This window comes from Pseudomaricurvus albidus (assembly GCF_018863235.1).
GTDB lineage: Bacteria > Pseudomonadota > Gammaproteobacteria > Pseudomonadales > Cellvibrionaceae > Pseudomaricurvus > Pseudomaricurvus albidus.
The window spans coordinates 572,163-629,833 of sequence record NZ_JAHKRS010000002.1; the positions used below are offsets into that span (position 1 = coordinate 572,163).

The following is a 57,671-nucleotide window of genomic DNA, read 5'->3' on the forward strand; positions in this document are numbered from 1 at the left end:
GATGAATCCTTAACCGGGGTGTTTTCTTCACTGGCGATTCAGTGGTGTGCCAATCTTCCGCAATTGTTTGCCGAACTCAAGCGCGTGCTCAAGCCTGGCGGTCGACTATTTCTGGCGACACTGGGGCCGGCCACGCTGCATGAATTGCGCACTGCCTGGAGCGAGGTCGATAACTATACCCACGTGAATCATTTCGCCTCTGAGGACAGCGTTCGTCAGGCCATTGCGGATAGCGGGCTGGCGCTGCAAAACTGGCAAACGGAATCCATCCAGTTGCGCTACGATCAGGTCCGTGAATTGACCTATGAGTTGAAAACACTGGGCGCGCATAACATGAATCACGGGCAGAGTTCCGGCCTCACCGGGCGTCAGCGCATTGTGAAATTCAAAGAGGCTTACGAACAGTTCCGACAGGTCGATGGCAAGTTGCCAGCGACCTATGAAGTTTTTTATCTGGAAATCACCAGGGGTGAAGAGCGATAACCATGGCCAAGCACAAATATTTTATTGCCGGTACTGATACCGATGTGGGAAAAACCCTGATTGCTTGCGGCATTCTCGAAAAAGCCCGCCAGCAGGGCCTGAAAACGGCGGCGGTCAAACCCGTGGCGGCCGGATGTGAACAAACCAGTGAGGGCTTGCGCAACGGCGATGCATTGGCATTGCAGGATGCCATGACCCTGGAGTTGTCCTATGCCCAGGTCAATCCGGTGGCTTTTGAACCACCCATTGCCCCGCATATTGCGGCCATGCAGGAAAACAAACAGTTGTCTGTTCCCCGGTTGGCGGGTTTTTGCAGCGGCGTGCTGATGCAGCCCTGTGATCTGGTTTTGGTCGAGGGCGCGGGCGGCTGGCGAGTGCCGTTAAATCCCCGTGAAACCCTGGCCAATCTGGCGGTGGAGTTGAACCTGCCGGTGATTCTGGTGGTGGGCATGAAGCTGGGTTGCATCAACCATGCACTGCTTTCCGTCGAAGCGATTGAGCGTGACGGGCTCAAGGTTGCGGGCTGGGTGGCGAATCGCATCGACCCGGACATGAGTTGCTACGAAGAAAACATGATGACCCTGCGAACGCTGATTAAGGCGCCTTGTCTGGGCGAGGTTCCGTTTCTGGAGCAGGCGGGTAAAGCACCGGTGGCGGATAACCTTGATCTGACCCCACTATTTACCTGACAGGTTTCATCACAGGCCGCTTTCACAGACCTTTCTAACGCCAGAGTCGATGCGGATTGCTCTTTCGTTCTCTGGCGCCACAGGCCTTTCTTCAGGGGCCTGCTCTCTCTTCTTTGCTTTCTATTGATCTTGCCAAGGGTTTCAGACGTACCTGATGTGAGGCCTTTTTGGGCGATCGGGTGTCTTTTCATCCCTCTGGCAGGCTTTTCTGCTAAACGTTATAGAGCGGGTTGAGGGCATGTGTCGCCTTCTATTGTCTTCGTGTCGAGTGGCACGCCAGTCGCAGACGCAACAGGTGTAACAGTGGGTTTTGGGTTCAAATAAACTTGCGTTTCAAACGGTTGTTTGTTTTAATTTTGGGCAGTTTCTATGCTGTTCCTGGTGATGTAACAGCCCAAGCCTGTATCACGGCGATTGTGGGCTCTATCTTGCAGAGATCAATGCTTGAAGAGTTTCGCGGTACCGAACGGCATAAGGCTGAGTCCCGCTCAGGTGATGGCTCAAATAACGACCCTAATACCCGATTTTCCGATAACTGATCGGACAAATGATTCTGGAGGTGACAGAAATGGCTGACTATAAGGCGCCTTTGCGCGACATGCGCTTCGTACTGAATGAAGTTTTCGAAGCAGACAAGTTGTGGGCTTCCCTGCCTGGTACTCAGGAAGTGGTTGATCCCGAGACGGCTGATGCCATTCTGGAAGAGGCTGCAAAACTCATCGAGCAGGAAATCGCTCCTTTGAATCGTGAGTCCGATGAGCAGGGTTGTCAGTGGAATGACGGTGTCGTAACCTCACCAGAAGGCTTTAAAGAGGCTTACCAGGCGTTTTGTGAAGGCGGTTGGAACGGTTTGGGCGGCAACCCGGTCTACGGCGGTATGGGCATGCCCAAAACCCTGACTGCTCAGGTCGAAGAGATGCTGCAATCGGGCAGTATGTCTTTTGGTTTGGCTCCCATGCTGACGGCCGGTGCCTGCTTGTCCATTAACGCGCACGCCACTGACGAGCTGAAAGAAAAATACCTGCCCAATATGTATTCAGGTGTTTGGTCCGGTGCGATGGATCTGACTGAGCCCCATGCCGGTACGGATCTGGGAATTATCCGCACCAAGGCGATCGAAAATGCCGATGGTTCTTACGACATCACGGGCACCAAAATCTTCATCACCTGGGGTGAGCACGACATGGCTGAGAACATCATCCATCTCGTTCTGGCCAAGTTGCCGGATGCGCCTGCCGGACCGAAAGGCATCTCCCTGTTCCTGGTGCCCAAGATCATGGTCAACGAAGACGGCTCTCTGGGTGAGCACAACTCACTGAGCTGTGGCTCCATCGAGAAAAAGATGGGCATCAAGGCTTCCGCGACCTGTGTCATGAACTTTGATAACGCCAAAGGCTGGCTGGTCGGCGAATTGAACCAGGGCCTGGCGTGCATGTTCACCATGATGAACTATGAGCGTCTGGTGGTCGGTATCCAGGCGTTGGGCGCGGCTGAACGCTCTTATCAGAGTGCCATTGAGTATGCTCGCGATCGTCTGCAGAGCCGCAGTCCAGAAGGTGTTCAGAACCCGGACAAAGCCGCTGACCCAATCATTGTGCACCCGGATGTTCGCCGTATGCTGCTAAGCATGCGCGCTCAGACTGAAGGCGCACGCGCGTTTTCCACCTACGTGGCCAAGTGGCTGGATATCGCCAAGTTCAGCGACGACGCGGATGCGAAAAAAGAAGCCGATGCGATGGTGGCTTTGCTGACCCCGGTGGCCAAAGCCTTTATTTCTGACAAGGCACTGGAAGTCACGGTAGCCGGTCAGCAAATTTTCGGCGGTCACGGATTCATTCGTGAGTGGGGCCAGGAGCAGCTGGTTCGCGATGTTCGTATTACCCAGATCTACGAAGGTGCCAACGGCATTCAGGCGATGGATTTGATGGGCCGTAAAGTCGTGGCCAATGGTGGTAAGTTCTTCGATGTTTTCGCCAATGAAGTGCAGGCATTTATTGATGCCAACGTTGACGATGCCGGACTGGCAGAATTTATCGAGCCACTGAAAAGTGAGTTGGATAACCTGAAGTCGGTTACCGCTGAAGTAATTGCTGAAGCGCAAAATGATCCAAATGCTGTGGGTGCTGCGGCCAATGACTATCTGCACCTGTTTGGCTTCACCGCTTACGCTTACATGTGGGCGAAAATGGCCAAAGTGGCACTGGCCAATGTCGACGGTGGCGAAGCGGATTTCTACGAGAGCAAACTGAAAATTGCCCGCTTCTTCTTCCAGCGTCAATTGCCTGCAACTCGTGCCCTGAGCGTGAGTATTTTGGCTGGAAGCGACACCTTGATGTCACTGGAAGCGGATCTCTTTTAAGACGGATCCACGCGCCAAAGTAAATTGGCGCATCGAAAAAGGCCGGCTGCCATCAGGGGAGTCGGCCTTTTTTATTGGTCATTCGACAAGTCCTCTGTGATTCTCTTCACGCTTTTATCACGGCGTTGTCCTGCTCGTGACTTATTCAGTCTTCGTTAATCCGTTCGGGGGCACACTGTTTCCAACAGTATGATTTCTCCATGTTTACGGCCAACAGCAAAGGACATAATTATGAGTAAGCAAATGATTACAGGCACAGTGTTTGGTGTGTTACTTGCGGGTGTTGGTGGCGCCGCCGGCTACAAATATGTCAGTGATGTGGAATACGCCGACGTCTTGAGTGTTAAAGAAGTCATGACGACGGTACAGACCCCGCGTCAGCAGTGCCGGGAAGAAACCGTCACTCATACTCGTCCTGTTAAAGACGAAAACCGCATAGCAGGAACGGCCATTGGTGCTGTTATCGGTGGCGTGCTGGGTAACCAGATCGGCGGCGGCAATGGCAAGAAACTGGCTACCGTAGCGGGCGCTGCCGCCGGTGGTTATGCCGGCAACAAAACCCAGGAAAAAATGCAGCAAGGGGACACCTATACCACGGTTGAGCAGCGTTGTGAGACGGTGATGGACAGCCATCAGGAAGTTTCCGGCTACGATGTCCATTATCGCTATAACGATAAAGAAGAGACGATTCGTATGGAGTTCGATCCTGGCAGCAAAATTCCGGTAGAAAACGGTCAGCTGGTTCTGGATAACCCTGAAGAGCAACCGAAGACCCAGGGTTAAGCATAGGGGCAGTCTTTCTGATCCTTTAATCCGTTAAAAAAGCAGACACGATTAACCCCGGCACCGATGGTGACGGGGTTTTCTTTTATGGGGTCTAGTCTTGCTTTAAGGAAGGGACGCGTTTTCATGAGAACACTGTGCTAGAGTTGAGACAAGCAGGGTTTAAGGGGGAAGTCCACCGTGTCGCAAGTGAACCGTTTGTCTCCGGAAGATCAGCAGCGGGTTGATCGTTATCTCTCATCCGGGGTGAATCAGACAGAGCGTAAACCCTTTCGCATCTGGCGCCTGTTTGCCTTTATTTGGGCGCTGCTGGGGGTAATGGGCGGTGTGAGCTACTGGTTGGCCTTAAGGCACGGTGTTATCTGAAGCCGTTTGACAGGCGGTATTGCTGGCCGTCAGAAGCTCTGCAAGTCAGTCATCAGATACCCAGCGCAAGGGCTCGCCGAAATCGTCGGTCAGCAGGGTTTTTCGACCTTCTTTGGATCTGTGTCGGGTGACGGTCCGTTTGGGTTTGTGGCGCCGGGCTTCTATGGCCTGAATTTCCGACAAAACCGGAGTGCGGGTTTGCTGGTTGCGCTCAATATGGGGCGATTTGGGCAGGGGGGTGTTCAGCTCACGGCCGCTTTCACCGGCCTGAAACTGATCTACTGCGCCGCCCTGAGCCAGAAATTGACGAACCTGATCATCAATTTCCTGACGAATTTGAGCTTTGGTCTTTGTCGGTTTCATAGCATCCCGGGTACAGTGGTTAACGTGCACTGCGAAAACGGCCCGCACAATGACAGCGGCCCAAATGGTATTTCAGACTTTGGCTGTCAGGGTATGCAAGAGGCGCGTTTGCGTACTGCAGTAAAAGGCTGCCGGAAGGTCTGTACAAAATATAACCTAAGGTGCCTTAATCCCTCATTTTAGAGGGCTTTTGCACAGAAATCATCGACCAATTAGCAATCGGGGCAAAGTAAGTTGATTGGGAGCGTTATTTGCTCAGGGAGAGCGGCCTCTTTAATATACTCGCCTTTGTGTTTTTAATGCTATCCGGTACCCGTGAGCAAGGAATTATGGTCGAGAAACTGTACATTGGCGCTGAAGAGTTACTGCAGGATTCCTTTCGCTTGGGAATGAAGATTTTGAAAGACGATTTTCGGCCGGATTATATAGTCGGTGTCTGGCGGGGGGGAACCCCGGTGGGTATTGCGGTACAGGAAGTTCTGCATGTGCATGATGTGCACTCAGACCACATCGCCATCCGTACCTCTTCCTATGAAGGCATGACTCGGCGGGAAAAAGAGGTTCGGGTTCACGGGCTCGATTATCTGGTCGAAAGGGTTAATCCTGAAGATAATTTGCTGATTGTCGACGATGTGTTTGATACCGGCCTGAGTATTGATGCGGTGCTTAAGACCCTGTCGTCCCGGGCGCGTCGCAATACCCCTGAAGATATTCGGATTGCCACGCCCTGGTACAAACCGGGTAATAACCGAACTTCTATCGAGCCAGATTACTACCTTCACGAGTCAGATCAGTGGCTGGTGTTTCCCCACGAGCTGGATGGTTTGACTCGTGACGAGATACGGAAACACAAACCGGAAGTCAGTCAGGTCTTTGAAGAATACGGTTTCTAAACCATATCCATAGTAGATGCCTCAGGTGACGATCACTGACAACCGAACTGATTCAAAACAACGCAAAAATAAAATCAATTCATGACATTGGGGTGTTTCATTGGACAGTCTTAACCATTTCTTTTTGTATCTGGACGGTTACCTGGGGTCAGCAGCCTATTTCCCTTATCTGTTGCTGGGTGTCGGGTTGTTTTTCACGCTCTATCTGAAATTCCCCCAAATTCGTTACTTCGGTCACGCCTGGAAAGTGGTGACAGGCAAGTACGATAAAGCCGGGGACAAGGGCGATACCACACACTTTCAGGCGCTGACGACAGCACTGTCGGGGACTGTAGGCACAGGCAATATTGGTGGTGTTGCCTTTGCCATTTTTCTGGGTGGCCCGGCGGCCTTGTTCTGGATGTGGATGACGGCCTTTCTGGGGATGACCACCAAGTTTGTCGAAGTGACCCTGTCGCACAAATATCGTGATCAAACCGAAGATGGCACCATGTCCGGTGGCCCCATGTATTACATGGAAAAGAAACTGAACATGAAGTGGTTGGGTATTATTTTTGCCATTGCCACGGTGATCAGCTCGTTCGGTACCGGAAACCTTCCCCAGATTAACAACATTGCACAGGGCATGAAGGCAACCTTTGGCCTGGCGCCTATTATCACGGGTGCGGTGCTGGCTTTTGTCCTTGCTCTGGTCATTATTGGCGGTATTCATCGCATTGCCGCGGTGACGTCCAAAATTGTTCCGTTTATGTCGGTGTTTTATATTCTCGGCGCTTTGGCGGTGATTTTTTACAATCTGGATAACGTGCTGCCGTCATTGGTTTCAGTGTTTGCCGATGCGTTCACAGGGTCTGCCGCCGCCGGTGGATTCCTGGGGGCGACCTTTGCCTACGCATTTAACCGTGGTGTGAACCGGGGCTTGTTCTCCAATGAAGCGGGGCAGGGCTCGGCGCCCATTGCCCACGCCTCCGCAAAAACCCAGGAGCCTGTGTCAGAAGGCATGGTGTCCATTCTGGAGCCCTTTATTGATACCATCATCATTTGTACGCTCACGGGCCTGGTCATACTGTCGTCAGGAGTGTGGACAGAAAAACACCAGACGCATTTTCAGCGGGCAGATACCGTATTTATCGCGGGCGATTACAGTGATCAAAACGAAGAAGACCGCGAGCAGCTGTTTCATTTCCTGAATCGCGGTGACAGTACGATCGAGCGCTACACCGGCAGCATCAATGTGGTGGGTGGTGTCGCTGATGATCTGGATTACACCGTGCTGAGTTCCCGCTCCGTGGCTGAAAATATTCGTTACAGCATCGATGGCGACGAACGGCCATACACCGGTGTGCTGGAAGTGGTGGACGGGCGTCTGGAAAACCCGAATATTGAAATGTCTGGAAAATCGCTGGTTCACTCTGCAGAACTGACCACTCTGGCGTTTACCAAAGGCTTCTTTGGGGAGTACGGTCAGTACATAGTGTCCATCGGATTGTTGCTGTTTGCGTTCTCTACGACGATTGCCTGGTCTTATTATGGTGATCGGGCGATGATTTATCTGGTCGGGCAAAAGGGGGTGATGCCTTATCGGATTTGTTATGTGGCGGGGTTTTTCTGGGCGTCTTTTTCAGACACCACCCTGATCTGGAACCTGACCGCAGTGACCATTGTCTTGATGACCCTGCCAAACCTGCTGGGCATTATGTTGCTGCGCAAGGATATGAAGCAGAGCGTGTCGGAGTACTGGGAGCATTTTGAAAGGGACAGGGCTCAGGCCGGGGAGAAGCGTTAATCGCTTAACTCTCCGCGCAGGTTTTGTGTCATCAGCTTTCGTACCTGATCGACCGACAGATCCTGACTCAACAGATAATGCAACTTGGTCAGGGTGGCTTCAATGGTCATGTCGCCGCCGCTGATCACTCCCGCCTGAGCCAGGGCGTTACCCGTGGCGTAGCCTCCCATATTCACCTTGCCTTGCAAACACTGGGTACAGTTGATGATCAATGTGCCCTTGTCTGTGGCCGCTTTGAGCGGTTGTAAAAATGCCTCACTTTGTGGAGCGTTGCCTACGCCAAAGCTCTGCAAAATCAGCGCCGCTAGTGGTTGCTGCAGCAGGTTGTCGATCAGCGTTTCGGATATGCCGGGGTAGAGCGTTAACACGCCAATGGTCTGCGGTTGAATTTTCTGCACTCGCAAGTGTGTGCTGACGTTGCTGGAGGGGCTTACTTGACTCACCAATGTTCCATTGATCAATTCAATATCAATACCCGCTTCCAGCAGAGGTCCATAGTTGGGTGATTCAAACGCATTGAATCCGTCTGCGTGTGTCTTAACACTGCGGTTGCCTCTGAATAATTGGTTGTTGAAAAACAGACCCACCTCGGCGATGGGGTAGTTGGCTGCGATGTAGAGAGCGTTCAGCAAATTGGCGTGACCGTCGGAACGCAGTTGTGCCAGAGGGATCTGGGAGCCCGTGACGATCACCGGCTTGGCCAGATTCTCGAGCATAAATGACAGGGCCGAGGCCGTGTACGCCATGGTGTCGGTTCCGTGCAGCACCACAAAGCCATCGTACTGATCGTAGTGTGCGGCAATGTCATCGGCGATCACCTGCCAGTCCATGGGACTCATATTGGCTGAATCAATCAGCGGGTGATATTCCTTCAGTGTGAACTCGGGCAGTTCTGGTCGTTGGAATTCCGGCATGGTTTGCAGGTGACTGTCGAGAAAATTCTCTGCGGGAATGTAGCCTTGAGCCGAGGGTTTCATACCAATTGTGCCACCGGTGTAGGCGACGTAAATGGATTTTTTGGTGGTAGTCATGGCAGGAAACTGTCCGGGCAGGCAATGCGTTGTGTGGGTTTGAGTAAAACAGACCGCATGGAGTCTGTTTTACTCAAGGCGTCTGGTCGCATTGTAGCCCGAGACAGTTGTATATGCCTATGGCAGCTCGTTTGAGGAGGATTCCGCAACACCGTAACGCTGAAGAACTTCGTCGGTATGTTCCCCAAGTCGTGGTGGCGGTTGCCGGTATTGCACGGGAGTCCGTGACAGCTTGATCGGATTGCCCGGCAGGGTTAGCTGATCGTTCTGCGGATGGGGGATATTGACCTTCATGCCGCGGTGCACAATCTGGGGATCATTAAACACATCGTCGATGGTGTTAATGGGGCCGGCAGGGATGCCCGCCTGGTCAAAGCGTGTTAACCACTCGTCCCGTGTGTGTTGCTTCAGTGGTTCTTGCAGTCTGGGGACCAGCAGCTCTCGATGAGCCACTCGCTGGGCATTGGTGGCAAACCGCTCGTCATCGGCACACTCCGGCAAACCCAGAACGTCACACAGGCGTTTGAACTGCTGATCATTGCCCACCGCAATGATGCAGTGACCATCGGCTGTGGCAAAACTCTGATAGGGCACGATGTTGGGATGTGCGTTACCGAGACGTTGGGGAACCAGATTTCCCACCAGATAGTTGGTGGCCTGGTTGGCCAGGGTGGCAGCAGTGACGTCCAGCAATGCCAGGTCGATGTGTTGGCCAAGACCGGAGGTTTCCCGCTCGTGTACGGCTGCCAGAATACCAATGGTGGAATAGAGTCCGGTCATGATATCGGTCAGGGCCACCCCGACTTTTTGTGGGCCGCCACCGGGCTGGTCGTCTTTTTCGCCGGTGATGCTCATCAGGCCGCCCATGCCCTGCACCAGAAAATCGTATCCTGGGCGGTGGCTGTAGGGGCCGGTTTGCCCAAAGCCGGTAATGGAGCAGTAAATCAGGCGCGGATTGAGTTCCGATAAAGTGGCGTAATCCAGCCCGTATTTTGCGGCACCGCCGACTTTAAAGTTTTCCAGCAGGATGTCGCATTGGCTGGCCAATCGCTGTAGGGTTTGTTGGCCTTCAGGCGACGCGATATCCACACAAATAGACTGTTTGCCGCGATTGGCCGCCATAAAATAGGCGGACTCCTCCGTGGGATTGCCCTCGGAGTCACTCATGTAAGGAGGTCCCCAGTGACGGGTGTCATCACCCTGTGATGGCCGCTCTACCTTAATCACTTCCGCGCCGAGATCTGCGAGAGTCTGACTGGCCCAGGGGCCAGCCAACACGCGGGACAGGTCGAGAACTTTTAATCCGGCCAGGGCGCCGGACATGTTTTCTGTCATTGTCACAGGTTCAGGCCTCTCCGTACTCAAAATGCCGCCAGATCGGTTTGGCTCCGTCCCAGGATCAAGCCGTGCACATCGTGAGTACCTTCGTAAGTATTCACCACTTCCAGATTTACCATGTGGCGCATTACCGGGTACTCGTCGGAGATGCCGTTGCCGCCGTGCATGTCGCGCGACATGCGGGCAATTTCAAGAGCTTTACCACAGGAATTGCGTTTGATCAGCGAAATCAATTCAGGAGAAATATTGCCACTGTCCAGCAATTGTCCGGCGCGCAAACAGCCCTGTAGCCCGAGGCTGATGTCGGTTTGCATATTGGCCAGTTTTAGCTGAATCAACTGGGTTGCCGCCAGCGGGCGACCAAACTGCTTGCGCTCCAGGGTGTAGTTGCGGGCGGAGTGCCAACAGGTTTCGGCGGCACCGAGAGCGCCCCAGGCGATGCCGTAACGTGCATTGTTCAGACAGCCAAACGGACCTTTCAGTCCCTGGACGTTGGGCAGCAGCTGATCTTCGGATACGAAAACATTGTCCATCACGATTTCACCCGTGATAGAGGCACGCAGTGCCAGCTTGCCTTCGATTTTCGGGGCGCTCAAACCCGGCATGCCCTTTTCCAGAATAAAGCCGCGAATGACGTTATCGTCGGTTTTCGCCCAGACCACGAACACGTCGGCGATAGGACTGTTGCTGATCCACATTTTGGCGCCGGTCAGCTGGTAGCCTCCGTCAACGCTCCTGGCGCGAGTCACCATGCTGCCGGGATCGGAGCCATGATCGGGCTCGGTGAGACCGAAGCAACCAATGTACTCACCGCTGGCCAGTTTCGGCAGGTATTTTTCCCGCTGGGCTTCCGTTCCGTAGGCGTAGATGGGGTACATCACCAGAGAAGACTGAACGCTCATCATGGAGCGGTAGCCGGAATCAACGGCCTCGACTTCGCGGGCAATCAAACCGTAGCTGATGTAGTCCACGCCAGGGCAGCCATAGCCTTCAATGGTCGGTCCCAGCAGCCCCAGTTCACCCATTTCCCGAAAGATAGCCGGATCGGTGTGCTCATCGCGGAAGGCCTGCTGTACACGGGGTAACAGTTTTTCCTGAGCGTATTGGCGAGCGGTATCGCGAACCAGGCGCTGTTCGTCAGTGAGCTGTTGTTCCAGCAGGAAGGGGTCCTGCCAATTGATTTTTTGCCATTGTTTGCCTGAGGCCATATGCCCTCCGATAGGTGCATGGGGTGGATGGGTGGATTCATGGAATCAACCATAGCAAACTATGGTTTCCTATAATAAATATATGTTTTGTATTGTTTGTATATATAAATTATATGGTAGGGTGTGTGCGTGAGTTAACGGTTTTTAATGCCGCTGTTCGAAAGTGGCTTGGCCAAAAGTGCTTGGGTTAATGGATTCTATGGATTTACGAAAGCTGGAAATTTTTGTTCAGGTTGCACGCTTAAAAAATTTTTCCAAAGCGGCGCAGGTGTTACATATGGCGCAGCCACCGGTCAGTATTGCGGTGCGAAAGCTGGAGGAAGAGCTGGGAACAGAATTGCTGATCCGTGACAAGCGAACCCTGGCCCTGACCCACGAGGGAGAGACCGTATTAGCACAGGCGGAGGTAATCCTTCGTCAGGTTGAAGATTTGAAGGAGACCGTTGGCGACTATCAGGGCTTGCTCAGAGGTGAGTTGAATCTGGCCTGTCCGGCCATGGCGGGTACCTATTTGCTGCCTCAGCTTCTGGGTGAGTTTCTCGATCTGCACTCGGGTCTTACGGCTGCTGTGACCCAGGCAGGTACGCACAAAATTGAGCAACTGCTGTTAAATGATGAGATTGAGCTGGGGGTGGTCACATCTCTGGAAGATCACAAAAATCTGGATGTTGTTCCTTTGGTGACAGAGACCATGATGCTGTGTGTCGGCAGTGAGAGTCCTTTTCGTGATCGCCGTTCTGTGGCCGTGAGTGAGTTGGCCGCTGTCCCCATGATCCTCTACGAACGGGATTACTTTATTCGTAAAAGCTTTGATGTGATGTGTGAGGATAGGGGCGTTGAGCCTGACATCCGTTTGCAAACCAATTATCTGCCGCTCATTTCGAAGTTGGTCAAACAGAACCACGGAGCCACGGTGGGGTTAAAGATGATGGCGCAACAGGAACCTGGAATTCACGCTGTCCCTCTGGAACCGGCAATCTCAGTCAATCTGGGGATTGCTCGCCGCAAAGGGCGGACAATCTCCAGGGCAAATCAGGCGTTTATCGACTGGTTGGTGAGTGTTAATGATCCCGTGGTTTAGGTGTTGATAATCCCACCCAGCGACAGCGCACCTTCTTTTACTTCCGTAAAAACGGCAGATGCCTGTTGCACTAGTTGCGCGCCATTTTGGGCGTGGTTACTGGCGGCGGTCATTTGTGTGGTCATTTGTTCAGTCAGAGAGCGATTGGTATCCACCAGGGTGCGAATTTCTATGGTCGAGGACTGGGCACGACTGGCCAGCTGACGAACTTCATCGGCGACCACGGCAAAGCCCCTGCCGTATTCTCCAGCTCTAGCCGCCTCAATGGCTGCGTTTAAGGCCAGCAGATTGGTTTGCTCTGCAATACCGCTGATGGTGGTGACAATGTCGTTAATGCTTTTGGATTGTTCAACCAGTTGATCTGCGCAGTGGGCTGATTCATTGACGGCGGCTGAAATCTGATGGGCGGAATCCACCGCGGAAGTCAGCACGTCGGCCCCGGAATTGGCTCGGGTAACGGTTGTTCCTGCGGCACTTTCAACCGCTTGGGTAATGGCTTTTAGGGATTCGGTCTGTCGGACCTGAGGCGTGATGTCGCTGGCAAACTTTATGACTTTGATCACTTCGCCGTGGTGGTTGATGATCGGATTGTAAATGGCTTCCAGCCAGATTTCCGAACCATCTTTCCGGCGTCGAGAGAACTGTCCGTTGCGATACTGGCCCGATTTCAATGTTGTCCAAAAGTCCGGGTTGTCCCGGTAGAATTGTTCATCACAAAACATACGATGAGCCTGGCCTTTGATTTCAGGCAAGGTGTAACCCATGGTTTTGAGAAAGTTTTCGTTGGCATCCAGGACATGTCCGTCCGGGGTGAACTCAATGACCGCTTGAGAGCGGTTGAGGGCTTCAATGATGGCAGTTTGTTCATTGCGCCGATCAGCCATGGCGGTGATGTCCGTGGCAAACTTGATAACGCGAATGGTTTGTCCTTGATGGATGACAGGGAAATAGTTGGCTTGCAGCCAAACCTTGTTGCCTCCATTGCCCAGACGGGCAAACTCTCCCGATTGTGGCGTGCCGCGATTCAGGTCTCTCCAAAAGTGGGCGTATTCGGGAGAGTCGCTATACGCTTTTTCACAAAACATGGAGTGGTGTTTTCCGACAAGGCTTTCCAGTGGGTAACCCACTACCTTGAGAAAGTGGTCATTGGCCGTTTCAATAATTCCTTCCGGAGTGAACTCAATAACTGCATTGCTGCGTTTGATGGCGTCAATAAAGTCAGCCTGTTTTTCTAGCTCATTTTTGAGCCTGACAGACTCTTTGCTGTCGAACAGTTTGTTAAGCATTCCAAGCACCCTTCAAATCCCTGATGTTTTTTTTATTTTAGAGCCGCTACCTGAAAATCTATCGACCCTATGACCTATATCTTTATACAAGGGTGTGTTGTTGACCAGAGCTAAATTGGGCTGTCGATTGTGGCGTGGTGCTTCTGAACGGAGCCGGACAAGATTTCATTGTCCGGCTCCGTTCAGAAGAGAGGTGTTAAAACGGTGCGGCGTTAAGCCTTTCTATTGCGGCTATAGATGAATTTCGCGCCATATTGGGGACGTGCGTTGTGACAGATTGGTGCATGTATCCTGGGCCAATGCGACATGTTTTTTATTCTCTGTTCGGCGTATTTTTTTCTCATAAAGAACAAAAAAATCTAAGTGGCAGAGGCGATCAGCTTCGCAATGGTGGAGCTTTAGCTTACCGGCTTGCCAGAGGCGGGCTAATTGGGCGGATCCACACGCTCAGTGGAGGTGCTGTTTACCCGAAACCAGCCGGCAATGGAGTAGCGATCACTGCGAGCGGGCAAAACTTCGTGAGGAAACTCTTCGCTTAAAAAAGTCACAATCGTTCCGAAAGACGGTTTGATTTTCTGCCCGGTAGTGTCCTCCCGGTCTTGGTAAAGTATCAATTCACCGCCATTTTCGTCCCGCCAGTCACGGTTCAAATAGATTACGACAGACAGTATCCGGTTGGTATCCCCCCGAAAGGCGTCGACATGTCTTTTGTAGAAATCTCCGGGAGCGTAGTGGGCAAAGTGACTTTCAAAAGAGAACAGTCCCAGAAACAGACGGCGGTTAAGGTAGGCTTGAAGTTCTGCCGTCCAGTCCAGCCATGCCTTGGTCGCAGGGGTATCCCCGGTGATCCAGCATATTTCATCCTTGCGGATGGTTTTGACCAGAGTGTGCTGCTCGTCTCTGCCGATGCCCGCTGGATCAAACTGTCCGCCTGGAAGACGCTGTACGTAATCATGCAGCATGTCTCCCAGAGATTCAGGCAGTGCACCGGGATGCACGCTGTACCCTTGAGTCAGCAGGTTTTGGGCAATAGCTTCAAACAGGTGAGACTCGACCTGTGGAGCACAGGGTTGGATATCAACCTCGGGCAAGGTAACGGAAACAGTTATTTCAGCGGTCATTCGGAGGGTGCCCGGCATGCTAGGGGGAGGTTAGGCAAAGGGCCGAAGTATCAGTATTTCCGTTGCACAGGTACAACGATAAATTCTAAGGATAACGATCAGAATTATTAATCGATCAAGGGCGCGTTCAGGGCTTAAAGCCGGGTCAATTTACGTCGGCGGGATACGGTGACAGGCGATCAGCCCATAAGGAACAACTGTCGTTATGGACTGATCGCAGACAGGTTTATTTTGCCTTTTGCTTCAGCAGGGCGTTATACACTTTAGTGGCAAACTTCCCGTAGGGAGGGCGCAGGTATTTCATGGCTGAAAAGTTCGCCTGATAGAACACCGGGCGCAACTTGGAAAAAGTCACAAAGCCTTCATAGCCGTGATAGTGACCCATGCCACTGGGGCCAACGCCCCCAAAAGGCAAGTCGTGCTGAGCCACGTGGAAAAGCGCATCATTGACACTCACCCCTCCAGACATAATACGATCGATGTACATGTCGGAGAGCTTCTTATCCTTTGTAAAAGGGTATAGAGCCAGTGGGCGATCTCGCTCGTTGACATAAGTAATCACGTCAGAGGGGGTTTGATAAGGCAATACCATCAGCAGCGGGCCAAAGGTTTCGCGCTGGCGAATGATCATGTCTTCGCTGGTGTCCAGGACCAGATGCAGCGGGAACTTTCTCTGTTCGCGGTTGGGCGCCTGGCCTTCGCTCAGATTAATGATGGTTGCACCCTTGTCTCTGGCATCTTGCAAGGTGTCTTCCAGTCGTTGAAACGAGCGATCATCAATGATCGAGGTATAATCTACCGAGTTGATGTCAGGACAATGCTTGGCCACATAACTTTTGGCCTGGCTGATAAACGCTTCCCGTTGAGACTCGTGTACGAATACATAATCCACATTCGTACAGATCTGGCCGGCGTTGAATTGTTTGACAAACATGATCCGTTCAACAGCTTTTTGCACATCATATTCTGGGTCAATCACGGCCGGGGCCTTCCCGCCCAGCTCCAGAACCACGGGTGTCAGGTTTTGAGCTGCCGAGGCCATGACCTTGCGTCCGGTCTGGCCTGATCCGGTAAACACAATGAGATCAAAAGGGATCTGGGAAAACTGGATGCCGACTTCGCCGGTTTCTTCGTAGAATTTCAGTTTATCTTCAGGGAAGTATTTGGGGCTTAGCTCAATCAGCAGCCGGCTGAGAGCAATGGAGTTTTCGGACATTTTAACCATGGCCCGATTCCCCGCAGCGAAAGCCGCCGTCAGTTGAGAAAAGGCCAGGTTGATGGGGAAGTTCCACGGAACAATCAGTCCACAGACCCCCAGAGGTTGTGGAATCACCCGGTTCTTGGCTCCGGGAAACATCGACACACTGACGTGACGTTTTTGAACTTTCATCCACTTTTTCAGCTGCTTGATGGTGTCGTTGATACCGTCACTGACAGAAATGATTTCTGCAAACAGACTTTCGTGGCGTGAGCGATTGCCATAATCCTGATTGATCGCCTCAACAATGTCGTCAACATTGTCATTCAACAGTTTTTTTAGAGTCAGCAAGTCCTTCTTGCGTTGCGCGTAAGTGGGCGTAGGGTCAAGAAGATAGCTGTTTCGCTGTGTGTTGAAGTCGGTGATCAGTTGTTCGCTGGGCGCAATAGGAGGCATGGCATTCATGGGGCAGTTCCTGTTCAGCTGTTGAGCAATGAGTAAAGTGAGTTTGTGGTTATTGTCGTTGTAATTGCTACCGTTACAGGTCTCTAACTTTAGCACTAATGCGTAATCTCAATTTGACAATCTGCGACATTCTCGTAAGGTTATCCAGGATTCTAAAGGTGCCCGGGTCTATATCTTATGCATTATGTTATTCGTTCGGCCAAGTTTATGGGATTTTCCGAACTGGTAGAGGAGTTGGGTGGTGACCCTGAGCGAATTTTGAGTCAGGTTGGTATCTCTCCGGCACAATTGCAGGATCCTGAAGCTCTGATTTCAGCAACCGCCTTTGTTGAATCCTTGCAGTTGGCGGCAGATCTGACCCAGCATTCAGATTTTGGCCTCAGGTTGGGTGTGCGGCAGGGGGTCGATGTGCTGGGTCCGCTGGGACTGCTGGCGCGGCAGTGTGCCGATGCCGGTGAGGCCTTTCAGATGATGTCCCGTTTTGTCGGACTGCACAATTCGGGTTCAGTGGTTGGGATGGAGCTGCAGGACAGCAAGGCGTACCTGACTTATGACGATGTCACCCCCGGGCTTCCCCGAAATGCTCAAATTTGTGATTTGGCGCTCGGAATAGCGATGGCACTGATGGAGCTGTTTCTGGGTAAGGAGTGGCGGCCCGACGGGGTTTACTTTGCACATCCCAGGCCGGAAGACATCAGCTTTTATCAGGCAGTATTCAGTGCGCCGCTGTTTTTTGATCAGGAAATCTATGCCCTCAAGTTTGATGTTGCTGCCCTGAGTGTCTCAGTGAATGAGACCGATCCTGAATTAAAGGAATACTTCGCCCGATATGTGTCTGAGTTGCAGTTGCGTCTCAAAAGCAATACGGCATCCACAGTGGATCACCTTATTCGCTCGCTGCTGAGTACTGGACACTGTTCTGAGGCGAGAGTGGCGAAGGTTCTGCAAATGCATCCCAGGACTTTACAGCGTAAATTATTGCAGGAAGGGCACTCTTTTCAGGGGCTGCTGACTCAGATCCGCTCCGAATTGGCACTGTCCTATCTTTCCGCCTCTGATATTCCGTTAACAGAAGTGGCAACGGTGTTGGGGTATTCTGAGCTGAGTGCTTTTTCGCGGTTTTTTAAAGGGCATTTTGGCGAGTCTCCTACGACATACAGACGAAAAATGCGGCCATTATCGACCGGTTCTACGCAATTAGCGCAAAAGCGTGCCTCTGGCTGAATGAAACCTGGCTGTGGATGGTCGTTTGGGGCTGGTCAAACAGGGAGAATCGCGACAGAATGTCTGTTAAACAAGATAAATGAGCGACGAAAAACCACGGGTTTAATGTGGTCTTACCATTGCGAACTTCCAGTGGAAGGAATGAGAAACCGAAAAATGTGGGATCAATGGAAGAATCGGCCGAGTATCTACCTGGCAGCAATCGCTGTATTGGGATCTCCTGTTGCGGTGCAGTCAGAGCCTTTGAAGGCGCATTCGGACCAGCTGGCGAATATGAATTTCGAAGAGCTGGTGGAAATGGAAGTTTTCACCGCCGCCAACCTGTTACCCACCCAGACCAGTAAAGCCCCCGGAACCGTCTACAGTTTCACGGAACGGGATTTTCGGCGTTTCGGAGTGCGTCGTGTGGAGGATCTACTGCAATATGTGCCGGGTCTGCAAATCAATCAGCATCGCAAACGTCATCAATCCATCTGGGCCAGAGGTATCGTTCAGCGCTATAACGATAAATTTGTTCTGTTGGTGGATGGCGTGCGGCAGCAGCAGCTGTATTACGGCCACTTCGCTCTGGGTGATCAGTACCCGCTGGAGCAGATCGAAAAAGTCGAGGTTATTCTGGGCCCCGCTTCCAGTCTTTATGGTGCCAATGCCTTCAGCGGTTTGATTTCCATCACTACCCGACAGTTCACCAACAAACCTGAAGTTTCCACCACCCTGGAGTTGGGTAACTACGATCGCCAGAAAGTGTCGGCCATGTACAACAGTTCGCGGCTACAGGGTTTTGCTTCCTATCTTGATCAGGAAGCGCCTTTTGACGAAAACCGTCGAAGTTTCATTGGTGGTGAGACTTTGCAGCCACTGGATGAAGATTATCAGAGCCTTTATCTTAAGGCGCGTCTGGCTCCGGGTTTGACAGGCAAATTCGACTACATGCGTAATGAAACCCCTTTCCTGTTTATCCCGAATACCCAAAATGCTTTTGTTGACAGTGAGTTCTGGTCGGCGGCGTTGAATTATGAAATCGGTGATCTGGAAAACGGTCGGCTTGAAGCCAGTGCCTATTACCAGCAGGAAGACATTCGTGAATACGAAGAGGTCCAGCCCACCAATGCCCTCGGCTACGATGAGCGACAGGATGCCACCTTGGCAGGTGTGTCACTGACAGGTCTGAAGCGCTGGGGTGACCATACTGCGGCTCTGGGGGTCAGCTGGCGCTATGAGCAGGCCGATGATACGACTTATACCCGTTGGTTTCGATTTGATCGGGGGGTGTTTGCGCAACCCGAGTCAGGTGACCTGCTGAGTGAGCCGGGTATGACCAACGAGGACTATGCTGTCTTTTTTCAGGATGTCTGGTCACTGAGCGAAGCTTTGAATGTGACGCTGGGCATTCGTTACGACGACTTCCAGCAGTTTGATAGCTATGTGAATTATCGGGTGGCTGCAAACTACTCTCCCAGTCCACTGCACAGCTGGAAGCTGATGTTTGGCACTGCCATTCGCACACCCACCTTGCGTGAATATCTGAAAGTACTTGAGGGAACCACCTTCGTGGCTCCCACTCCGGACGCCGAACATATAGAGTCCCTGGAGCTGGGGTATTACCTTAATGCCGGCCGGTATCGTGCGTCGGTGACTCTCTATCACAACACTCTGGATGATTTTATTCATGAGATGCCCACGCCAAACGGGGCGGATGAATACTTCAGCAATTCTGAAGAGGGCTACCGGATCTATGGCGCGGAAACACTGCTGGATGTCTGGTTGACCGATCGGTTGTCAACCCGCCTTACCCTTGCTTATGTAGATTCTGATAACGATCTGTCGGGTGATTTTCCCTATGTGGCAACCTGGTCGGGCAGTGCAGCTCTTAACTATCAGGTGACGCCCAGGCACGAGCTTGGATTATCACTGGTTTACAACAATAGCCGTGAAGACTTAAATCAATTTCATCAGGATAACAGCCATTCCTTTGTGATGACGAATATACATCTGACGGGGGAAATCAACTCGAAGATTCGCTACCGTCTCGGGATAGATAATCTGTTTGACGAGACGGTTTACGATCCCGCTGCAGACTTTGGGTTGCAATACAATAGTGAAAAAGCCCGTCGTCAATTGTGGCTTGAATTAACCTGGACACCGGTATTCTGATGTCTTTTGGGTTAGATAAACTACCTCACATAATATTGAGGTTGCCGGGGTTGGGTTGGTGGCTGATGTGTTTGGGCATGTTTGTGTCGGTCATGAATGTGCATGGCGAGACAGAGCCCCCCGAGCAGTTGCAGCAAAAAAAGGTGAAGGCGGTATTTGTATTGAACGTCGCCAAATTTGTTCGCTGGCCTGAGACGGCTGTGCAAGCACACAGGGATCAGTTGACGCTTTGTTACGATCAGGACGATGTGCTGGGCTCTGCCTACGAGATTATTCGCAATCACTCAGTGAATGGACGGCCACTGGTGCGTAAGTGGATAGACTCCAAGGAAGATCTGGGGGCTTGCGACATGCTGTTGCTCTCGGAAGCCGGTTTGAAGCGTTATCGCAACGCACCATTGGTATCACCGGACTCGCCCTTGCTGGTGGTTGCTGATCTGACCGCTCACAAGTCTACAGGTGAAGCGTATCCCGGAGTACATATCGCTCTGGTACGCAAGGGCAGCAAAATAGGATTTGATGTTAATTTGTCCGCAGTTCATAGATCGCATCTGAAACTCAGCTCGCGATTATTGAGGTTGGCTCGCATTGTCGGTGACGAAGACTGAGGTAGGGAGTGAAAACAATTAAAAGCGGCATAGGCTATAGCGGTAAGTCTATCGGAAACACCATTCAGAAAGTGCTGCTGGTGACGACTACCTGTGCGCTGTTGTTGGCGACCATTACTTTTTCCCTCAATGATTGGTTTTCTTCGCGAGATCAAGTGTTTGAGCAGTTGCAGGCCGCTGCCGAAATTGTTGGTCACAACAGTGTTGCTGCTTTGGTGTTTGATGATTCTGAAACCGCAGGTCAAACGTTAAAAAGCTTTTCCAGTCAGCCGAATATTGTTGGTGCCGTGCTGTATAAACCCAGCGGGAAGCCTTTTGCCAGTTACGAAACTATGCCTGGTGTCTTGCCTGACTCAGTTCCTGTGAAAAAACAGGGAACCCTTGGTGACTACTGGTTTACCCAGCTCGAGGTGGATTTTGATGGTCAGCAGGTAGGCAGAATTCTGGTTTTGTCCGATGACAGTTTCTGGCTTCGAGAGCAGCTGCTGCAACTGTTATTGGCCTGTGCGGTTTTTATCGTTTCAATGTTGCTGGCTTATATCATTGCTCACCATTTGCAGAAAAAAGTGACCATGCCTATTGTCCGCCTGGCGGGTACCACTCGAAATGTTACTGAAAGCCGGGATTACAGTTTGCGAGCCGAGCGAATTTCCAGTGATGAAGTTGGCACCCTGGTAGATCACTTCAACGATATGCTGGAGCAGATTCAAAGCCGTGATAATGATCTGCGTCTGATCCAGGGGCTTTTGGAAGAGCGTGTTGATGAACGTACTCGTGAGCTGGCTGAGCTTGCGAAAAAATTTGAGCATCAGGCCTACCATGATGCCCTGACCGGGCTGGCCAATCGCATCACCTTTGATAATCGTCTGCAGGACGCCATTACTCACGCTCGCCGTCACGACAGGCATGTATCGGTTCTGTTTTTGGATTTGGATCGATTTAAGGTGGTTAATGATACGTTAGGCCATGGGGTTGGTGATCTTTTGTTGGTTGAGGTTTCTCAGCGACTGAAGACGTGTTTGCGCGGTGACGATACGCTGGCCCGTTTGGGTGGCGACGAATTTGCCATCCTGCTGACGGATTTGACGCCGGGTGCGACCGGAGATGTAGCCAATAAAATCATTCAGGAAATCAGTGCGCCAATGGTGTTGAAGGGGCATAACCTGACATTGACTACCAGTATCGGCATCAGCGTCTTCCCGGGAGATGGCGACAGCGCTTCGGAAATTCTCAAGAACGCCGACACCGCCATGTATCGCTCGAAAGACAAAGGACGTAATCGATTAACCTTCTTTGCTCCGGACATGAATAAAAAAATGGAGCGGCGACTGATCCTGGAAAATAAACTGCGACAGGCCATTGAAGCCGAGGCGTTTTATCTGCTTTATCAGCCCAAAGTCGATGTTAAAACACAGATGATCGTTGGAGTGGAGGCTCTGATTCGTTGGGATGACGATGAGTTGGGGTCGGTATCGCCAGCAGAGTTTATTCCTTTGGCTGAAGAATGTGGTCTGATCGACAGGATCGATCAGTGGGTTATGATCAAGGCTTGCGAGCAGCTGCTGAAACTGTTCACGCAGGAGGGGCTCAAGGTTCAGCTGTCGGTAAACTTTTCCCCGCAACATTTCTTTCGCCGATCGGCACCCGAGGAAGTGGCTGTTGTGCTGAATAAGACTGGTTTCCCGGGAGAGTATTTGGAACTTGAAATAACGGAAAACCTGGTGGGTCCATCGATGGACAGTTTGCTGGAACAGCTTCAGGGGATTCGGGCGCTGGGAGTCGAAATCTCTATCGATGACTTTGGCACCGCTTACTCGTCGCTGAGCCGATTAAAACAATTTCCGCTTAATACTCTGAAGATTGACCGCAGCTTTGTGGATGATCTGGGGCGTGATGCTGATGATGAAACGCTCGTCAAAACCATTATCACAATGGCTCACAATCTGAATCTGAAAGTCGTGGCTGAAGGTATTGAGACAGATGCACAATACAATTTTGTGAAAGAGCACGGTTGCGATCTGGTTCAGGGTTTTCGCTTTGGTAAACCTATGTCAGTAGATGCTCTGGCTCAAGCACTGAGAAAACAGTAGCCCTTCTCCTCGTCACGTCAGAATTATTTGTTAGATCAGATAATACAAAATCGCTTAAATGTCCTGAGAGCCTCTATCCCGCAACGGGTTAATGGAGATAATCATTCAGATGTGATTTTTCTATACAAGAATCTTAAGGGCGGCTCCTTCCCGACACCTGTTCAGTCAAAAGTGACAAGGAATGAATGATGCAAAATATCCGTTTAGTCCAGATGTTGACTCTATTCAGTTTGTTGTTTTCCGGCGCAGTGTATTCTGCTGATCTGTCAGTAGATGCAGCTGATGGATCGAAACCGGCGAACTATGCAAACGAGGACAGTTGGTTATGTCTGCCGGGTAGGGTGGGTGATGCCTGTGATGTGGATTTGTCAGCAACGATCGTACAGGCGGACGGGAAAACCCGTCTAGAGCACTTTGTTGCTGCTAATGATCCCGCTTTTGATTGCTTCTATGTCTATCCTACGGTGTCGATGGATCAGTCTGAAAACAGCGATATGCTCGCCAATGATGAAGAGCGCCGAGTGATTGAAAGCCAGTTTGCCCGTTTTAAGTCGGTCTGCAAAACCTATGCACCCATGTATCGCCAGGTGACATTGAAGGCGTTAAGGTCACGTATTGAAAAAGGACTGACTTCGGCCGGAAATGGTCAATTGGCTTATCGGGATGTAGAGGCGGCGTTTGATTATTATCTGAAGCATTTTAATCAGGGGCGGCCTTTTGTTTTGGTTGGGCACAGTCAGGGATCTCGAATGTTGACGATTCTGCTTCAGCAGCGTTTTGATCGTAATCCTGAGCTTAAAAAGCAATTGATTTCGGCCTTGTTGATTGGGGCTCCGGTTCAGATGGATATTGATGGGGACAAAGGCAGCAGTTTTGCTTCTATCCCACCCTGCAGTGCAGCTGAGCAATCGGGATGTGTCGTTGCCTATGCCAGCTTTCGCAGCGATGCTCCGCCACCGGAGAACTCCCTTTTTGGCAAGCCAAACCAACAGGGCGTGCCCGCGTTGTGTGTCAATCCCGCTGCTCCTGGCAGCGACCGGAAGGTTGTTCTGGACGCGTATCTGGGGGCTGGTGGTGCAGGGCAGGCGTCCCTTCCTCCTGAGCCCTGGGCGAAGGGCGTTGAGATTGATACTCCCTTTGTAAACGTGCCTGGACTTCTGTCTGCTGCTTGTCAGAAAGATGAACATGGCAGTTATCTTGCGGTTCAGGTGAATGGCAATCCGAACGACTCCCGAGTTGATGACATTGTGGGTGATGTGGTTGTTGCTGGTCAGCGTCGTCAGGAGTGGGGATTACATTTGATAGATGTCAGTATTGCTCAGGGTGATCTGATTGGATTGGTGCAAAAACAGGCTGAAGCCTGGGCGCGCTGAACGGAACAAAGGCAGGTGTTAAAATGCCTGCCCCAGCTTGATGTAAAATGCTGAGTTGTCATCTTCACCCACGGCATACTCGGCTTTTATCACCAGCCCCGCTTTGGGCTTGAGTAGATAGGTGATTCCGGCTCCACCTGAGGGGTATAAGTGCTCGCCTGTATCGCACTCGCTGAATGAATCATAAAGACAGCCTAAGCCGGCAAACACGGTTGCTCCCCAGCGTTCATGAATCTTCCAGCGCGCTTCCATATCCAGATGTGTGTAATTTTCATCGAGGTAGTTTCCGCGGGTATAGCCTCGCAGTTGCAGAGAAGAATAGCCGGATTCGGGAGCATCGTAAGTCCATCGTCCTTTGGCCTGCAGTGCAAAAACATGCCCCTCACCAAAGGGGAAATAGTATCGATAATCCCCCTGAATGACATCAAAGGACTCGTCACCACCCAATGATTCCCGGTAGGCAATATTACTCAGAATAAAGTACTGTCCTTTTGTGGCATTGCGTACATCATCACGGTCATCAAACTCCAGTGCGAGGCCAATGCCGTTGGAGTCGAAACCGGTCAGTCCGATCTGCTCCATTAATCCATCCGCAATGCCTTCTGCGCCAATGGCGTAGTTCGATGAGACAGCCTGAAATCCGAGGTACCAATTGGGAGCAAAAAGTCGGGAATAGCGGGCAAATATCCCCTTCAGGTTGTCTTCGGTTTTTACTGGCAGTCCGGTTCCCAGGTAATCATCGTAATCGTTGTTAATCCTCCCTCCCGCAATACCGGCTTTGAGCTTATTGCGGTTGGCGTCCCAATATAGACTGGAGAATATTCCACCCGTATATGAGTCGGTGTTGCTGTAGTTGGCGAATGCGCCAATCATGGAGAAGTTGGATTGCGGATCCAATCTACTTAGGTGTCCAGTCATTAGCCCGCCTTTAAAGCCGAGCTTGGGGTCATTGCTGACAGTGGGAATAAGAACCCAGGGCGATTCCTGGGCAGTGATCATCGGGGACGTTAACAGAAAGCTCAATGTGGTAAGTGTTAAGGACACTTTATTCATGGTGTTCTCAAAATAATGAATGATTATTCCCAGTCTAGCTCATCTTGAAGAATTGTTAAGTCGGTGAAGACTCACCTGATAGCGCAGAGGGCCGCCGGCATTGAAACTGTCAAAAGGATAGCAGGTGATCAGCTGCAGGGCATTCCTGTCGGATTCCAGCCGGAGAGGGCCTTGCCGTATATCCTGAATCTGTATTTGATGAATTTCATAGGTGTGCCATTGGCCTCGCTGGTCTTGCAGTTGGAGTTGGTTGCCGATCTGAAGCTTTTCCAGAAACGCGAAATGGGTGTCGCGATGGCCTCCAATAACGCTATTGCCCGGCGTGCCAGGCAGTGGGGTGCCAGCCAGATGTCCGGGGCCGAAAGCCAGGCTGTTGCCAGCCGCACCTTCCAGGATATAAAGGTCTTCAGTGGTGTCATCGCTCTGATATTTCAGCCTGGCTACAGGCCAGGTATCAGCCCATGGCCAGGGACGAACAAGGTCTTGTTGCACAAGGGTTTGCTGCCAGGCGTCGGCGATCAACCATTGCGCCAGCACCGCTTTGCCGTAGAGGTAACCGGTATGACCATACAAGCTCCCCGCTGCCATCAGCAGCAGGGTGGCGATGACCTTAAAACAGACTTGTTTGTTCAGCGTCATAAGCAGGGCTCGAGGGTTGAAGACGGCTGCGGTTTGCGGGCGAGCATTAGTAACAACAGCGCCATCAACAAACACACAGAAGCCATCAATAAGATGCCGTTTAACCCCAGTGCCGTCTGAGGATAGCTGTGAGCGCTTGTGCGTTGAATGTGTGTGTTCAGGGTCTTGGTTTTAGCTTGTGCACTCAGGGAATGGCGGGAGGGTTTTTGGCCTTTTGCCAACAGGTTTGGAACCTCTTGCTGTTTCAGTGTTCCGTTTTCAGGGCGCGCGATGATCTGGTCTACTGCAACAAAACTGGTGTAAGGGCTCATCAGCTGATGGGCGAGTGCTACCTTTAAAACCTGTGGTTTGATATCGGCTTCCGAAATGCCTGCGTGTTTTTGATCCAGTAAATCGGATATTTTGTCCCGCGCCCACAGGCTGGCAATGCCTTTAGCAGAGCGTTTGTCGGTATGACTCTGTTTCGTGGGCAGGGTTATTGATTGTGACCATTGATGGCTGATCATCTTGCCAGAAAGTTTCACTTCACCTTGCAGGCCGTTTGGAGTGTCTGTGTCAGCTTTGGCTTTCAGTAATAAAGGCTGCCCGCGATACAGGTCGGGGTGCTTGCGTGGGTATGCTTCCACAGAAAGCCCTTCAGGCCACTCAATGTGAATGTCCCGTAAAACCGGTGATTCAAGTTGCTCGAACAGGGTAGACATCTTTTCAGACACTTCACGCAGGTCACCGATATGGGTAAAGGTTCCCCGGCCAAATTGAGCGCTTTTGCGCATAAAGTAACTGTTTGGCGCAGAGCCAATGCCCACCATAAACAGGCGGGCGTGATCCAATCGGGTTTCAATCAAGTGGAATAACGCACTTTCATTGCCGACGCTGCCGTCGGTAATGAAAACAATCTGCTTTAAATAAGTTTCGTCTGTAGTTTGTGACAGAACCGCGTTTAACGGTGCGTACATCTCAGTGCCACCGCCGGCCTCCAGGTTCTGGACGAAGGCTTGTGCTTTGCGAATATTGTCTGCTGTGGCAGGTTCAGAGGTTGGGCTGAAGTGTTGAAACGATGTATTGAATTCCACAATATTAAAGCGATCCTGGGACGACAGCGTCGATAGCGCCAGTTGCAAGCTGGCTTTGGCTTGCTCTATGGAGGTGCCCCCCATGGAGCCGGAGGTGTCGATAATAAACTGGACTTCTCTGGCGAGCTGCTCAGGGGCATGCAGAGGGCCGGACTTGCTGTGGTGCGGTGTCTGAGGCGGCAACAGCATTAATAACAGGTAGTCGCTGTTCCCACCTTCGTCTGATATGACCTGCTCAGTGAACAATGCTGCCTGAGGTGTTTTCTGCTGTACGGATTGCCAAGCAAGCACAAAGTCTCGATCCATAGGCGCCTGACCCGCGCTCAGCGAAATTTGATGTTCAGTACCATTTTTTTGAATAACGATGTCGTGGTAAGGGCTGTCAATACGAGCGAGCGGCAGTCCTGCATTCAGATCGATCTCAATGCTGACAGGATTGCGAATGGCGCCCTCGTCGGTGGTCTTCGATGTGGTCATGGGCGGGGTGATCTTGTCGGCATCCGGAACCTGATCTGTGGGTTTTGCCCAGCCCCATCCCTGAGTGTCGAGGCTCAAGGTCGTTTCTTCCGGTGCGCCGTCAGTGGGGGTGGACACAACACCGGGAATATACCGTGGGGTGATGGTCAGCGGTAAACGCAGTGAGAAGCGACCGTGATTGAAATCAACAGTTTGCCGGTAGCTTAAGGTGACTTCAATTTTTTCATGGGGGGCAATGTTGGCAACGGTTTGAGAAAATACATTCGGGCGCTGTTGTTCAACCAGGCTGGCGCGTTTACCCGACTGCTTTGCCTGTTGGTACATCCTTTTTGCGGCCTGCTTTTCTTTGATTTCACCCTTGATCAGCCGATCTCCTATACGCATCGTCATGCCATTTACCGCCGCGGTTTCTGGCAGTGGGAACACATAGCGACCTTCTACCCAGGTGTCGCTGGTGTTGTGGAAGGTTTGCACATAGGTGGTGGTGGCGATCATGCCTGTAATGGTCAGCTGGACTCGGGTACTGAGCAGAGGCGCGCCCAACACTTCTCCCCCGTCACCGCGGAACTCCATCTGCCCACTGTTGGTTTGTTCCGTAGTTGTGGATTCAATGGGTGTCAGGTTGGCGCTGGCCGGCTGAAAACCGGCCAGGCAGAACACACACCACAGTGCGCTTATCCAAATCGGTAAACGAGATCGTTGAAGGGGGTAAGAATCCTTCATCAATTGGGTATGGGGGCCAGCTCTGCCAGACATGGTGCAACTCCTGTTTTGTGTTTACCGTCTATTAAATCGTCGAAGAAGGGCAGGAAGCTGGAGGTTCCGGACATTGCGGCGATCAATTGTGACGAATTATGGCGCCGTCCATGTGAAGGGAACTGTTCAGTCTGGATAACTTCATTTTCGGGAGTTTAGTGGACGGGGAGGCACCCAAATCCAGCTGGCCAGAACCAGACCGGCAAACAGGGTGTAGCCGGCGATAAACACCCATTCGGGCAACTGATAGTAGAGGATCTGGCTCAGCCAATGGGAGATAAAGCTGCCGGAATACACGGCATCTCCGGCCTGTTCGCGCAGGGCCATCTCCCAGGTGGTGAGCGGGCAGATGGCCCCGAACCAGGCCTGAACAACCACAACTCCGATTGCAATCAAATGCGCCCAGCGAAACCAGGGGTTGCGCACCCAGGGCCATTTCCGGGGTTTACCAGCCAGAATCAAAATCAACCCAACAACCACGAACGCGACAAACAGGGTGTGAACGACAAGGAGGGCATCTGCCGCTATCAGGAGCAGTTTGGAAGCTTGGGATGAGGTGAGCATCGAGGTATCGGCCATGATGTAAATACTCGCTCTTGTGGCGGCATAAAGGCAAGGAATACAAAATGGGATGTCGGGCTCTGTAAGTAGCCTAAAAGCATAAAAATAGAGTTGAGTCGGATGCTCTAATGTTCAGGTACCCATAAGTTGGCCAGTGATTGGTACCATAGTTTGGCCGAAAGTCTGAAGATGACCCATGGCCGACGGTCAGAAATACCCTCTCTATCTGTGTAGGATGTTCTTTAATCAGAATGAGTAGCCATTGACTAACAGGTTTTAGCTAAGACTCTATTTTCTTAGAGCTATTTAATTGTTTTCAAATTAAAACACTGACAAGCAAAAGGAAAGTTACTTGGGCTTTGCCGAGTAAGTTTCTAGTAGTTGCGTCATCATAAAAATAATATCAGTCAGTGATTTTGCACCTCGACGAGGCCCTTGATTGAGGCTCAGGATCAGACCGTAGTGGCCTTGTGTCAGCAAAATTTCACTGAGTCGGTGGCGTTCGCTGTCTGAGTTACCGATAGAAAGTCGTTTTAGAATCAAGGCTTGCCGACGGATCATATATTCGTCGTGTTTTGCTTCTATCTCCCGCAATTTCGGGCTTTCTAGAATCGATTGCAGAAGCAGGCTCAGCTTGCTATGAGAGCGGTAGACGGCTGCAATGCGGGAAAGAAAGGCGGTCATAAACGCGCTGTTTGTCATTTCTTCAAGCGGCCAGCTTTCGATTTCTTTGAATACTGCCTTGCTTTCACCCAGCCATTCCTGTGCCAGACTCTCTAGCAAAGCTTGTTTGTTGGGGTAATAACGGTAGATGGATCCAATAGAGATATTGAGGTGTTTGCTGACCGCAGCAGTACTGAACTTGTCGATACCTTCGGCTTCCAGAACATGAATGCTGGCTTCACGAATTTTTTGCTTGAGCTCTCGTGCTCTGGCTTGCTGAGGGGTTGAACGCTCTTTTGTCATGAATTACCCGTGTCGGGAAGGTCATTGAGTGAGAGCGGAATTTAATCAATAACGTTGACGAGTGCAACCGCAAGTTTGGCGTGACTCTCAGGTTGTTAGAAACCTGAGAGTCTTGTGGATTTAAAGGAGATCTAAAGTCTTAGGGGTTTGGGATTGGCTGGATTTAGTGTTGATAGACCTGTTTTCCGTCAAACCAAGTTTCCAGAACCTGCGTCTCAGATATCTTATCTGCTTTGCCACTGTTTGCCAGCTCGATAATATTTTGATCCAGGATTATTAAATCCGCTTTTTTACCTACTTCCAGGGAGCCCGTGATACGGTCCTGATGCATGAGTCTGGCGCCGTTGATAGTGTAGGCCGCAATAGCTTCATCAATGCTCAGGTTTTCGTCCGGGTTGAATGATCCTTCGCCGGCATCACGGGTGATGGCGCGTTCCATATTAAGGAACGGTCGAGGGTCGTCGGTTTCCACCGGCGCGTCAGAACCTGCGACCACGGTGCCTCCGGCGTTAATCAGGGACTTAGCCGGATAAAACTGCTGATAATAATAGCTATTGGGGTTGTACATATCCGCTTCAGACTCCACTTTCTCAATAAATGGGATCACCGAGCGATCGTAGGCCTTGTTCTTAATCGCCCAGGCAAACGTAAAGACAACCGGAACATCCAGGTCGGCCAGTCGCGCAATGTCGTAGTCAGAAGCTTGCTGCACGTGTGCGAGACTGAACATGTTGTGATGATCGGTACGGTCAGTGTCTTTGACGGATGCAATGGCATCCAGTGCACTGCGCACAGCGCGATCACCAATAGCGTGGAAGTGTACGGAAAAATTGTCAGCATCTGCCAATTGAGTAAATTCTTGAGTGATTTTGTTTGGGTTAAACAGTTCACCCCGATTAAATTCACACTGGCTGGCGGAATAGTGATGCGTTTTCGAAAAGCTTTCCAGTTCGTTTGTGTTGTGGCTATCGAGTAACTTCCGGCCTTGTTTGCAATCTTCCGACAAGGGCTCTACATAACCTGTCAGAGTGACTTCCTGTTGAGCTGGATTGAGTGCGTATAAGGGATGATGAAAATGCCGAAGCTGCGCCGCGTTGGGTGGCGTGGGAGGATTTTCCAGTGGATTGCCTTCCAGAACACCGTCGACCATGAATTTCAATGTGTCTGACTTTACGTTATCGACTGAGGCGTATTTATCACGGGTAGTCCGGGCATCTTGCATCAAGGTATCCAGATCATAGCTGCCATCGCTTTTACGGTATTCCTTGGGCGCCAACAGTTGCGCAAGAGTAATGCGCAGTGATAGATCACCTTGCTGAATCAGGGAGTCGTAGAGCTTCTGATTGCCTGGCGTAATGGCGGCGTCCTGAATGGAGGTGATCCCCAGGCTGTTAAGGCGCTTGGGAATCTGTTCGCTGTGCTGGCTGATCAGATCAATGTCAGCGGTCAATATGGACGGGGCTTCCAGTACCTCGTAAACGTGTTCATTGATCGCTCCGTTGGGCTCGCCCTGTTTATCGACACCGACAAAGCTGGCTAAGTCGGAGAAATCTGACCGTAACGTCGCTGCGTTCAAGCCGATTGTCTTTCCGGCTGCGTTTTTGGCTCGGGACAATCCCAGGCTGTTGGTGGCATTATGGTGTCCGTCGTTACCCAACATGATGACGGGATTGTCAGGTGCGGCGGCATCCAGTGCCTGTCGAATCGACGTAAACTCCCCCTTGGGGTGATTGTTCTCTCCAAAGCTCCACTGGTGCACGACCAGCCAATTTCCTTTGGGAAGCTGGAAGCGTTGCTGGCAATCCTTGACGACCTCATAGAGTTGCTGGAGATCAACCGGGCGATTATTCAGGCTACAACTGTCATAGCTTACAATACCAACGGCATGAATGTGCGCGTCATGTAGACCAGGCAACATCAGCTTATTTTGTAAATCAACAACCTTCGTGTCTTTTCCTATCCATGATTTGGTCGCAGTGTTATTACCCAGTGAGACGATCTGGCTGTCTTTGACAGCCAGGGACTCGACAATATTTCTATCGGTGTCTGCGGTATAAATCTTGCCGTTGATAAAAACGGTGTCAGCCACGGATTGCGCCAGAACTGCACTGGCAGATAAGGACAGGGCAAGGGCCGATAGCGTAGATAAATAGTGTGTCAATTTCACGGTGTTACTCCCAGTTGTAATTGACTTCGACTTGCCAGCTTCGCGGAAGTCCTGGCATCTCGGAGAAGCTGCCGAGGTCATTGCCGGTGGCAATGGTCGGATATTTTTCGTTCAACAGGTTTTTCCCGGCCAGAGCAATTTCCCACTGATTGTCGAAAGAGAAAAGGGAAAGGCGTGCATTTAACAGCTCGTAACCGGATTGTCCGTAGGCTGCATAATGCAGGTCGGTGCCGAAGGATTCTCTGGGCGTGATGTCATCTCGCCAGCTGTAATTCAGTTGCACGGCTGCTGTCAGCGTGTTGGACAGATCTCTCTCATAGCGGGCTTGTAGGGTTGTACTCCACTCCGGTGCAAAGGAGCGCTGACGGCCTTCCAATTCACTGGCGACTCCGTTGGGATCAAGCGCCAAAGTATCGGAATCGGTCACCTCGGCGTTTAGCCAGGCCACGCCTGCTTGCAGGCTCAGGCCTTCAATAGCCTGCGGATACCAGATGATGTCCAGTTCAGCACCGGTGTGTTCTGCATCACCAAGATTGCCCAGTTTGGTGAGCGAGGTGTTGGTAATGGAGCTGTTGATCTGAGTGAAGCCCTGAATGTCTCGGTAGTCGTAATAGTACACTGCACCATTGACGCGCAATGAATTCTCCAGCCAGTCAGTTTTGAAGCCGATTTCGTAGGCCCAGATGGTTTCTTCCTTATAAGGCTCCAGTTCCTCCGGACTAAACGCAAAACCACCGTAAAAACCACCGGATTTAAAGCCTTTGGTGATTTTGGCATAGAGCATGGTGTTGTTGGTGGGCATCCAGTCCACGCCGATGTGGCCGGACCAGTTGGCTTTAAGGGTGTAGTCTTTGTTGACATTATTCAGGTAGTAGAACTGAACGAGATCATCGTAGTGAAAAGCGTCGTTCAACTGCTTGTCTTCGTCGGTATAACGCAGGGAACTGTGAAGTACCCACTGATTATTGATTTCATAATCCATCTGCGCGTAAGCAGACCAGGACTGGGTGATTTGCTCGAATCCGCGAATGGATTTACCGGGAAAGATCAAATAGTTGTCTGACAGGTCCGCTATTTTGTGTTCTTTATCGCTGTCTTCTGAGTAGATCAACCCGGCTAGCCACGACAGCTTGCCAGTATCGTTTGACGCAAGTCGGAATTCCTGAGACCAGGACTTGAGTTCTACGTCGGAGTCTTCGTGAAGGAAGGTTAGAGGCTCGCCATCGTAATCGTAGACTTGTTTGTTGTCGTATTTCAGATAAGTGCTGATGGAGGTGAAAGTGGTGGTTCCCAGATCCCAATCGACTTTCAGATTGGCCAATTGCCAGGCGTTATCCAGTTGATTGATCGGGTTGGTTAATACACCGGAGCCGTCCGAACTTTGCTGGCTGGCCAGCAACCCACTATCACCGGGAGTGAGTACCCAGTTGTTGGTCAGATTGGATAGGGTCACACATCGATTGGCGTCCACCTTGCCTGCCAGTGCCGGCCCGCAAAAATCACCGGTTTGCCCATCGTACATGGCTTTGGCGACTGCCAGAGGTGTTTCCGAACGATCCTTGCCTCCTTCCACTTTAAACAGCACATCGACAGATTCGGTGGGTGCCCACAGCAGCTGGCCGCGAACGGAGGTGAAATCGCGATCGCCATATTCGTCATCGCCCGGAGTGGTCAGGCTGTCTTGCCAGCCGCCGCCTTGATCGCTCATTGCCGCCAATCGAAACGCAGTGGTTTCCGTCAATGCGCCGCCAATGGCTCCTTCAGCAGTGGTGCGTCCCCAGCGGCCGTAGGATAGAGAGATGGTTCCCCCCAGATCACTGTCGAGTTCAGGTTTTTTGGAGATGACTTTCACGGCACCGCCGCTGGTGTTGCGGCCATAGAGACCGCCTTGAGGGCCTTTAAGAACTTCAATCCGTTCCATATCAAACATGCCTATACCACCCAGAATGTTGGAGGCGAGGTACTGCTCGTCATAGTAAATCGCGGCGGTTGGGGTGTTGTTGGCGTTGAAGTCAGAAAGGCCGACACCGCGAATGACCCAGGTAGGTTGTCCGGCACCGCGGTCATCAAACAGTTCGGCTCCGGCAATGTGCTCGGTCATGGATTGCAGGTTGGCTGCGTCCAGAGATTTCAGTTGATCCTCGTTGAAGGCCGACATGGCAATCGGTACATCTTGCATATTTTGGCCACGCTTTTGGGCGGTGACGACGATTTCCTCAATAGTAGGTGAAGCGGCATAAGCAGTGACTGTTCCGTAGAGCGTGCAACTTAATGCGACAGACAATAAGGATTTTGGCAGGCCAGTGGTGTACATAAAGTGATCCCCAAGATCAGGTTAATGGAATTATTCTCTCTCTGAAACCGTATATATATTCGGTTTAGGCTACTGCCATAATAGTTATTTAGTCAAATATATTATTTCAAAATATCTTAAGTCATTGATATATAATACATTTTAATATTTATTATGTGAGGTTTTTGTCACTTTTTGCTGTGTTTTTGAAAGGTTTTTTGATTAAAATAATTAGTCAGATAAGGGCGGGGGCTAAGGGGTTCCTATCCTCGCTCAGCCAGAAATTCAATAACCATGCGAGGGTAAGCAAAGAGCGTCATAGAATGACTGGTCAGAGCAGATGCGTTGTCAAAACTGCTGATGGGTATCAGAGAAGGGTTTGGTGTTATCGTTAATATGTTCCAGACCGCGCGCTCCCTGTTTGAGAGCGATGTAAGGATGCGTCAGTTCCGACGACCAGAAACCTGCGACTGGTCAGTGTGTGTCCCATTTACTGATGGCTGCTGACTATCATCAAAACTTTTGCTGTTCCGAAAGCTGCTTCAGTATATTTGTTTTGTATAAAACCTTTTCGATCAGGATCTCAGGTTCTGTTTGTACTATGTGTCTTCAGTAACAGAGTTGCTGAGCGTATCCTTGGCCAGGTCCGTCGTAACGGGAAAGCGAATGGCTGTATTGATCGGGCAATATGGATGCCGGTTTTTCCATACCCAGATCAATGAGGATCTGTACCGGGTAATGGGGATTTGCGAGATGAGCACGGCCAATTATCACCAGATGCCATTGACCTTCTGCTTTGCCTGTTGGTACATCCTTTTTGTGGCCTGCTTTTCTTTGATTTCACCCTTGATCAGCCGACCTCCTATACGCATGGTCATGCCATTTACTGCCGCGGTTTCTGGCAGTGGGAATACATAGCGACCTTCTACCCAGGTGTCGCTGGTGTTGTGGAAGGTTTGCACATAGGTGGTGGTGGCGATTATGCCTGTAATGGTCAGCTGGACTCGGGTACTGAGCAGAGGCGCGCTCAATACTTCTCCCCCGTCACCGCGGAACTCCATCTGCCGCTATCAGGAGCAGTTTGGTGAGCATCGAGGTATCGGCCATGATGTAAATACTCGCTCTTGTGGCGGCATAAAGGCAAGGAATACAAAATGGGGTGCCGGGCTCTGTAAGTAGCCTATAAGCATAAAGATAGAGTTGAGTCGGATACTCTAACCCGCAAAGGGGTTGGGAAATAGTGTACCCGAGGGCATAAAGGCCCTGACAGACTTGAACTGTCGACCTGCCCGGGGTTTATTAAGAGTAGAGTCGGATGCTCTAACGCTTTAGCTGGGGAAATGGTGGGCCCTGACAGACTTGAACTGTCGACCTGCCGATTATGAGTCCAGCGCAGTAGGCAAAGCCTGCCCGATAACTCCATGATAAATATGGGGTTTTAAGATCTGTGCACTGGAGACCGGCAAGCGCCGAACCATGGCCGAACCTTGGAGGTGGGCAACGACGAACTGAAGCCACATCAGTCTATAGAGACTATGCACATCCGCTCGCCGAGCCCCGAACTGCTTCCGAACCTCCGGGTAAAAATCCCTTCTTCCAGACTGCTTACCTGTAGTGAACGTGCAGCTTTGAGTGATAGTGCTGGGACAGTCGAGAGGCCTCAGAAGCGGAAAATAGAGTGCTCTTTAATTTAATCAGAGGACTTTATTGTCTCCTGCTTTTTTTAACGCTGAGGTAAGGGCATCAGATGCTATATTAAAATCGTCACAATCCTTGCCCGATATATAGAAAACTTCCTCACCTGTTTTATTGTCTGAGAAGATGATTTCATAGGCGATTTCAGAAAACTCGTTGAGGCAAACAAGCTGGACGCGATGGGCATTTATTTGTAGTTGATATCTTGCGTCAGTTGAGAGGAAAGGCACTACTTCCCAACCGTTTTGTTTTAAAGTTTTGCGGACTGCTCCAGTAATACCTTTATGACCAGCTGGTACATTGACTGTTTTTTCAGATGTATCAATTCTGGAGTAAATTTCTGTTTCTTGACTGGCGCAACCGGTAATTGTCATTAAGATCAGGGCAAAGCCAATAGAAATCAATTTCTGCATTTGGGCGTCCTATGCTGTCTACGAATGTGTGGCACGTAGAATAACCTTGAACTTGGTTTGGTGCAAAATACCAGAAAGCTTGAGTTGGAAAAAAAATAACCCCGTCCTCCGGACCACACCCTCGACGTGAGAGTGCGGCCCGGAGAGTTGGGGGTAGTGCGGTGAGGCGGTTGAGAGGGCGCCAGAGCGGCCCGCTAGGAGCAAATCACCCCTCAGCTACCCAGCTGTACTGGGCGGCCGCTTCCGCAGCCTCCTGGAGCACACTGGAGGAGAGGTGGGCGTACCGCTGAGTCACCGTCGGATCTGAGTGGCCCAGGATCTGCTGAACCTCATACAGGGAGCGTCCACTGTTGACCAGCATTGAAGCGAATTGATGGCGGAGGTCATGCAGTCGTAGTTCAGGGAGCCCTGCCATTGCCCGGATACGGTGCCAAGGTTTGTTGACGTTGGTGTATCGCTTCCCAGTACGTTTGTTGACGAACAAGTGGGTGTGGTCGGGATTTAGCTTCTTCAGCTCGTCCAAAACCTTCAGAGCCGTTTGGTTTAATGGCTTAGAAGTGACTTTTTTGGATTTTGCGTTGGTAGCCGGTATCCGCCACACTTTGTTACCGATGTCGATATCCTGCCAAGTTGCTTTGAGTGCCTCGTTTAGGCGGGCTCCAGTCCACAGCAGAAATTCGATCAACAGCGCCACTACTTGGTTTTCATCGCCCTTCAGAACATTCAGAAGCCTCTGTTGTTCTTCCGGAGTCATATAACGCTCCTTTTTATTGTCTACTCTCAGCAGCGGGATCTTATCTGCAGGGTTCTTCTCCAACATTTCCCACTTCACGGCAAGATTTAGTGCTGATCGCAAAAGCTTTAAATGATGGTCACAGCTGGCCGGTGACAGACCCTCACTTTGTAGTGAAGTATGGAACTCCTGCAGTTGTAAGCGCCTCAGCTGGTCCAGGCGGTACCTACCTAATGCAGGCAGGATCCGAAGGCGAAACATGCTTTCGTCATTACGCCATGACCGCTTCCGGCTCTTGATGTAGGGAAGATGATGCTCATGTGCAAATTCAGAAAGCGTGGGAATCTGCCTTCTGCTTTTACGCTCTTCGCTGGGGTCTGCACCAAGTCGGATTTTGGCTTTGAAATCCTTTGCTTGTTTCCGTGCATCACTTAGTGAAACTTCAGTGGTCTTGCCCAAGGATACATAACGGGTTCTGGCTGTGTTGTCTTTATACCGTAATCGGTAAGAGCCACGTCCAGGTGAGCTGCTACGGACTTCAACCATTAGGCCGGGAAGGGATTCGTCGCAAAACTCGATTTTGGTTTTCCCTTCCGGGCAATAGAGTGATTTTTTGATGAAACTAGAAGTGAGGTTTACTGTTGGCATAGGATGGTCCTCCTGTGTGGCCAGGTGATTGAAAAGTGGCGTTACCGCCGGATGTTTGGTGGTAGGGGTGGGGGCGCATCCCTGATTTTTTTCAGGGATGCAAGTTTTCAGTTGCTGCTAATTAAGCTGCAGTTACGGTATTTATATAGCTTGGCATTGGCGGAATTTTTGCCGCAGTAAATTATCGGAATTTTTCCTTGATGAACGTGTTTGCTGAAGAAGATTCCAAATCTCTTTCGAAGACCTGGAGGTAGATAGCCCCAGACGTCAGCTGGAGCAACATCTTTTATGGTGCATGGGGCTTTTGTTCTGCAGGCCTTAAAATTGAGTACGGTGATGTTCATTAAATCCCGCATAAACTCATCGGTATCCATATTAACTCCAGTGGTTGCTGTTATGATTGGCCTTAAAAGATGTTGTTAAAGCGCAGGAGCGACTATGGGGACTGCCCACTTCACTGTGCCGTTGATCTTTTTCGGTTCTCCGAGAAGGTCGCGCAGGATGCCTCCGCACTCTCGACACTGTGGGTTTGATGGTCGAAGATAGCCCATCATCTGAAGCACCTGTGTTGCAGAAAGCTTGCGCCGGTCTGACTCCGGGATGCTCAGGTCCAGTTGTTCCATTAATTGTTCCCGCAAAGAACTGACGCTCATGTGTCGACGGTTGTATTCCGTGAGTAATTTTTCTTCGTCTTTAGTCAGCCACCACTGATCTCCTGATTTGAGTTTTTCGTGGATCTGTGCGAATAACTGCTGCATATCAATGCCATGCTGATATGAAATGGCGGAGACATCAATGGTTCCAAAGCGCGAGTTTCCAGTATCATCGATCAGATAATTTGCATCATTAACCGATGCGGCAAAAATAGTCCGGCGGGGGTACTCTGCGTTGGATCGTGCGTATGGTAAACGCAACTTGTCAGTAGGATTGGTGATGAACGCTTTAAACAAGGCTGAACTAGCTTTGAGTGTACTGTCCAGCTCCCCAAGCTCAACTAACCAATGTTGAAGAGATGTGATGATTGTGTCCTTGTTACGCAGGTCTAAGTGATGGCCGAGGAGTATGGCAGAGCTGCCAACCTGATCAGCCGGTGCTAATGATTGTATCCAGGAGGTTTTTCCAATTGATTGAGGTCCACGTAGAACGAGTACCAGTCGTGAACTGAAACCATTGATTTCAAATGCTGCGGCGACTGCACTGGCAAGAAAGCGATAAACTATAATGTCGCGGAGTTCTACCGGGTAATCATCGCTTACGGTCAAGGTTTCGAACAGTTCAGGAAGACGGTTTTTCCCGTCCCATGGTTTTTTTTGTATCCACTCAGCGACAGGGTTGACCCTGTGTTGATCGGCAATTACAGCAACAAATTCAAGCAGCCCTTTGGTTGGCATGCCGCATAGTCCTGCTAAGCTGGTGAGGGTGGTTATCGCAATTTGGTGATAATTTTCTGGTGAAGCTTTTAATCCTGGAATAAGGATTTGAATTCTTTTCCCAATGACATCATAGAAAACTTCGATTTCATATCCTTTCAAAAGGTGAAGCACATTGGCAATGGTAGGTAAAAGAACAATGTCGCCTGACTTGAGTAGCTTCTGGTCCGGGAAGTTGTTAGGAGCCAGCGGGATACACAGGTTTGGCTTCGTTTCTTTGATGGAAGTTGGGTGGTGGGATGCATCTTCATCAGGAACTGTTTTTTCTGGTGTTTCGACGTTTTTAAGCTTCTGAATTGCTGAAGATGGTGTTGGGGGAGCAATCTTTTTCAGTGTTGAATTTTTCATACATGACTTGTCTCTCAAGCCATGGTTCGTGTTCTCATCTTTAAGCACAATTACCTCAAAATTTATGGTTTAGGTGAGTGGTGCGCGCACTACAAGAGTGAATTTAATGATGCGGGATTGCATTGTAAAGCAGAGGTAACATGCTGTTTTTAAAGGATATTTTTTTTCTCTTTCTGAGGGGTGTTTTCAAGTAAAGGAAATGATTTCGATAAGGTTTTTAATACCTTTGACCTGTTAGAATTTTTGTTTACTAATGAGCGGTGCTTTTAGTAAGTGAGTCCGAAAAGTTTCCTTGTGGAAGTGATCTTGAGCTTTAGAAATCGAATAAAATACACATGGTAAAGAAATGTAAAGAGGATGTGAGTGTAAGGTGACGTGACTAGAAACAGGGCACCCCTGATAGGTGCCCCGGGAGGTAATGCTTACAAATCCCTGATGCCCAACTCCAGCCGTTTTTGATGCAGAAATGCCAGCAGGTATTCCTCCAGTATCCCTTCATCAAAATCCTCAAACTCAGAGTCCAGTATCTGGATTGCGAATAACTCGTACTGCTCGTACTTTTCTGTCGGTGTTGCAGGGGGGGATTGCCCTTGAAGATCAATTACAGCTTTCTCCAGGCGAGCGCCTACCTCCGCCAAGTTGCGGTTTGTCATAATCATTTCCTTGCGATAAGTCTTACTTGAAATCGGTGCTTGTAGTAACAGAGGGAAAGCACACAGTTGAGTGGACTAAAGTGAAAAAGTCAGTTAACGCCTACGACGGTTTGATAAACGCTTTTGTACGTAATATTTGAGGTCTTTACCTTTGAGTTTAAGAAAGACCAGTAACGCAAAAAGCAATATGGCGGGGGTGGGATACAGGAAAATAATCCAAGCTCCTGCAAGGATCAGAAACGTGTATTCCACTCCAGTTAACAGGATGATTACGAAAATGCCGATAAGAATAAGGAAAGCCATTATTTATCCCCTTTATCCATTATCGAATTCCTGCTTCGTCTTAGCCGGCTGACTATCGGAAGTGAGAATTTTGCACCTCTGGCAGTACGTAATCCCCGTTCATTAAGTGCATCAGCTAAAGCCTGACATGTGGAAAGACCCTCCGAATGTTCCAGATGATCAATCACTTTTAGGATTTTTGATTGCCATGCTTGTTGCTTCAGTACTCTTTGTTCATTGGCAGCCTCTGTATCCCGGTTGCGTTGCACAGCCAGTAAGGGGTTGCCTAGGGTGGCGCCTCGCTCTTTTGCCATCCTGAGAGCCTGTGTGGTCCGAATAGAGATCATGCGGGCTTCGTGTTCGGCCATTGCGGCCAAGATGTGGATGGTGAGCTGATCAATCTCAGGAAGGTCACACAGCTTGAAGCGGATGCCCCGTTTCTGAAGGCTGGTGATGAAGTGAAGGTCCCGGGACAGACGATCCAGCTTGGCCACCAGCAGAGTGGCATTGGCCAGTTCGGCATAATCAGCAGCTTTGGTGAATTCTGGTCGGTCACTGCGTTTACCGCTTTCGACCTCAATGAACTCAGCCAGTATTTCCCCGCCAAAGGTGGCAAGGTATTCCTGAGCGGCTACTTTTTGTGCTTCCAGACCCAGGCCGGACTGTCCCTGCTTCTGGGTTGAGACGCGAAGGTAAGCGACGTAACGGCTTCCTCGGGTTTGATGGGAGTGGTTCATAAGGTTTTCTCCATGAGTATGGCCCGTTGAGCGGTTGCGGAATATGTTGCAGGTGCACCCCCTCCACCCCCTTGCCATTTCCCGATCCATAGCCGACAGCCCCCGAACGCCACACGGCATAGGGCCAGCAGCAAGCGGGAGCGACAGATGGGACTGAAAAGGGTTGGAGGTGGGGGAGGGGTAGCAACCGGCGAAACTTTGCATTTCGCTAAACGGACGTTTTGGGTAATGTGAAGTTAGAGATTGCTCGGTAAATGAACAGGGTGGATTGGGTGTTACTTCTTGCGGGGACTCTTAGCAGCAGCCGCTTTCACCTGAGCGATAAGAGCCTCACGTTTGGCTTCCACTTCTGCTGCATGCAGAGCCACTTCATCCTCTAAAGATGTGTTGTTCTGGATCAGCTTTCCGATGCCATCTGAGAAAGCCTTCATACCCCCGAATCGGTTGAGATAAGGTTTGGTATCCACGGCCACCAATATGCCTTCCTTACGCAGGGCCGCTGCCAGGAAGCCATGGTTATTGGCCCCACGGGATTGATAGAGGGGTTTCAGCACCAACGCAGGAAAAGGCTCTTTGCGGGGCTGTGCCTCAATCACGTCCGTGATGGCCTCTAGGGCTATCCATTCGTTGCTGAAGAAGCCACCACCAGAGTTGGCGATGATGCGTATGAAAGTTGTACCAGAAGAATCGCTGTAGCCGATGTTGTAGCTCAGTTTGGCATTGGTGGTGCGGGAGAGTTGGGGGCAGGTGCCCTTCTTTAGGATGCGAGGTGGTTTATCGATGGGTTGTTTCTTGTTCGCCATAATGGCCTCCGGGTATCTAATGAAAGTTTACGGAGACTGGGATCGTCTCCATATAAGATACTCGTTAGGGCGCAAGTTTTCTGATATTACTAGGGCAATAACCTCTAGCTTATGGTTCGGAGGTTGAAGATCCTGGTTTTACAAAGGTGCGGTGCCTCAAGGAATTCTTTCTGGTAGATTTATCTTTTGAGTTCTCAGGGGAAGAGTAAATATTCGTAAATATTATTGTGGGTATAATCATCGGTTTCATTGCCTTTATGGTGTATGAGGAACGGATTCAAATGCGTCCACAAAGTAGAAGCATAGTGCTTGTTTTTATGGCGCTAATCAGTATCTCGTTTCTTGGTGTTAATTTTCTTATCGGAGCCTTCTTTGGGGTAATAAATGCTGTATCGATAGTTATGGCTTATGTTATTTTCAAGATTTTAAAGGTAAAAGTAATCGCTCAGAAATGTCGTGAATAGGCTCCGTCTGAGAAACATTATGATGAATCGCTAAGGCTCGAGGGGGCTGTGTAGCAGGCTTTTTTGGTTGGCGATTTACTTCTAATATATAAATTTAGCAAGGATCAGCAATGAAAGTGCAAGCAGTAGACTCTAAGACAGGAAAGACAGTTGAGAAAGATTTGCCAAGTCTAAGTGCAAGCTTTATTGGGGCTATGACCGATCTTGAATTTTCCGATGAAAAGATCAAGCGGATTATTTCTCTGATGGATATATCTGCCGATGCCAAGTCTGTGCTTTATTCTGTTTCTGCGGTGACCATTAGGATTGGTCAGAATGTTGTTAAAATTGGCAGAAAGATTATAGATGGTATTGCGATGTTATTTGAAGAGTTCCCTAACGCAGCGTGGGGGGTGGTTTTGGGGGCAATCTTCGGCGCCTTAATTTCTTTGGTTCCGATGATAGGAGTGGCGCTTGGGGCGATAATAGCACCCATTTCTATGGCATACGGACTGGTTAAAGGGCTTGACGAGGACTTGGCAGATAAGAAGCTTACCAGAAAAATTAGAGAAATGAGCCAAGCATATGCACCCTTGGCGTCATAAGGATATTTAGATGGATAATTGTCAAGATTCTCGGTGGATGCAAGGGATTGAAGAGGTCGTGGCTGATCCGTTGCGATTTAAGCAAAAGCTCAAAATCGGCGAAGAAGTGTATCAATCCTTAAAACTCAAAAAATTTATGCTGGATTGCATGGATGGTGTAAATGGAGGGTTGACAGGGTTTGGGTTGGCGAGCACTCCTGTTGTGGCGGGTACTTTTTTTGCACCCAGTGGGATATTAGGAGCGATAGGGATTGGTGCTGCAGCCACCCCTGTTGGTTGGGCGATTGCTGCTGGTGTTGTCGGTGCAGGCCTTAGTACAGTGTTAGGTCGCACTGTATTTAGGTCTACGTCTTCACGTGTAGATGTTATTCCTCATTTTATTAACACTCCTTTGGATGCACTGGCTGTTGGCCTGTTTGATTTAAATTGTCTGCTGGCTGTCAAAGTAGGCATGATTGACGGTGATTTTGTTGAATCCGAAAAATCCTTAATCCATAACTATTTTGTAGATGAGTGGGGATATGACGAAGTTTTTGTTCGTCAAGCGATGGAGCAAATAGCTTTATGTGCTGAAGGGGAGACGATCAAAGATACAGCCGAAAAACTTGCATTTTTCAAAAAGGAAAACCCTGATTGCAATTACAAATTGATGACGTTGGAGATTATCAGGTTTCTCACTGAGCTAATGGAGACTGATGGGAAAATTGATGAGCGAGAGGAGATGGCCGTTGAGAGGGTACAACGGGTTTTCGAAGACGTGGGCTCAGTAACCTTCGCTAAGTTAGCCTCTCAGGGAGTTGATGCCGCAGCAGGTGCAGGTAAGAGAGGCGTCGGGATTCTTTCGAAGGGGGTTGATTCGGTAGGCTCATCAATTCGCTCGCTGGGGGCGACGTTGTCACAAAAAATCAAGGACGAACCACCAGAGAAAGGCTAGCACCGAAGAAGAATGAGTGGAGGAAAAAGGATTCCTCATGAACAAACTTTGCCAGGATCAGTCGCACAATGCAGGTGACAAAGATGGGGGGCGATTTCTATTGATGGTGGGCCCGATGGTTTTGAGCAAGCTGCTGTCGTTTGCGAGCTGAGAATCGCGGGTGGGGATCAGCATACAGCTGTCACTAGGGCAGGGGTGAGCGCGGCAGCGCTTTAAATCTTGCTAGAGCAGAACCAAAAAGTCTGTATCAGAGGTTCAGGCTGTATAGGTGGTTATGTTCTAGGGTTGGATGGGGGAGGAATGGATTATGTGTAAACTACTTAGTTTGGCTTTGCTGTTTTGAAACTGGGATATACATTGGTTCCCGCGGAAGAGGCAAGTGAACGCTTATAGCCAATCCCGCAAGCTTCAGTCTTGGCTATAATTTTTGGCTATTATGCCATGAGGAGTTCCTTCAAAGCCTTTTTGGCTCCGTCAGCAGTATTCGTACGGTCGATCTCTTTATTGGAGGGCCGAGTGTTAGTGCTGGTCATTTTGGGAAAGAACTCTTTTTCAAAGTTCATTACCTTGATTTTCGCTTTTGTCACTTGGGAGCCCTTTTTTGGTGCGGAATTGTTGTCCATAGCCGAATCTCACTTTGTACCATTGTAGTAATTCGCAAAGTAGTGTTGATTAAACTTTGGCTCGAAATAATGCTTTCGTTTGAACCATATGAAGCCATCACCCTTAGATAGTATAGCTACGTCTATGGGGCCACCAACAGATTCTAGAGAGTTAGACATCTTTCTCTTGAAGGCAGTTAAGTTTACAAGAGTTTCAGCCATTTCTGCTAGCTCATCTTTGGGCAAATATTCGAGCATCTCAAGAATCGGATCTAAAACTGTCGTTCGTTTTATGTTATCAAGACTAGTATTCAAGTCTTGCATGAAGTTATCGATATGCTCTTTGATTGCGCTTTTGATGGCATCTGTAGGTGCGTTGTCGCCGAAAATATCTTCGGGTAACCGTTCTGTGATTACGGAAGAAAGCCCGTTTTGGAGCATGTTAAATATGTTGTTAAATGAGGGGTCCATTCCAGTGAGGAAGGTTCTTACGACTTCATCTTGAGCAAAGGGGATGATGGATGGGGTAAACTCCTCGGCTTGAGTGGTGCTGGATCCTGGCAGGAACATGCTTCTTGGTTTCCCGTTGTACATGATCCCTACTTGATAAGCGGCTACTCGGGGGTATATTTCGTCACAGCCATATCCAGCGAAAACTATGCCACTTGATTGGTCAAAGTCTCTTTTGATGAGCGAAAGGGCGAGAACCTCATAAATCCTATCCTTGAGGTCTTCCCTGATTGACTGATGAAGATTTTCAAAGATGCCGAGGAGTTGTCCGTCAGCATGTTCTGAATACTCAACTATAAAATTTCTTTTATCTTCGTCGTTGAAGTTATCAAGATTCTCTAGGCTTTCCAGATGTGCTCTTTGAGCTTCCAGAATTTCTTCTAGGGTGGCAATAAATGTGCTTACGAAGTCTTCGTCGGTGATATTGTCTTCACAAGTCTCAAGCTTGTTGCGGACAGATTCAATGCATTCGTTCTGGATACTTAGTAACCGTGTTCTGATTTTTTCGAGGACATGTTTCTGTTCCTCTTGGACTGAGAATATGCCTCTATTATTTGTAGTGAAGCTCCAAAAATCTTCCGCATATTCAAGCAGCGTGCTGAAAGATCGGTCTTCCAGTTGTGCTCTATACTCTTTGATTAAGATTTCCCATGGAACACCTACAAAGCTTCCTCCACCATATACCATAAAGGCAACGGGGTGGTATTTTGATAGCATGAAAAGCTTATTGGCCGAATTGTATATTTTTCGGGTGTCTTGAGGTGAGCCGATGGAGACGGCACTGTCCGCCGCTAAAGCAATTCCGTTTTTATTCAGGATGGCGATCTCAGCCGTCATTATAAAAAGTCCATTTAAGTTTCACGTATATGTCCTCCTCCGAGTGAGGAGAGATCAGGAAAATGGTGGGCCCTGACAGACTTGAACTGTCGACCTGCCGATTATGAGTCGGATGCTCTAACCAACTGAGCTAAGGGCCCAAAACTGAAAAGTTTTGAATTTGGTACTGCTAAGTTGTTGTTTTAAATACAACAACGGGGCGCATTATAGTGCGCCCCGATGCGTCTGGCCAGTGGCAAATTACCGTCTTTATTGCTCGTCGATAAAACCGCGCAGGTGATCGGAGCGGGAAGGGTGACGCAGTTTGCGCAGAGCCTTGGCTTCGATCTGACGGATACGCTCACGGGTTACGTCGAACTGCTTGCCGACTTCTTCCAGAGTGTGATCAGTGTTCATGTTGATGCCGAAACGCATACGCAAGACTTTCGCTTCACGAGCGGTCAGGCCGGCCAGCACTTCTTTAGTGGCTTCTTCCAGACCCTGAGAGGTCGCGGACTCCACTGGAGAGGTGATGGTGTTGTCTTCAATAAAGTCACCCAGGTGCGAATCTTCATCATCACCGATGGGGGTCTCCATGGAGATAGGCTCTTTGGCGATTTTCAGTACCTTGCGAACCTTGTCTTCCGGCATTTCCATGCGCTCACCCAGTTCTTCCGGAGTTGGTTCGCGGCCCATTTCCTGAAGCATCTGGCGAGATACACGGTTCAGCTTGTTGATGGTTTCAATCATGTGCACCGGAATACGAATGGTGCGCGCCTGATCCGCAATAGAGCGGGTAATGGCCTGACGAATCCACCAGGTGGCGTAGGTCGAAAACTTGTAGCCGCGACGGTACTCAAACTTGTCTACAGCTTTCATCAGGCCGATGTTGCCTTCCTGAATGAGATCAAGGAACTGCAAACCGCGGTTGGTGTATTTTTTCGCAATGGAAATAACCAGACGAAGGTTGGCTTCAACCATTTCTTTCTTGGCGCGACGGGCGCGGGCTTCACCGATGGACATGCGGCGGTTGATCTCTTTGATCGCGGCCAGATCCAGTTGGGCTTCTTCTTCCAGCTGTTTCAGTTTGCGCTGTGAGCGCAGAATATCGTCACAAGCCAGTTTGATGGCATCCGAGTAATCGCGCTTTTTGGCGATCACGGTCGGGATCCAGTCTTCGTTGATCTCGTTGCCGGGGAATTCTTTGATAAAGGTCTTGCGCGGCATTTTTGCCTGACGAACACACAGCGTCATAATGCGGCGTTCTTCAGCGCGTACACGGTCGAGAACGCCACGGATGCGGCTGTACAGCGGGTCGAACTGACGCGGTGGCAATTTGAAAAACTTAAACACATCGCCTTGAGCGTCCAGAGCCTTGCCTGCCTGTTTGCTGTCGCGGCCATGTTTTTCAATGGCGCTGTTGGCGGCGGTCACGGCTTTGGTCAGCTCTTCGATACGAACCTTGGCTTCTTCAGGGTCGACGCCACCACTGTTCTCATCGTCTTCATCCGCAGCGTCATCGTCTTCAGCCGCTTCGGCTTTTTCTGCCGCGGCTTTACTTTGATCCAGAGCGGAAGGAACGTCTTCGGCGGGGTCGAGCCAACCGGCAATAACGTCCGGCATGCGGCGCTCTTCCTGCTCGATGAGGTTGTACTCATCGATGAAAGTTTGCACGGTGCCAGGCCAGTAGGACATGGCGTGCATCAGCTCGCGAGTGCCTTCTTCGATGCGCTTGGCAATGGCGATTTCGCCTTCGCGGGTAAGCAGTTCGACGGTGCCCATTTCGCGCATGTACATGCGCACCGGGTCAGTGGTACGACCGGCTTCAGTTTCCACGGCGGCCAGAGCGGCAGCGGCTTCGGCTGCAGCGATTTCATCGGCGGAGGAATCGCCATCGGCCATCAACAGGGTGTCCGCGTCGGGCGCGGTTTCAAACACCTGGATGCCCATGTCGTTGATCATCTGGATGATGTCTTCGACCTGATCCGGATCGGAAATGTCCTCGGGCAAATGGTCATTGACCTCGGAGTAAGTCAGGTAGCCTTGCTCCTTACCGCGTGCGATCAATTCTTTGATGCGAGACTGTTGCTGCTGAGCGTGTTCAGACATTCGAGACCCTGTAACTTGCTTGATGTTTAAAAGGCGGAAAACACGAAATTATAACGTATATATGGCGCCAGCATCCAGATATTCAAGCGTCTGGACCAGATTTTTACGCTTCAAGTACCGCTTGAGCTGTGAGCTCCGGCGATTTTCGGTCGTAAATCGTTAATCTTGGTGGCGATTCGGCGGTTGGCTGGCGTAGAACTGCCGGATCAGTTGCTTTTCTGACTCGCTTAACTCATTAAAGTTCTTGGAGCTGAGTTTTTCCATTTCCTGTTTTTGCTTTTGCTTGCCGAGCTGGCTTTCAATGCGGTTGAGGCAATCCAGGTATTCCTGCTGGGCGTTGTAGGGCCCGCGCTGGCGAGCATCGCTGAGAAGTTCAACCGTGGCCAGCTTGGCCAGCTCATCGCTGGCAGCAGCGCCTTTGCTGCCGCGCCAATGGCCCAGAATGCGCGGCAGGCTGTAGTTGGGTCGCTGCTTGAGAAAGGCGAGCAGTTCGGTGTACAGGGCCAGATCCGGGTCCGGGCTGTTGTGGATATTGGGAATGTCCGGCGTGAGCGGGATCAGTTCCGGGTGTTGCAGGACAATGGCACACAGCAATTTGCTCGGGGGAAGTTTGATCGGTCCCCGATAGCTGGTCTGAGGGCGTGTGCTGGTTACGCTCGCTGATGCTTGGGCAATGCGATCGTCCGCAGGGTAATCACGGCTGGCTGTCCAGTCGTCCTGTATGGGGGGCGGATTATGGTGTGCCTCGGCTTGTGTGTCCGGGTTGTAAGCCGGTGCCGCTCGGTGATGATCAGCCGTCTGGGGTTGGCTGACCTGAGCTTTTTCTTCGGGAGTGTTAACCAGCTCCATGAGTGTGTCCATGGGGAGGCCGGTGCGCTGGGCCAGGTTGGCGAACATCAGTTCCCGAAAAACGCCTGCTGGCAATTTGTGCAGCAGTGGTGCCGCGCGTTTGCTCAGTCGTGCCCGACCCTCCATGGACTGGATGTCGATACCGTCGGCGACGCTGTCAAACAGGAAGTCTTCCAGCGGTACTGCCAGTTCGACCATGTTGGAGAATTTCTCCGCGCCCACCTGACGTATCAGGGTGTCCGGGTCTTCGCCGTCGGGTAAAAACAGGAATTTAACCTGGCGGCCATCCTGCATGGCGCCCAGGCTGTTTTCCAGGGCGCGCTTGGCAGCGTTGCGGCCGGCCTCGTCGCCGTCGAAGCAGAACACCACTTCCTGAGTGTATTTAAAGGCAAGGGCGAGATGATCTTCGCCGCAGGCGGTACCCAGTGTGGCCACACCGTAGCGGATATCGAACTGTGCCAGCGCCACCACGTCCATATAGCCTTCCACGACCAGCAGTCGCGGCAGTTGGCGATAGGCCTGGCGTGCCTCGTACAGACCGTAGAGCTCCCTGCCTTTGTGGAATACCGGGGTTTCCGGCGAGTTCAGATATTTGGGTTTGTCGTCGCCCAGGACGCGTCCGCCAAAGCCGATCACGCGGCCGCGGGTGTCGCGGATCGGGAACATGATGCGATTGCGGAAGCGGTCGTAACGTCGACCGTCTTCCGGCCGTTCGATCAGCATGCCGCCTTCGGCCAGCAGGTGTTTGTCCTCTTCGGTCAGGCCGATGGCTTTTAGCAGGTTGTCCCAGCCCGGTGGGGCGTAGCCAATGCCAAAATCGCGGGCGATCTCGCCGCTCAGGCCTCGCTGCTGGAGGTAGTTGATGGCGTGTTGGCGGGCGGGGCTGTGTCGCAGTTGCTGGCGGAAAAACTGGTCGGTTTTTTCCAGCAGCTGGTAGAGGTTTTTGCGTTCCTGCTGGCGCGGTGAGTCGTTGCTTGCCTCGCGCGGCACTTCCAGGCCAACCATCTTGGCCAGCTCTTCCACGGCATCCGGGAAGCTCAGGCGGTCGTGCTCAAGCACAAACCCCAGTGCTGTGCCGCTGGCGCCACAGCCAAAGCAGTAATAAAACTGTTTGTCGGGGCTGACGGTAAAGGAGGGGGTTTTTTCTTCGTGGAAAGGGCAGCAGGCGCTGTAGTTTTTACCGGTCTTTTTCAGTTTGACACGGGCATCCACCACATCGACGATGTCGATGCGATCCAGAAGATCGTCGATAAATGTTTGGGGAATCAGGCCTGCCATGCACCGAGTTTACCGTGTCTGCGAGAGTTGGGGTAGCCGGGCTTGTCTGGGCACGTCGGGGAGTTCAGGTTGGCGGCGTCCGGTGTTTTGAGGGGCTGGCGCAGCCGGGCATTAACCCAGTTTGGATTTGACCAGCTTGCTCACGGCGCCCACGTCGGCACGACCTTGCACCTGAGGTTTTACCAGTCCCATCACTTTGCCCATGTCTCGCGGGCTTTCGGCGCCGCTGTCGGCAATGGCTTGAGTGATGATCTTGTCGAGCTCTTCATCGCTCAGGGCTTCCGGCAGGAATTCCTGAATAACGACCATTTCGGCGCGTTCGATATCGGCCAGCTCTTCGCGGCCTGCGTCGACATACTGGGTGATAGAGTCGCGGCGCTGCTTGCACATCTTGTCGAGAATCACCAGAAGACGTTCATCATCAACGTCCACTCGCTCGTCGACTTCAATGCGCTTGATTTCGGCTTGAATCATGCGAATGGTGCCCAGGCGCTCTTTTTCTTTCGCGCGCATGGCCGCCTTCATGGCATCTTTAAGCTGATCTTTCAGTGCAGTAGACACGTTTCGACTCTTAAGTTTTGGGTTATTCTGGCTGTAAAGCGGTTGGCAGCTTTGGCGCCAACGTTGCAGGAAGTACAGTGGCTTTCTAAAGCGTACTACACTACAGCGAACTACAGCTTTCAGTTCAACAATCTACAATCTTTTTCACACAGCTATGCCGCGAGCGGGCTCGCGGCATACGGTGAATTGCAAGCAGTTCGGGAAACCGGTTTGCCGGCGGTCCCGCTTACTGGCGGATCTTGCTCAGAAGATCCCGGGTCCAGTCGGTCTTAGTACAGACGCTGGAACTTGCGTGATTCGCGCTGAACCTTTTTAGCGTGACGCTTAACGGCAGCGGCAGCAGCACGTTTACGAACAGTAGTTGGCTTCTCGTAGAATTCGCGACGACGAACTTCAGCCAGAACACCGGCTTTTTCACATGAACGCTTGAAGCGACGCAGAGCAATATCGAATGGCTCGTTTTCTTTAAGTTTTACTGAAGGCATCTTTTTACCTGTTTAATAGTCAATTCACCGAGAGAATCATCATCTGACGGAAGTCCGGCCAGAGGGATGTTTCTCATAATCCAAGGGGCGCAAATTCTATACACTTCAATTTGAGACTGCAATACGAATATGTGGCTGAAATCGATGTTTTGGCTGGCTCTTGAGTCTCAGGCTGATTATTATGCCTGCTTTCCCGTGTCGGATTGGGCCACAAAACACCCAAAAACATCAAATTCCGACCGAAACGGCGGCGAAATCCGCTGTTTTAAGTTGGCGACATCCACCAGACAACCAAAAGTAGGCATCTGTACATGCGAGTATTGGGCATCGAGACCTCTTGCGACGAAACCGGCATTGCGCTGTATGACAGCGAAAAGGGACTGCTGGGGCACAGCCTCTTCAGCCAGATAGCGGTTCACAGCGAATACGGCGGTGTGGTTCCCGAGTTGGCCTCGCGGGATCATGTGCGCAAAACCCTGCCTTTGATCAATGAAGTGTTGGCCAGTAGCGGCCTGACCAAGCAGGATATCGATGCCGTCGCCTATACCTCGGGTCCCGGGCTGGTCGGGGCGCTGATGGTGGGTGCCTGCATTGGTCGTGCGCTGGCCTACGGCTGGAACGTGCCGGCGGTCGGGGTGCACCATATGGAAGGTCACCTGCTGGCGCCAATGCTGGAGGACACGCCGCCGGAATTTCCCTTTGTGGCTCTGCTGGTGTCCGGAGGCCATACCCAGTTGGTGCAGGTGGACGGCATCGGCCATTACTCCCTGTTGGGGGAGTCTCTGGATGATGCCGCTGGAGAAGCTTTCGATAAAGCCGCGAAAATGCTGGATCTGGATTATCCCGGTGGGCCGCAGGTGGCCAGACTGGCCGAGCAGGGTAATCCCGAGCGCTTTACGTTTCCGCGTCCGATGGTAGATCGTCCCGGGCTGGATTTCAGCTTCAGCGGGCTGAAAACCTTTACGCTGAACACTGTCGCGGAACACGCGCTGGAAGACGGCTTGCCGGACGATCAGACCTGTGCTGATATCGCCTGCGCGTTTCAGGAGGCGGTGGTGGACACTCTGGTGATCAAGTGTCGTCGCGCCTTGCAGCAAACCGGTTTTAAAACTCTGGTGATTGCCGGCGGGGTGTCTGCCAACACCCGCTTGCGTGAGCGTCTGGAAGCGGCGCTGGCCAAAATCGGCGCGAAGGTGTTTTATGCCCGCCATGAGTTCTGCACCGATAACGGCGCGATGATTGCCTACGCAGGCTGTCAGAGGCTGCTGGCGGGGCAGACAGAGGAGTTGGGGGTTTCGGTTACGCCTCGCTGGCCGCTGGATACATTGGAGCCGTTAGATGATCAGGCAGCGCCCGAATCGAACTCATGAGCGATCCTTCCTCTACCACCAAGACTGACCAGAGAGCCACATCCATGGACATCGTGTTTATCAACGACCTGCGTATCGACACCATCATCGGCATCTATGATTGGGAGCGTCAGGTGCGCCAGACGGTCAGTCTGGATCTGGAGATGTCCACAGACATCCGCAAGGCGGCAGAGACTGACGATATTCAATACGCCCTGAACTACAAGTCTGTCGCGATGCGATTGGTGGAGTTTATCGGCGGCAGTGAGTTCCAGCTGGTGGAAACCATGGCTGAGCAGGTGTGTGAGATTGTGCGGAAGGAGTTCGGTGTGGCCTGGGTGAAGTTGACCCTGAGAAAACCCGGTGCCTTGCGGGAATCCCGTGATGTGGGGTTGATCATTGAGCGTGGTGCCCGGGTACCGTCTGTGAGTGAGTCGCGCTGATGGCCCGGGTGTACCTCAGTCTGGGCAGTAACATCTCTCCGACGCAGTACATCTGTGCGGGGCTGGATGCGTTGGCCGATCAATTTGGCGAGTTGACGATATCACCGGTTTACGAAAGTGTGGCGGTGGGCTTTGACGGCGACAACTTTATCAATCTGGTGGTTGGAATCGATACGTCCCTGTCGGTGGGGGACTTGTCGGCCCGGTTAAAAGCGATTGAGGATGCCAACGGTCGCGTACGCAGCGGGCCTAAATACAGCGGCCGCACGCTGGATATCGATATCCTGACCTATGATGATCTCTGTGGCGTCGTGGATGGCGTTACTCTCCCGCGCGGTGAAGTGTTGCGCAATGCGTTCGTGTTGTTGCCTCTGTCTGAAGTGGCGCCGGATGACAAGCACGCCAGGAGCGGTGAAACCTTTGCGGCGCTCTGGCGCGATTATCAGCGTGATCAGAAGTTGTGGCGAGTGGACTTTTGCTGGCGGGAGCAGCAGATTTCGGTCGCGGAGTAACTCTGGTTTTTTCTCCAGTCGCTTCGTGTGAGTGACTCTCTTTTAGCCCCTGAGTTTAAAACAATCTGGACAGTCTCCAGATCACCGGCGTTCCCTCCAGTTTGTCCCGCACAACGTCCCTGAATGGTTTCCTGATTTGAAACAGGTCGAAGGTCAGATCGCAACAGAAGTTGATGTGTCTTCGGGGAATGTCGGTGGCCTCTCTTCGGGATACCGCGTGTATGGACTTTGGTGAGTTGATAAACAGCACTAACGTATTGGCTTGGTAGTGCCCCGTGTCGACATGGTTAATCTTGTCTGGTGAAATTTCCATCGGTGAGGCATCGACGCGAATGCTGTAGGCATCCGGATATTGCTGATCCGGGTTTTTCGCCTCTCCAATCAGCAGATCTCCTCCCCGTGAGTCGTCTTCAGGTTGACGGAAATAAAGCAGAGCAGCAAAGAGTTCCGAGGGCCTGTCGATATGGTAGCCCCGGATCTCTCGTTCATGCTGGGTGTAGTTGACATAAAACTGGCATTCCATCGATACGTCGGCACCTTTTGCCAATCGGTCAGCACGTCCACCGGGGCGCATACCAACGATGGCATCTTTCAGTGATTTGTTCAGTTTGCGTTCGATGTCTGGGTAGAGCGCATGAATTTGTTCGCCAAAAAGATCCAGTATTTCACCGAAAAAGTCAGTTGACGTGTGGTAGTGGAAGAAGTCGCGCCACAGAGCTGAAATGCTGTTGTCTTTAACGACTTTACAGGCGGGATAGTCATACCAGGTATCCTTCTTGGCCTTCCCATCCATGACCGTTTCTACCGGCGGTAAAGAAGACTGCAGTGTGTCAAACAGTTCCGGATCCAGAGCGTTTTCAATGATGATGTGCGGGTAGGGCGATGTTTTGATCTGGGCTTTTGCTGCGCGGGACAAAACGCTCAATGATTTGGGTGCCATGATCAATTCCTTGTGTTGGCTTTCCTGTCAATCCTAATGTTAGTGGCTATTCATACTGCTGGAAAGGTTGGTTAGCTTTTGCCTGATTGACTCGACGTTGTTGCGGGTGCTGGCGGTTGAGGGCTGGCAGAGGCGTCAGCGGTTGAATCCGGCGACTCTGCCAGCAGGCAGTTTGATGTTTGGGTTTTAGTGAATATCGATTTTGCGGCTGTTGTCCGGCTTGATTTCCGGCTTCGGGACAGTGAGAGTCAGGATGCCGTTTTTAAATTTGGCGTCGATATCTTCCTGTTTGACACCGTTACCCAAATTAAAAGTGCGAACAAATTTGCCGTAGCGCCTTTCCTGTCGAATTATGCGCCCGTCTTTTTCTTCCTTGTCTTCCTGGTGGCTTTCGGCCTGGATGCAGAGCACGCCGTTTTCCAGTGTGACTTCCACATCTTCCTTCTCGATGCCAGGCAATTCAGCACTGATGAGGTACTGATGTGCTTTTTCCCGGACCTCGACGCGGGGGGTAAAAGACGATTTTTGCTTGTCGCTTAAAAGATCCGGGGTTCGGAAACGGTCGAACAAATGATCAAAATCGAACATGGAGTTGCGTGGAATTAAACTCATATTGACCTCCCCTATTCTCTCTGTGGTGGATGAGCATAAAGAGTATAGAACAGCGTGTAATCCATGCATGCCAAGACAGGCTGGCCGGAGACAGTACGTTGAACCGTTGCTTCCGGCCGTTGTTCGTCAGTCAGTGCGTATTAGTAGCGCAGCGAATGCATAACTCGGTTTCAGGCAGGGCGCTGAGGCGTTGCTGGCCGATCAGTTTGCCGCAGTGACTGCAGACGCCGTACGAGTGATCCCCCAGCTTTTTCAGCACCTTGTGGATTTGCAGTAATTCCTGAGCGGTTTGACAGGCAATGCGTTCCAGAACTTCGTCGTTTTCTCTTTCCTGGGCCTGTTCTTCCCAGTCTGGATGGTGTTGCTGATGAAGGTCTGTTTCCAGGGCGGTGAGTCGTTGCGATAGTTCGGCCTGGCGGCGCAGCAAGTGCTTGCGGGCTTCAGCCTGCTGGTTTAAGAGAGGTTCCTGCCGATTCATAACAAATTCCTGCTTGCTCATGACATTCTTCTGATTTGAGGGTCAGTATGCACAGGGTTGTCGAGGGAGTTCTTGAGCTGGATCAAAAAAATCTCGAAACTCAAAAGGGTAGGGTTTAGAGAACAGAGGGGGCGGGGGGAGATAATCGGGGGAAGACAACCCCGGATAGAGGCCGGGGTTGTTTCGGAATCAGCTTTTCAGCTTTTTGTACTGCATGCGGTGCGGCTGTGCGTCTTCACCTTTGCGGGCTACCAGATCTTCGTGGTACTCCGTGTAGTTGCCTTCGAAGAACTCGATGTTGCCGTCGTCTTCATAGGCAAGGATGTGGGTGGCCACGCGATCGAGGAACCAGCGGTCGTGCGAGATCACCAGAGCGCAGCCGGGGAAGTTCAGCAGGGCTTCTTCCAGGGCGCGCAGAGTTTCCACGTCCAGATCGTTTGACGGTTCATCGAGCAGCAGTACATTGGCGCCCTGTTTCAGGGTGTGAGCCAGATGCAGGCGCCCGCGTTCACCGCCGGAGAGCTCGCCCACGCGTTTTTGCTGGTCACTGCCCTTGAAGTTGAAGCGACCGACATAAGAGCGGGAGCTGACTTCATAATTGCCGATGTGAATGATGTCCTGACCGTCAGAAATCTCTTCCCACACGGTTTTGTTGTCGTCCAGATTGTCACGGCTTTGTTCAACAAAAGCCACGTTGACGGTTTCCCCCAGCTCGACTTCACCGCTGTCCGGCTGTTCGATGCCGGCAATCATGCGGAACAGGGTGGATTTACCGGCACCGTTAGCACCCACGATTCCGACGATGGCACCTTTTGGAATACTGAAGCTCAAGTCTTCAATCAATACGCGGTCGCCAAAGGTCTTGGTGACGTTGTGGAAATTGATGACTTTGTCGCCCAAGCGCTCGCCGGGTGGAATGTAAATCTCGTTGGTCTCGTTGCGGGTCTGGAACTCTTGAGACTGCATCTCTTCAAAACGCGCCAGACGGGCTTTGTTCTTGGCCTGACGGCCTTTCGGGTTTTGGCGAACCCATTCCAGCTCGGCCTTGATGGCTTTCTGGTGAGAGGCTTCCGAGCGCTGTTCCTGCTCCAGACGGGCTTCTTTCTGCTCCAGCCAGCTGGAGTAGTTGCCTTCATAAGGAATGCCACGACCGCGATCCAGTTCCAGAATCCAGCCGGCGGCGTTGTCGAGGAAGTAGCGATCGTGGGTAATGGCCACCACGGTGCCCGGGAAGTCCACCAGGAAGCGTTCCAGCCAGTAGACACTCTCGGCGTCGAGGTGGTTGGTTGGCTCGTCCAGCAGCAGCATGTCAGGGCGTGACAGCAGCAGGCGGCAGAGGGCAACACGGCGGCGTTCACCACCGGACAGTTTGGTGACATCGGCGTCCCAGGGCGGCAGGCGCAGGGCGTCGGCGGCCGCTTCCAGTTTGTGATCCAGATTGTGGGCGTCCCAGGCCTGGATAATGTCTTCCAGTTGGCCCTGTTTCTTGGCCAGAGCGTCGAAATCGGCATCGGGCTCAGCGTAGTCTGCGTAAACCTGATCCAGTGCGGCCAGGGCATCCAGAGCTTCGCGGACACCGTCTTCTACATTGCCGCGCACGTCTTTTTCGGGATCGAGCTGAGGTTCCTGCGGCAGATAGCCGACTTTGATACCAGGCATGGCGCGAGCTTCACCGTTAATGTCGGTGTCGATGCCGGCCATGATGCGCAGCAGGGTGGACTTACCGGAGCCGTTCAGGCCCAGAACGCCAATTTTGGCGCCGGGAAAGAAGGACAGGGAGATGTCTTTAAGGATTTCGCGTTTGGGCGGGACGACCTTGCCCACTCGGTTCATGGAATAAACGTACTGTGCCATATGGCTGGAAACCTCAGTGCGAGTTAAAAAAATGGAACAGGTGTCTGGCGGTTACAACCGGGACACCGTCAAGTGGGCGCAAGTGTGAGAAAAAGCAGCGTCCTAGTCAATGGCAGATACGCAAGTGGGCCCCGTTGCCCGGATCAGTTAGATCGTATTGTTGTATGCCGAAAGCTGATCTAGATGAGTTTTCAATAATGAGTGGGATCCTGCCCCGGCGGGCCGTTCTCTTTCTATACTTGAGCCAGAATTATAGTGCTTGTCTCGGTTTTTGAGAGCAAAACAGGCCGTAAACCCATAATGAGTGCGAGCCGCCGCGAGCGGTCATAAGCACCTGACAATCAGAGGCGGGGGAGGACGGGTGATCCAGGAGCAGCCGCAGAGCAGCAACGTCATTGAGTCGAATCTGGGCAGTCGCTTGCTGGAACAGATGGCTGATCGTCTCAGCGATCTCGTTTTGGGGGTCAATCTCGACGGTTCTCTTTACTACGTCAGTCCTTCGGTGGAGCAGTTGCTGGGCTACAGCAACCTGGTGTTTCAGCGTCTCTATAATCAGGCGCTGGAGTATCAGGAATTGAGCTGTCATGACGATCAGCGTTTTTCGGTCTTGCAGCGGTATTTGCAGCGCCAGCTGGCCACCTTGTCCACGGTTCCTCCTGAGGATA

Annotated in this window: 51 protein-coding genes, 1 tRNA gene and 1 pseudogene (2 of these 53 cut by a window edge); 19 read left to right on the forward strand and 34 right to left on the reverse strand. The window is 51.2% G+C overall.

What is annotated here, in order from left to right:
• From bioC to KOI40_RS05995, 5 genes are all read left to right on the forward strand, one after another.
• Positions 1 to 483, forward strand: the 3' end of a protein-coding gene (gene bioC / locus KOI40_RS05975; protein WP_216096530.1) for a malonyl-ACP O-methyltransferase BioC. The gene continues 1,119 nt to the left of window position 1, outside the view; 483 of the gene's 1,602 nt are visible here — the last part of the coding sequence; its start codon lies off the left edge, out of view; it ends in the stop codon at positions 481 to 483.
• A gap of 2 nt (positions 484 to 485) precedes the next feature.
• On the forward strand, positions 486 to 1,172 hold the full coding sequence (gene bioD, locus KOI40_RS05980) for a dethiobiotin synthase (protein WP_216096531.1): 687 nt from the start codon (positions 486 to 488) through the stop codon (positions 1,170 to 1,172).
• A 568-nt stretch (positions 1,173 to 1,740) separates the two neighbouring features.
• On the forward strand, positions 1,741 to 3,531 hold the full coding sequence (locus tag KOI40_RS05985; RefSeq protein WP_216096532.1) for an acyl-CoA dehydrogenase C-terminal domain-containing protein: 1,791 nt from the start codon (positions 1,741 to 1,743) through the stop codon (positions 3,529 to 3,531).
• Between the two features lie 231 nt (positions 3,532 to 3,762).
• Entirely contained in the window at positions 3,763 to 4,314 is a 552-nt protein-coding gene (locus tag KOI40_RS05990) for a glycine zipper 2TM domain-containing protein (RefSeq protein WP_216096533.1), read from the forward strand.
• A 180-nt stretch (positions 4,315 to 4,494) separates the two neighbouring features.
• Positions 4,495 to 4,680 (forward strand): DUF3094 family protein, encoded by a 186-nt coding sequence (locus KOI40_RS05995; protein WP_369413154.1) that lies wholly within the window; start codon positions 4,495 to 4,497, stop codon positions 4,678 to 4,680.
• 45 nt (positions 4,681 to 4,725) lie between these two features.
• Here KOI40_RS05995 and KOI40_RS06000 read toward each other — a convergent pair whose 3' ends face one another.
• The gene (locus KOI40_RS06000; RefSeq protein WP_216096534.1) at positions 4,726 to 5,043 is read right to left on the reverse strand and encodes a hypothetical protein; all 318 of its coding nucleotides are present in this window, start codon (positions 5,041 to 5,043) and stop codon (positions 4,726 to 4,728) included.
• A 329-nt stretch (positions 5,044 to 5,372) separates the two neighbouring features.
• Here KOI40_RS06000 and KOI40_RS06005 point away from each other — a divergent pair, with 329 nt between their 5' ends.
• Positions 5,373 to 5,936, forward strand: coding sequence for a phosphoribosyltransferase (locus tag KOI40_RS06005; protein ID WP_216096535.1), 564 nt, complete (start codon positions 5,373 to 5,375; stop codon positions 5,934 to 5,936).
• A 100-nt stretch (positions 5,937 to 6,036) separates the two neighbouring features.
• Complete coding sequence (locus KOI40_RS06010) at positions 6,037 to 7,722, forward strand: alanine/glycine:cation symporter family protein (protein WP_216096536.1); 1,686 nt, start codon at positions 6,037 to 6,039, stop codon at positions 7,720 to 7,722.
• Here the strand turns inward: KOI40_RS06010 and ansA are convergent.
• The 3 genes from ansA to KOI40_RS06025 all read right to left on the reverse strand — a co-directional run bounded on the left by ansA (position 7,719) and on the right by KOI40_RS06025 (position 11,299).
• Positions 7,719 to 8,753: an asparaginase gene (gene ansA, locus KOI40_RS06015; protein WP_216096537.1), complete on the reverse strand. Its 1,035-nt coding sequence runs from the start codon at positions 8,751 to 8,753 to the stop codon at positions 7,719 to 7,721. The genes KOI40_RS06010 and ansA overlap by 4 nt on opposite strands.
• Positions 8,754 to 8,870: 117 nt before the next feature.
• Positions 8,871 to 10,088, reverse strand: a complete 1,218-nt coding sequence (locus KOI40_RS06020; RefSeq protein WP_233710076.1) for a CaiB/BaiF CoA transferase family protein — start codon at positions 10,086 to 10,088, stop codon at positions 8,871 to 8,873.
• Positions 10,089 to 10,114: 26 nt separating this feature from the next.
• Positions 10,115 to 11,299 (reverse strand): acyl-CoA dehydrogenase, encoded by a 1,185-nt coding sequence (locus KOI40_RS06025; protein WP_216096538.1) that lies wholly within the window; start codon positions 11,297 to 11,299, stop codon positions 10,115 to 10,117.
• Positions 11,300 to 11,489: 190 nt separating this feature from the next.
• Between KOI40_RS06025 and KOI40_RS06030 the strand changes: the two genes are divergently transcribed.
• Positions 11,490 to 12,380, forward strand: coding sequence for a LysR family transcriptional regulator (locus KOI40_RS06030; protein WP_216096539.1), 891 nt, complete (start codon positions 11,490 to 11,492; stop codon positions 12,378 to 12,380).
• Here KOI40_RS06030 and KOI40_RS18975 read toward each other — a convergent pair.
• The 4 genes and pseudogenes from KOI40_RS18975 to KOI40_RS06045 all read right to left on the reverse strand — a co-directional run bounded on the left by KOI40_RS18975 (position 12,377) and on the right by KOI40_RS06045 (position 16,450).
• Entirely contained in the window at positions 12,377 to 12,811 is a 435-nt protein-coding gene (locus KOI40_RS18975; RefSeq protein WP_439653227.1) for a methyl-accepting chemotaxis protein, read from the reverse strand. The two genes, KOI40_RS06030 and KOI40_RS18975, sit on opposite strands and share 4 nt — an antisense overlap.
• An 84-nt stretch (positions 12,812 to 12,895) precedes the next feature.
• Positions 12,896 to 13,666, reverse strand: a pseudogene (locus tag KOI40_RS18980) (PAS domain-containing protein); the annotation flags it as partial.
• A gap of 425 nt (positions 13,667 to 14,091) precedes the next feature.
• The gene (locus KOI40_RS06040) at positions 14,092 to 14,787 is read right to left on the reverse strand and encodes a 2OG-Fe(II) oxygenase (protein WP_216096541.1); all 696 of its coding nucleotides are present in this window, start codon (positions 14,785 to 14,787) and stop codon (positions 14,092 to 14,094) included.
• Positions 14,788 to 15,013: 226 nt separating this feature from the next.
• Positions 15,014 to 16,450 carry a coniferyl aldehyde dehydrogenase gene (locus KOI40_RS06045; protein WP_216096542.1) on the reverse strand — a complete coding sequence of 479 codons (1,437 nt, stop codon included), beginning with the start codon at positions 16,448 to 16,450 and terminating at the stop codon, positions 15,014 to 15,016.
• Between the two features lie 177 nt (positions 16,451 to 16,627).
• On the opposite strand from KOI40_RS06045, the gene KOI40_RS06050 reads away from it, so the two are divergent.
• From KOI40_RS06050 to KOI40_RS06070, 5 genes are all read left to right on the forward strand, one after another.
• Positions 16,628 to 17,674: an AraC family transcriptional regulator gene (locus tag KOI40_RS06050; protein ID WP_216096543.1), complete on the forward strand. Its 1,047-nt coding sequence runs from the start codon at positions 16,628 to 16,630 to the stop codon at positions 17,672 to 17,674.
• Positions 17,675 to 17,815: 141 nt separating this feature from the next.
• Positions 17,816 to 19,828 carry a TonB-dependent receptor plug domain-containing protein gene (locus KOI40_RS06055; protein WP_216096544.1) on the forward strand — a complete coding sequence of 671 codons (2,013 nt, stop codon included), beginning with the start codon at positions 17,816 to 17,818 and terminating at the stop codon, positions 19,826 to 19,828.
• Positions 19,829 to 19,905: 77 nt separating this feature from the next.
• Positions 19,906 to 20,436 (forward strand): YfiR family protein, encoded by a 531-nt coding sequence (locus tag KOI40_RS06060; RefSeq protein WP_216096545.1) that lies wholly within the window; start codon positions 19,906 to 19,908, stop codon positions 20,434 to 20,436.
• An 8-nt stretch (positions 20,437 to 20,444) separates the two neighbouring features.
• Positions 20,445 to 22,526, forward strand: a complete 2,082-nt coding sequence (locus KOI40_RS06065; protein ID WP_216096546.1) for a bifunctional diguanylate cyclase/phosphodiesterase — start codon at positions 20,445 to 20,447, stop codon at positions 22,524 to 22,526.
• Positions 22,527 to 22,714: 188 nt separating this feature from the next.
• Positions 22,715 to 23,899 (forward strand): DUF3089 domain-containing protein, encoded by a 1,185-nt coding sequence (locus tag KOI40_RS06070; RefSeq protein WP_216096547.1) that lies wholly within the window; start codon positions 22,715 to 22,717, stop codon positions 23,897 to 23,899.
• Between the two features lie 18 nt (positions 23,900 to 23,917).
• On the opposite strand, the gene KOI40_RS06075 is transcribed toward KOI40_RS06070, so the two are convergent.
• From KOI40_RS06075 to KOI40_RS06145, 15 genes are all read right to left on the reverse strand, one after another.
• Positions 23,918 to 24,817: a BamA/TamA family outer membrane protein gene (locus KOI40_RS06075; RefSeq protein WP_216096548.1), complete on the reverse strand. Its 900-nt coding sequence runs from the start codon at positions 24,815 to 24,817 to the stop codon at positions 23,918 to 23,920.
• A 174-nt stretch (positions 24,818 to 24,991) separates the two neighbouring features.
• Entirely contained in the window at positions 24,992 to 25,591 is a 600-nt protein-coding gene (locus tag KOI40_RS06080) for a class GN sortase (RefSeq protein ID WP_216096549.1), read from the reverse strand.
• Positions 25,588 to 27,897, reverse strand: coding sequence for a marine proteobacterial sortase target protein (locus tag KOI40_RS06085; protein ID WP_216096550.1), 2,310 nt, complete (start codon positions 27,895 to 27,897; stop codon positions 25,588 to 25,590). Before KOI40_RS06085 ends, KOI40_RS06080 begins: the two co-directional genes overlap by 4 nt.
• 141 nt (positions 27,898 to 28,038) lie before the next feature.
• Positions 28,039 to 28,476, reverse strand: a complete 438-nt coding sequence (locus KOI40_RS06090; protein ID WP_233710022.1) for a DUF2784 domain-containing protein — start codon at positions 28,474 to 28,476, stop codon at positions 28,039 to 28,041.
• Between the two features lie 330 nt (positions 28,477 to 28,806).
• Complete coding sequence (locus KOI40_RS06095) at positions 28,807 to 29,424, reverse strand: TetR/AcrR family transcriptional regulator (protein WP_216096551.1); 618 nt, start codon at positions 29,422 to 29,424, stop codon at positions 28,807 to 28,809.
• 163 nt (positions 29,425 to 29,587) lie between these two features.
• The gene (locus tag KOI40_RS06100) at positions 29,588 to 31,591 is read right to left on the reverse strand and encodes an amidohydrolase (protein WP_216096552.1); all 2,004 of its coding nucleotides are present in this window, start codon (positions 31,589 to 31,591) and stop codon (positions 29,588 to 29,590) included.
• A gap of 4 nt (positions 31,592 to 31,595) precedes the next feature.
• Complete coding sequence (locus KOI40_RS06105) at positions 31,596 to 33,905, reverse strand: TonB-dependent receptor (RefSeq protein ID WP_216096553.1); 2,310 nt, start codon at positions 33,903 to 33,905, stop codon at positions 31,596 to 31,598.
• 749 nt (positions 33,906 to 34,654) lie between these two features.
• A complete protein-coding gene (locus KOI40_RS06110) occupies positions 34,655 to 34,915 on the reverse strand; it encodes a VIT domain-containing protein (protein ID WP_216096554.1) in 261 nt (86 codons plus the stop codon).
• A gap of 663 nt (positions 34,916 to 35,578) precedes the next feature.
• Complete coding sequence (locus KOI40_RS06115; protein ID WP_216096555.1) at positions 35,579 to 35,992, reverse strand: hypothetical protein; 414 nt, start codon at positions 35,990 to 35,992, stop codon at positions 35,579 to 35,581.
• A gap of 205 nt (positions 35,993 to 36,197) precedes the next feature.
• Entirely contained in the window at positions 36,198 to 37,373 is a 1,176-nt protein-coding gene (locus tag KOI40_RS06120; RefSeq protein ID WP_216096556.1) for a site-specific integrase, read from the reverse strand.
• A gap of 107 nt (positions 37,374 to 37,480) precedes the next feature.
• The gene (locus KOI40_RS06125; RefSeq protein WP_216096557.1) at positions 37,481 to 37,747 is read right to left on the reverse strand and encodes a single-stranded DNA-binding protein; all 267 of its coding nucleotides are present in this window, start codon (positions 37,745 to 37,747) and stop codon (positions 37,481 to 37,483) included.
• Positions 37,748 to 37,792: 45 nt separating this feature from the next.
• Positions 37,793 to 39,151: a VapE domain-containing protein gene (locus KOI40_RS06130; protein ID WP_216096558.1), complete on the reverse strand. Its 1,359-nt coding sequence runs from the start codon at positions 39,149 to 39,151 to the stop codon at positions 37,793 to 37,795.
• Between the two features lie 422 nt (positions 39,152 to 39,573).
• Positions 39,574 to 39,804, reverse strand: coding sequence for a hypothetical protein (locus tag KOI40_RS06135; protein ID WP_216096559.1), 231 nt, complete (start codon positions 39,802 to 39,804; stop codon positions 39,574 to 39,576).
• A 302-nt stretch (positions 39,805 to 40,106) separates the two neighbouring features.
• On the reverse strand, positions 40,107 to 40,823 hold the full coding sequence (locus tag KOI40_RS06140) for a recombinase family protein (protein WP_216096560.1): 717 nt from the start codon (positions 40,821 to 40,823) through the stop codon (positions 40,107 to 40,109).
• Between the two features lie 275 nt (positions 40,824 to 41,098).
• Complete coding sequence (locus KOI40_RS06145) at positions 41,099 to 41,626, reverse strand: hypothetical protein (protein ID WP_216096561.1); 528 nt, start codon at positions 41,624 to 41,626, stop codon at positions 41,099 to 41,101.
• Between the two features lie 574 nt (positions 41,627 to 42,200).
• Between KOI40_RS06145 and KOI40_RS06150 the strand changes: the two genes are divergently transcribed.
• Positions 42,201 to 42,674, forward strand: coding sequence for a hypothetical protein (locus tag KOI40_RS06150; RefSeq protein ID WP_216096562.1), 474 nt, complete (start codon positions 42,201 to 42,203; stop codon positions 42,672 to 42,674).
• Between the two features lie 10 nt (positions 42,675 to 42,684).
• Complete coding sequence (locus KOI40_RS06155; RefSeq protein ID WP_216096563.1) at positions 42,685 to 43,608, forward strand: TerB family tellurite resistance protein; 924 nt, start codon at positions 42,685 to 42,687, stop codon at positions 43,606 to 43,608.
• 434 nt (positions 43,609 to 44,042) lie between these two features.
• On the opposite strand, the gene KOI40_RS06160 is transcribed toward KOI40_RS06155, so the two are convergent.
• From KOI40_RS06160 to rpsU, 7 genes are all read right to left on the reverse strand, one after another.
• Positions 44,043 to 44,231, reverse strand: a complete 189-nt coding sequence (locus KOI40_RS06160) for a hypothetical protein (RefSeq protein ID WP_216096564.1) — start codon at positions 44,229 to 44,231, stop codon at positions 44,043 to 44,045.
• A gap of 9 nt (positions 44,232 to 44,240) precedes the next feature.
• Positions 44,241 to 45,557 (reverse strand): hypothetical protein, encoded by a 1,317-nt coding sequence (locus tag KOI40_RS06165; RefSeq protein WP_216096565.1) that lies wholly within the window; start codon positions 45,555 to 45,557, stop codon positions 44,241 to 44,243.
• Positions 45,558 to 45,620: 63 nt separating this feature from the next.
• Positions 45,621 to 45,697 (reverse strand) — tRNA-Ile (locus KOI40_RS06170).
• 109 nt (positions 45,698 to 45,806) lie between these two features.
• A complete protein-coding gene (gene rpoD, locus KOI40_RS06175; protein WP_216096566.1) occupies positions 45,807 to 47,645 on the reverse strand; it encodes an RNA polymerase sigma factor RpoD in 1,839 nt (612 codons plus the stop codon).
• Positions 47,646 to 47,804: 159 nt separating this feature from the next.
• A complete protein-coding gene (gene dnaG, locus KOI40_RS06180; RefSeq protein ID WP_216096567.1) occupies positions 47,805 to 49,772 on the reverse strand; it encodes a DNA primase in 1,968 nt (655 codons plus the stop codon).
• 111 nt (positions 49,773 to 49,883) lie between these two features.
• Positions 49,884 to 50,333, reverse strand: a complete 450-nt coding sequence (locus tag KOI40_RS06185; protein WP_216096568.1) for a GatB/YqeY domain-containing protein — start codon at positions 50,331 to 50,333, stop codon at positions 49,884 to 49,886.
• Between the two features lie 269 nt (positions 50,334 to 50,602).
• On the reverse strand, positions 50,603 to 50,818 hold the full coding sequence (gene rpsU, locus KOI40_RS06190) for a 30S ribosomal protein S21 (protein ID WP_167191856.1): 216 nt from the start codon (positions 50,816 to 50,818) through the stop codon (positions 50,603 to 50,605).
• Positions 50,819 to 51,129: 311 nt separating this feature from the next.
• On the opposite strand from rpsU, the gene tsaD reads away from it, so the two are divergent.
• The 3 genes from tsaD to folK are packed head-to-tail and all read left to right on the forward strand — an operon-like array spanning position 51,130 to position 53,122.
• Positions 51,130 to 52,188, forward strand: coding sequence for a tRNA (adenosine(37)-N6)-threonylcarbamoyltransferase complex transferase subunit TsaD (tsaD, locus tag KOI40_RS06195; RefSeq protein ID WP_216096569.1), 1,059 nt, complete (start codon positions 51,130 to 51,132; stop codon positions 52,186 to 52,188).
• Positions 52,189 to 52,232: 44 nt separating this feature from the next.
• Entirely contained in the window at positions 52,233 to 52,610 is a 378-nt protein-coding gene (gene folB / locus KOI40_RS06200) for a dihydroneopterin aldolase (protein ID WP_216096675.1), read from the forward strand.
• Positions 52,610 to 53,122 (forward strand): 2-amino-4-hydroxy-6-hydroxymethyldihydropteridine diphosphokinase, encoded by a 513-nt coding sequence (folK, locus tag KOI40_RS06205; RefSeq protein ID WP_216096570.1) that lies wholly within the window; start codon positions 52,610 to 52,612, stop codon positions 53,120 to 53,122. Before folB ends, folK begins: the two co-directional genes overlap by 1 nt.
• A gap of 55 nt (positions 53,123 to 53,177) precedes the next feature.
• Here folK and KOI40_RS06210 read toward each other — a convergent pair whose 3' ends face one another.
• The 4 genes from KOI40_RS06210 to ettA form a co-directional block, all read right to left on the reverse strand.
• The gene (locus tag KOI40_RS06210; RefSeq protein WP_216096571.1) at positions 53,178 to 54,062 is read right to left on the reverse strand and encodes a hypothetical protein; all 885 of its coding nucleotides are present in this window, start codon (positions 54,060 to 54,062) and stop codon (positions 53,178 to 53,180) included.
• A 186-nt stretch (positions 54,063 to 54,248) separates the two neighbouring features.
• The gene (locus tag KOI40_RS06215) at positions 54,249 to 54,674 is read right to left on the reverse strand and encodes an Hsp20/alpha crystallin family protein (RefSeq protein WP_216096572.1); all 426 of its coding nucleotides are present in this window, start codon (positions 54,672 to 54,674) and stop codon (positions 54,249 to 54,251) included.
• Between the two features lie 130 nt (positions 54,675 to 54,804).
• The gene (locus tag KOI40_RS06220) at positions 54,805 to 55,173 is read right to left on the reverse strand and encodes a TraR/DksA family transcriptional regulator (protein ID WP_216096573.1); all 369 of its coding nucleotides are present in this window, start codon (positions 55,171 to 55,173) and stop codon (positions 54,805 to 54,807) included.
• Positions 55,174 to 55,341: 168 nt separating this feature from the next.
• The gene (gene ettA, locus KOI40_RS06225; RefSeq protein WP_216096574.1) at positions 55,342 to 57,006 is read right to left on the reverse strand and encodes an energy-dependent translational throttle protein EttA; all 1,665 of its coding nucleotides are present in this window, start codon (positions 57,004 to 57,006) and stop codon (positions 55,342 to 55,344) included.
• Positions 57,007 to 57,367: 361 nt separating this feature from the next.
• Here ettA and KOI40_RS06230 point away from each other — a divergent pair, with 361 nt between their 5' ends.
• Positions 57,368 to 57,671, forward strand: partial view of a putative bifunctional diguanylate cyclase/phosphodiesterase gene (locus KOI40_RS06230; protein ID WP_216096575.1) — the start only. Its footprint extends 1,892 nt past the window's final position; only the first 304 of its 2,196 coding nucleotides appear in the window; it begins with the start codon at positions 57,368 to 57,370; its stop codon lies off the right edge, out of view.

What these genes read in the sequence shown, in the direction of transcription:
- KOI40_RS06140 (WP_216096560.1), bottom strand. Translation starts at nt 40,823, where the DNA reads ATGAACCACTCCCATCAAACCCGAGGAAGCCGTTACGTCGCTTACCTT.
- KOI40_RS05985 (WP_216096532.1), top strand. Translation starts at nt 1,741, where the DNA reads ATGGCTGACTATAAGGCGCCTTTGCGCGACATGCGCTTCGTACTGAAT.
- KOI40_RS06115 (WP_216096555.1), bottom strand. Translation starts at nt 35,992, where the DNA reads ATGCAGAAATTGATTTCTATTGGCTTTGCCCTGATCTTAATGACAATT.
- ansA (WP_216096537.1), bottom strand. Translation starts at nt 8,753, where the DNA reads ATGACTACCACCAAAAAATCCATTTACGTCGCCTACACCGGTGGCACA.
- folB (WP_216096675.1), top strand. Translation starts at nt 52,233, where the DNA reads ATGGACATCGTGTTTATCAACGACCTGCGTATCGACACCATCATCGGC.
- KOI40_RS06045 (WP_216096542.1), bottom strand. Translation starts at nt 16,450, where the DNA reads ATGAATGCCATGCCTCCTATTGCGCCCAGCGAACAACTGATCACCGAC.
- bioD (WP_216096531.1), top strand. Translation starts at nt 486, where the DNA reads ATGGCCAAGCACAAATATTTTATTGCCGGTACTGATACCGATGTGGGA.
- KOI40_RS06135 (WP_216096559.1), bottom strand. Translation starts at nt 39,804, where the DNA reads ATGACAAACCGCAACTTGGCGGAGGTAGGCGCTCGCCTGGAGAAAGCT.
- KOI40_RS06120 (WP_216096556.1), bottom strand. Translation starts at nt 37,373, where the DNA reads ATGCCAACAGTAAACCTCACTTCTAGTTTCATCAAAAAATCACTCTAT.
- KOI40_RS06075 (WP_216096548.1), bottom strand. Translation starts at nt 24,817, where the DNA reads ATGACTGGACACCTAAGTAGATTGGATCCGCAATCCAACTTCTCCATG.
- KOI40_RS06050 (WP_216096543.1), top strand. Translation starts at nt 16,628, where the DNA reads ATGCATTATGTTATTCGTTCGGCCAAGTTTATGGGATTTTCCGAACTG.
- KOI40_RS06060 (WP_216096545.1), top strand. Translation starts at nt 19,906, where the DNA reads ATGTTTGTGTCGGTCATGAATGTGCATGGCGAGACAGAGCCCCCCGAG.
- ettA (WP_216096574.1), bottom strand. Translation starts at nt 57,006, where the DNA reads ATGGCACAGTACGTTTATTCCATGAACCGAGTGGGCAAGGTCGTCCCG.
- KOI40_RS06210 (WP_216096571.1), bottom strand. Translation starts at nt 54,062, where the DNA reads ATGGCACCCAAATCATTGAGCGTTTTGTCCCGCGCAGCAAAAGCCCAG.
- KOI40_RS06000 (WP_216096534.1), bottom strand. Translation starts at nt 5,043, where the DNA reads ATGAAACCGACAAAGACCAAAGCTCAAATTCGTCAGGAAATTGATGAT.
- KOI40_RS06130 (WP_216096558.1), bottom strand. Translation starts at nt 39,151, where the DNA reads ATGAAAAATTCAACACTGAAAAAGATTGCTCCCCCAACACCATCTTCA.
- KOI40_RS06215 (WP_216096572.1), bottom strand. Translation starts at nt 54,674, where the DNA reads ATGAGTTTAATTCCACGCAACTCCATGTTCGATTTTGATCATTTGTTC.
- KOI40_RS06085 (WP_216096550.1), bottom strand. Translation starts at nt 27,897, where the DNA reads ATGTCTGGCAGAGCTGGCCCCCATACCCAATTGATGAAGGATTCTTAC.
- KOI40_RS06105 (WP_216096553.1), bottom strand. Translation starts at nt 33,905, where the DNA reads ATGTACACCACTGGCCTGCCAAAATCCTTATTGTCTGTCGCATTAAGT.
- KOI40_RS06160 (WP_216096564.1), bottom strand. Translation starts at nt 44,231, where the DNA reads ATGGACAACAATTCCGCACCAAAAAAGGGCTCCCAAGTGACAAAAGCG.
- KOI40_RS06150 (WP_216096562.1), top strand. Translation starts at nt 42,201, where the DNA reads ATGAAAGTGCAAGCAGTAGACTCTAAGACAGGAAAGACAGTTGAGAAA.
- KOI40_RS06165 (WP_216096565.1), bottom strand. Translation starts at nt 45,557, where the DNA reads ATGACGGCTGAGATCGCCATCCTGAATAAAAACGGAATTGCTTTAGCG.
- KOI40_RS06030 (WP_216096539.1), top strand. Translation starts at nt 11,490, where the DNA reads ATGGATTCTATGGATTTACGAAAGCTGGAAATTTTTGTTCAGGTTGCA.
- tsaD (WP_216096569.1), top strand. Translation starts at nt 51,130, where the DNA reads ATGCGAGTATTGGGCATCGAGACCTCTTGCGACGAAACCGGCATTGCG.
- folK (WP_216096570.1), top strand. Translation starts at nt 52,610, where the DNA reads ATGGCCCGGGTGTACCTCAGTCTGGGCAGTAACATCTCTCCGACGCAG.
- KOI40_RS06070 (WP_216096547.1), top strand. Translation starts at nt 22,715, where the DNA reads ATGCAAAATATCCGTTTAGTCCAGATGTTGACTCTATTCAGTTTGTTG.
- rpsU (WP_167191856.1), bottom strand. Translation starts at nt 50,818, where the DNA reads ATGCCTTCAGTAAAACTTAAAGAAAACGAGCCATTCGATATTGCTCTG.
- KOI40_RS06145 (WP_216096561.1), bottom strand. Translation starts at nt 41,626, where the DNA reads ATGGCGAACAAGAAACAACCCATCGATAAACCACCTCGCATCCTAAAG.
- KOI40_RS06040 (WP_216096541.1), bottom strand. Translation starts at nt 14,787, where the DNA reads ATGACCGCTGAAATAACTGTTTCCGTTACCTTGCCCGAGGTTGATATC.
- KOI40_RS06005 (WP_216096535.1), top strand. Translation starts at nt 5,373, where the DNA reads ATGGTCGAGAAACTGTACATTGGCGCTGAAGAGTTACTGCAGGATTCC.
- KOI40_RS06090 (WP_233710022.1), bottom strand. Translation starts at nt 28,476, where the DNA reads ATGGCCGATACCTCGATGCTCACCTCATCCCAAGCTTCCAAACTGCTC.
- KOI40_RS05990 (WP_216096533.1), top strand. Translation starts at nt 3,763, where the DNA reads ATGAGTAAGCAAATGATTACAGGCACAGTGTTTGGTGTGTTACTTGCG.
- KOI40_RS06220 (WP_216096573.1), bottom strand. Translation starts at nt 55,173, where the DNA reads ATGAGCAAGCAGGAATTTGTTATGAATCGGCAGGAACCTCTCTTAAAC.
- KOI40_RS06095 (WP_216096551.1), bottom strand. Translation starts at nt 29,424, where the DNA reads ATGACAAAAGAGCGTTCAACCCCTCAGCAAGCCAGAGCACGAGAGCTC.
- KOI40_RS06155 (WP_216096563.1), top strand. Translation starts at nt 42,685, where the DNA reads ATGGATAATTGTCAAGATTCTCGGTGGATGCAAGGGATTGAAGAGGTC.
- KOI40_RS06080 (WP_216096549.1), bottom strand. Translation starts at nt 25,591, where the DNA reads ATGACGCTGAACAAACAAGTCTGTTTTAAGGTCATCGCCACCCTGCTG.
- KOI40_RS06020 (WP_233710076.1), bottom strand. Translation starts at nt 10,088, where the DNA reads ATGACAGAAAACATGTCCGGCGCCCTGGCCGGATTAAAAGTTCTCGAC.
- dnaG (WP_216096567.1), bottom strand. Translation starts at nt 49,772, where the DNA reads ATGGCAGGCCTGATTCCCCAAACATTTATCGACGATCTTCTGGATCGC.
- KOI40_RS06125 (WP_216096557.1), bottom strand. Translation starts at nt 37,747, where the DNA reads ATGGATACCGATGAGTTTATGCGGGATTTAATGAACATCACCGTACTC.
- KOI40_RS06055 (WP_216096544.1), top strand. Translation starts at nt 17,816, where the DNA reads ATGAGAAACCGAAAAATGTGGGATCAATGGAAGAATCGGCCGAGTATC.
- KOI40_RS06025 (WP_216096538.1), bottom strand. Translation starts at nt 11,299, where the DNA reads ATGGCCTCAGGCAAACAATGGCAAAAAATCAATTGGCAGGACCCCTTC.
- rpoD (WP_216096566.1), bottom strand. Translation starts at nt 47,645, where the DNA reads ATGTCTGAACACGCTCAGCAGCAACAGTCTCGCATCAAAGAATTGATC.